We start from the raw sequence: 43,532 nt of genomic DNA, 5'->3' as shown, positions 1-43,532 counted from the left end.
GGTCGTCGGGTAACTATGGACGTTTTGCAATTCCTTTTTCCAGAAATTTTTGCCTAATAAATAAAATTCCTCTACTCGTGAGGGATTTTATTTATTGTACGGTATTTATGAACATTTGATATGAAAAAATTGATAATAAATTTATACTTTTTTATTTTTGTGCAGAATATGATAGAATAGACTTAACAAATAGAATAGGATAAAAAGGCGGTTTCAAATTTTTGAATCTGTCTTTTTATCGGGTATCGGGGTATAGTTATGAAAAACAAACAATGGATGATTAACCTAGCAATTTCAAACTTATTGCTTGTGTTCTTAGGTGTAGGTCTCGTTATTCCTGTTTTGCCACAACTGAAAGAGCAAATGCATTTTTCAGGAACAACAATGGGAATGATGATTTCGATTTTTGCTATTGCCCAATTGATTGCCTCTCCAATCGCTGGGCATTTATCGGATAAGGTTGGACGAAAAAAGCTCATTGCTTTGGGTATGATTATTTTCGCCTTTTCTGAACTTTTATTTGGTTTAGCACAAGTAAAAGCTCTTTTTTACGTGTCTCGCGCTTTGGGAGGCATTGCAGCAGCTTTATTGATGCCTTCTGTTACAGCATATGTGGCAGATTTGACAACATTAGGCGAACGTGCCAAAGCCATGGGTAAAGTTTCAGCAGCAATCAGTGGAGGATTTATCATTGGTCCTGGTGTCGGAGGATTTTTAGCGACTTTTGGTATAAGGGTTCCTTTTTTTGTGGCTGCACTATTAGCTTTCATCGGATTTATTTTGAGTATGACTGTGTTAAAAGAGCCAGAAAAAACAATGGATATTAATCCTGACACACCAAAAGCATCTTTCTTGGATATTCTCAAAAATCCAATGTTCACATCGCTTTTTGTCGTTATTTTAATTTCTTCGTTTGGTCTGCAAGCCTTCGAATCAATTTATAGCATCATGGCGACAATCAATTTTGGCTTTACTACAAGTGAAATTGCTTTAGTAATTACAGTAAGTGGTATTATCGCCCTTTTCTTCCAACTCTTCCTGTTCGACTGGATTGTTGGAAAGATTGGTGAAATGCATTTGATTCATTTGACCTTCTTTGCAAGTGCGCTCTTTATTGCTATTATTGCTTTCACAGGTAATCGCATCACTGTTGCTATTTCTACATTTGTTGTCTTCCTCGCCTTTGATTTATTTAGACCGGCAGTAACAACTTACTTGTCAAAACACGCAGGAGACCAACAAGGAGCAATCAATGGATTGAATTCAACCTTTACAAGTTTTGGTAATATTTTAGGTCCATTGGCTGCAGGAGTAATGTTTGATATCAATCATTTCTTCCCTTACTATATCTCTGCGATTATCTTGTTTGGTACCGGTGTATTGTCAATGCTTATGAACCGTAAATCGAAAAAAATGAAAAATTAAAAAAGAGTTCTTTACGAAGAACCCTTTTTTATTTGGCACTCGCAAAGATTACCAAGTAAAGTAACGAATCAATTTGAAAATTCCTAAGATAAGAACAACAACACCGAGAAGTGTCCAAAGTGCCATTGCACCCCATAAGGGTGTGAGCAAGAGCATGAAGCCCGCAACGACACTGAGAAGTCCTGAAAGAATTGTCCAAGGTTTAGATGGAGAATATGGAACAAACCCAAAGGAAACAAAGCCTTCAGTAATCCATGTGAATCCAACTAAAATACCAATGATGATAAACAAGGTAGCTGTTGCAGCTGCCAAGTTAATTAAAGAGAAAATCCCCGCAACCAAGTAAACCGTACCTAAAAGAAGATGTCCAAAGCGTGACCACGGATTTTCATTCATCAAGGCAAAGATAGAAACAAGATAAGAAACCCCAATTAAAATGAAGGAAATCCCAATCAAAACTGTTCCAACTTGTGCTGTACGTCCAGGCCAAAACAAAATGAGTAATCCAATAAGTGTGGAAATAAGACCATTAATTCCGACGTTGTTACGTAATTTTTTCGAAAAGTTTTCAGAAAACATATTTATACCCCTTTCTTTTCTGATAATTTAATTATAACTTATTTTGAAGAGAAGTGCCCATAATATATTTGCCTAGTTATTATAATTGACATTCTGAAAAAGGACATTTATACTTAAGGTAAAATGAGAGTCGAAGGAGAAAAAAATGCAAATATCAAGTCGCTTTACGATTGCACTTCATATTTTTGCCTGTATCCATACCTTTGAGGGAGAACATAAGATTACCAGTGATTTTTTGGCTACAAGTATTAATGTAAATCCCGTGATTATTCGAAGAGTATTACAGCAACTGAAAGCTAACGAATTAGTGCATGTTGTACGCGGGAGTGGTGGAGCTGCAATCGCTAAACCAATTGAAGACATTAGTTTATTCGATATTTATAGTGCGGTTGAAGTCATTAATAAAAATGGCTTATTCCATTTTCACGAACATCCCAGCCCTGACTGTTCTGTCGGGAAAAATATCCATCAGGTACTGGATGATAAACTTGATTTAATTCAAAAAGCGATGGAAGACCAAATGAAGGCGATGAGTTTACAAGAAGTAATTACTGATATTGATCATTATGTGGCGATAAATCCTTAAGAAACCAAATCGTTGACATTTAATAAAAGCTTATGTAGAATTAGTTGTAACAAAAAATATTACAACGAAAAAGACATGGAGGTCTAATATGAAATTAGCAGTAGTAGCAGCAAATGGTAAAGCCGGTCGTCTTATTGTACAAGAAGCAGTAGACAGAGGCTTGGATGTAACAGCAATTGTTCGAGGCGAAAACAAAACAGTAGCTCCATCTTCTATCCAGAAAGATTTGTTTGATTTAACTAAAGAAGACATCAAGGATTTTGATGTTATTATCGATGCTTTTGGAACATGGGCAGAAGATAGCTTGGAGCAACATACTACTTCAATCCAACATCTTGCTGATCTTGTTGAAGGTACGGACAAGCGCTTGTTGATTGTTGGTGGTGCCGGAAGTCTTTATCTTAATCCAGAACATGATTTGGCACTTTATCAATCAGAAGGTTTCCCAGATGCTTTCAAACCATTGGCAACAGCTATGTCTGATTCATTAACTGCGTTGAGAAAACGTCAGGATGTGAAATGGACTTATGTAAGCCCTGCTGCAGACTTCCAAGCAGATGGTGAAAAAACTGGAGACTATGTTGTTGCGGGAGAAGAGTTTACGGTTAATGACAAAGGCGAAAGTGTGATTAGTTATGCAGACTATGCGAAAGCGATGATTAATATTGCACTGGAAGGAAATTATGTCGGACAACGTATCAGCGTTTTTCAAAAATAGTAAAATAAGAGGGGTTTTCTCAAGAAAACCCCTCTTATTTTTATATGTAAATTTATGAGCAAATAGTTTGACCTTTACTGACCAAAAGAGTATAATTAAGAGGTAGTAAGAAAAATGAGAAAAATACTACATTACTATGAAATGAATCGAGGTGCATTATGGACATCGAAAAAATGACAACAAGTATGCAAAAATCGCTTTATGAAGCGCAACAAATTGCGCAGACTCGCCATCATCAAGCGATTGAAATTCCACATTTATGGCGAATATTTGTACAACCGAACAGTTTTGCCTTTAATTTTTACAAAGATTCAGAAATTGACATTGAAGAATTTACAAAAGTTATTGAAAAAGAAATAGATAAAATTTCTTCTGTTGAGGGAAGCAATATTACCTATGGTCAAAATATTAGCGCAGATCTCTTTAATCTGTTCAATGCAGCAGATAAGATTGCCAAAGATATGGGTGATGAATATCTCTCAACTGAAATTGTACTCTTGGCCCTTTTTGAGTTAAAGAAAAATCCTTTAACAGAATATCTGGTTAGCCATGGAATGAATAAAGAAAAAACGAAATTAGCAATTGAAAACCTACGAGGAGGTGATAAAGTGACAAACCAAAATGCTGAAGATACATATAAAGCACTTGAAAAATACGGCGTCGACCTTGTTGCTCAAGTGAAATCAGGAAAACAAGATCCTGTAATTGGACGTGATGAAGAAATTCGTGATATTATTCGTGTCTTATCACGTAAAACAAAAAATAATCCGGTTCTAATTGGTGAACCTGGTGTAGGTAAAACAGCCATTGTTGAAGGACTTGCGCAACGTATTGTCCGTAAAGATGTACCTGAAAATCTAAAAGATAAAACAGTATTCTCTTTGGATATGGGGGCACTTATTGCAGGTGCTAAATACCGTGGTGAGTTTGAAGAACGTCTGAAAGCAGTACTGAATGAAGTTAAAAAGTCTGACGGACAAATTATTCTCTTTATTGATGAGTTACACACAATCGTCGGTGCTGGTAAGACTGAAGGTTCAATGGATGCTGGTAATCTTTTGAAACCGATGCTTGCACGTGGTGAATTGCATTTAATTGGTGCAACAACTTTGGACGAGTACCGTAAATATATGGAAACAGACAAAGCTTTGGAACGTCGTTTCCAAAAAGTTCTAGTTACTGAACCAACAGTTGAAGATACTATTTCCATTCTGCGTGGTTTGAAAGAACGTTTTGAAATTCACCACGGTGTAACAATCCACGATAACGCATTGGTTGCAGCAGCAACACTTTCTGATCGTTATATTACAGACCGTTTCTTGCCAGATAAAGCGATTGACTTAGTCGATGAAGCCAGCGCAACAATTCGTGTTGAAATGAATTCTCTGCCAACAGAACTCGACCAAGCAAACCGCCGCTTGATGCAGTTGGAAATTGAAGAAGCAGCGCTCAAAAAAGAACGTGATGATGCTTCGAAGAAACGTTTAAATATCATTCGTGAAGAAATTGCAGAACTCCGTGAAGAAAACAATCAACTTAAAGCCCAATGGGAAGCTGAAAAGAAAGAAGTGGGCAATATTTCTGATAAACGGAATGAACTGGAACGTGCACGCCATGAATTAGAAGAAGCACAAAATGAAGGTGACTTTGAAAAAGCAGCGGCCTTACGTTACGGTAAAATTCCAGAAATTGAACAATCACTGAAAGATCTTGAAAGCAAAGCAAAATCAGATGATCTCAGTCTTGTTCAAGAATCTGTCACTGAAGAACAAATTGCGGAAGTTGTGGGCCGTATGACAGGTATTCCTGTGACAAAACTGGTGGAAGGTGAACGTGAAAAACTCCTTCATTTACCAGAAACTCTTCATCAACGTGTAGTAGGGCAAGATGAGGCAGTTGAAGCTGTGTCTGATGCTATTATTCGTGCTCGAGCAGGAATTCAAGACCCTAATCGTCCTTTAGGTTCCTTCCTTTTCTTAGGACCTACAGGTGTTGGTAAGACAGAGTTAGCTAAAGCCTTGGCCGAAAATTTATTTGACTCCGAAGAACACATGGTTCGTATTGACATGAGTGAATATATGGAAAAACACAGTGTATCCCGTCTTGTCGGAGCTCCTCCAGGATATGTTGGTTATGATGAAGGTGGTCAACTGACAGAAGCTGTGCGCCGTAACCCATATACAATTATTTTGTTGGACGAAATTGAAAAAGCCCACCCAGACGTCTTCAATATCTTGTTGCAAGTCTTGGATGACGGCCGTTTGACGGATTCAAAAGGCGTTTTGGTCGACTTCAAGAATACTGTTTTGATTATGACATCAAATGTCGGATCACAATATTTGCTAGACAATGTTGATGATCAAGGTGAAATATCTGAAGAAACAACTGAAGAAGTGATGAAACAATTGCGGATGCACTTCAAACCAGAATTCCTCAACCGTATTGATGATACTATTCTCTTCAAACCATTGTCATTGAATAATATTAAAAATATTATTGTGAAGATGACCGGTCAATTGACACAACGTCTTGAAGAAATGTCTGTTGAACTCGAACTTAGTGAAGAAGTCAAAGCATGGATTGCAGAAAATGCTTATGAACCAGCTTATGGTGCACGTCCATTAAAACGTTACTTGACAAAAGTTATTGAAAATCCACTTGCTAAATTAATTATTGCAGGTAAAATTCCACCAAAAACTAAAGTTCTTGTCAAACTTGTCGACAATAAAATTGACTTTGATATCTTACCCATCGAAGAATAATTGAAGAAAAAGAGAAAAGCCCGCGTTATCTCGGGCTTTTTGTATATAAAAATAGTATTTTGTCGAAATTTACAGATAATTCTTGACAACTTATAGCTTTTAGATGTAAAATATAAACACGATATACAGGAGGAGTCAATCATGGAAAAAACTTTCTTTATTATTAAACCTGACGGCGTTCAACGTGGTCTTGTAGGTGAAATATTGAAACGAATCGAGCAGCGTGGTTTTCAGCTAGAAAAACTAGAGCGACGTTCTGCTCCAAATGGAGACTTGATTGACAAGCACTACGAAGCATTAGTTGATAAAGATTTTTATCCAAGTATTCGTAGTTATATGACTTCTGGCCCAGTAGTTGTTGGTGTGATATCTGGTGTAGAAGCTATTTCTTGCTGGCGCACAATGATGGGGACAACTAATCCTAGTCAAGCTCAACCAGGGACTATTCGTGGAGATTTTGCTCAATCACCTGAAAAAGGTAAAGCCATTAAAAATATTGTCCATGGATCAGACTCACCGGAATCTGCAGAGCGAGAAATAGCACTCTGGTTTTCATAAACAGAAATAACGTCAAGGACAAAGGCTTTCCATGGAAGTTTGAGCGACAAAGCTCTAAACATTAAAGGAAAGTCTTTTTTTTGTTTGCTATTTTATTCAAGGAGAAGAATATGAAAGAATTTTGGGGACTTCATCCGACCATTAAAATTAGGTTAGTGATGAATTTTTTAGGAGCACTATGCTTTAGTACAGTTGGTGGCTCCATGACAATTTACTATAATAAATATATGGGTGCTGGTATCACAGGACTCTTGCTTATTGTGAGCTCTATTATGGTTTTTTTGGTTGGCCTTTATGCGGGACATTTGACAGATTTAAAAGGTCGTCGGCCTGTCATGCTTTTTTCAACTGCAGTAACTGCAGTTGGAGCAGCACTGGCAACTTTTTCTAACTCGGGATTTTACTTTAATCCTTGGACAACCTTTTTCGGATTTTTAATCGTGAATTTTGGTTTTGGCTTTTTTAATACAGCCAGTCAAGCGATGATTGTTGATTTAACAACAAGTGAAAACCGGAGAACAGTCTACAGTATTCAATACTGGATTATCAATTTTGCTATTATGATTGGTTCGGGACTTTCTGGTTGGTTTTTCCGTGATTATTTGGTCTGGCTTTTGCTGGTGATCACTATTGAAGAAATTTTGAGTTTTGTCGTTGTCTTGTTTTGGATTGATGAGTCTTTTGACCCGCATCAAGAACATCAAAAGAAAGCGCCAAATATTATAAAAGCTTATTTCTTTGTGGCTAAAGACAGCATCTTTATGTCTTATTTATTTGCTTCGGTTTTTATTGCGATGATTTTTAATCAAATTGACTATTACTTGCCAGTACATCTAAGTGACAGTTTCTCAACAACACGAATTTTAGGGTTGGAACTTTATGGTCAACGGATGTTGACACTTTTCCTATTGATCAATACCTTGATTATCGTACTCTTTATGAGTAAAATGAATCAACTAACTAAAAATTGGTCGCGGAGCACAGGGATTACATTAGGAATTTTTCTCCAAGGTTTAGGTTTTATTATTGCCTTTTTAGGTCATAATTTAAGCTGGGAAGTTACAGCAGCAGTAGTTGCTACTTTGGGCGAAATGATTCTTGTACCTTTCTCTCAAGCTTTGAGAGCCGACTTGATGGAAGGTGATCATGTTGGGACTTATACGGGCGCCTTTTCAGTGACTCAGCCAGTCGCTTCCGTACTCTCAGGTGTTTTGGTTTCGCTGTCAGCACTCTATGGGAATATTGGCATGGCTATATTTATGGGAATAATTATCCTTTTAAGTATCCTTCCCTCACTGCGGGCTATTCGAATGCATGAAGCCTCATAGAATTTTAAAACGGTCCATGTTATAATAAAAAACAAAGGAGTAAAAATAATGTCAGAAGGAATTATTGCTCAAAAAATTGTTTCTACCCATGTAAACGTATAAATAAAATTTACATGGGAGAATAACAAGTGAAAGAAAACAAATATAATAATCAAGAATTTTTTTCAAAATATGCTCAAATGGAGCGTTCAAAATCAGGGTTAGAAGCTGCTGGGGAATGGTCAGAGCTACGAAATATTTTACCTGATTTTCAGAACAAAAAAGTTTTGGACCTTGGCTGTGGATATGGTTGGCACTGCAAATATGCTGTTGACAATGGAGCATCTTATGTCTTAGGCACAGATATTTCGAGTAAAATGCTGGAAAGAGCGACAAGTAAAAACTCAGATGAGAAAATAACTTATCAATGTATCGCTATGGAGGACTTATGTCTTGAACCGGATTCTTTTGATGTGGTTCTGAGCTCATTAGCCTTACATTACATTGAAGATTTGTCCATGCTTTTTTCCAACATATACATGTGCTTAACTACGGGCGGTCAGTTTGTGTTTTCGGTAGAACATCCTCTTTTTACTGCATCTGGCCTGCAAGATTGGATTTATGATGCAAAAGGAAAAAAAGAGTACTTTCCTGTAGACAATTATTTCTACGAGGGAAAACGTAAGGTGTCCTTCTTAGGAGAAGAAGTAACTAAATATCATCGAACCTTAACCACATATCTCAACACATTGCTACAACTTGGTTTTGAACTTCAACATGTGATTGAACCTCAGCCACCTGAACAAATGCTTGTATTTGAAGAAATGCGAGATGAGCTGAGACGCCCGATGATGTTGATTGTTTCTGCAAGGAAAAAATAAAGAAAAGCTAGGAATAATTATTCCTAGCTTTTGATTTTCACACAGGAGGATTGTTTGTATGACGTAGTATGTGGTATACTAAAGAAATAGAAAAAATTAGAAAAGGTATTTTATGTCAGCCGTTAGTTTCATAGCTGTAATGTTGATTGGGGTCATTGCGGCAAATGTAATCAAAGAATTTTTCCCAAAAATATCTGAAACCTTTATTTTGATCGGAGTAGGAATTCTTCTGAGTTTCTTACCAGAGTTTAGGCATTTTGAGTTGGAGCCAGAGTTTTTCATGATGTTAATTATTGCACCTTTAATGTTTAATGAAGGCAGTAAAACATCTTTGAAAGAAGTTAGAAAAAATTTCAGAGGAATATTCTTTCTCTCCATTACTTTAGCTGTTGTAACTGTACTCTTTGTTGCAGCATTGACCACAAATATTATGGGCAGCTGGATTTTCCCCTTGGCAATTTGTTTTGCTGCTATTGTTACGCCAACAGACTCTGTTGCTGTTAAATCTATTATTGCGGGTAAAAAAATGCCACAAGGCGTAAATGAAGCTGTCGAGTTTGAATCTCTTTTCAATGATGCATCAGGTTTGGTTCTCTTAAGTTTGGGGCTTTCAGTGCTGGAAAGTGGTCATTTTAGTATTTGGAGCGGACTTGGCCAGTTTGCTTTTGTTTCCATTGGGGGAATACTTATTGGATTAATTGTCGGGACTTTCTTAGTTCGTATTCGCATTGCGATTAATCTTCGGGCAACAAATCCAGAAGCGACGATTATTCCGATTTCTATTTTAACGCCTTTTGCTCTTTATTTGCTTGCTGAGCATTTTGGCACCTCTGGAGTACTTGCAGTTGTTGCTGCAGGATTAATCCATAATTTTGAAGGCGATATGCTTAAACTTACGTCGACCAATGTTCAACTCACCAATAATACCATCTGGGAAATACTGAGTGGGATTCTCAACAATTTTGTCTTTATTTTATTAGGAGTAAGTCTCTTTGGTATTTGGGATACCTTTAAATCCTTAGGCTTAGAAGAAGCTGTTATACTTTTCTTTATTAGTGCTTTGGTTTACGTGCTGATGTTATTTATACGAAAATTTTGGACTAATCAAAGAGGTAATCGTTCTATCGAACATTTCTTCTCAAACGATAAGAAAGAGCGCAGTAAAGACTCCACTATTTTTGCTCTATCAGGAGCACACGGAACAATGACATTGGCAATGGCCTTCTCTTTACCTCTGAATACTGCTATTTTGAGCACTGAGAATAGAGAGATTATTATTAGTATGGCAACGATTGTCATTTTGCTCAGCCTTATTGTGCCTACCTTTATCTTGCCTAAACTCTTGTCACCAATGAAAGCTGCAAGTTCAGACGACATTGATAGTGTTCGAAATGATATGGTTGACTATGCTATTTTACATATGATGCAAGTGATAGAGGACAGTAAGGTGCGCAGTAGCTTAACAAAGCAATTGCAATCACAAAAAGGTTTGCAAATTCCTGATCATAATAAGAGTAGTCGACTCTTAGAAAACATTGTGACCTGGCAAGAAGCATTTTTGGATAGTTCAGATATTCAAGAAAATTTTTCAGCGAAAGCTATTGACTACTTCAGAATTTACTTGGAGAATAGCAGCAAGCGCGCCATGAGTAAAAAAATTAGAAGAATGTTTTCGCGAAGAAGTCGATTACGTGGAGCTGATCAAAGTGAGATGCAAGAATTCATAGCCGTAAGAAATGAACTTGGGCATTTAGAGGATGTTCTTTATGAGGCCACAATGGAAAAATTAAATCGTCTTGAAAGAGAACGATTTGAGAAGAAGGTTACTGATTTCAGCGACATTGAAGAAGTGAAGCGAGTCTTCGAAAATAGACATTACCGTATGCGAAATGAAATTCAAGAAGAAACAATCGTGCCTAACGAACTACTTATTGAAGCTTTCCAACTTGAATATCAGTATGTACTGGATCAGGTGAAATCGGAAACTATATCAAAAGAAACAAGCAACAAACTCTTTAAAGAAATCAATAACGCGCAAGTTTTACAACTACAAAATCAATAAAAAGCCTTAAGGCTTTTTTATAATAACTTTCGCTTAAGAAAAGTACTGTAAAATAAAAAATAATAATTAAATTTAAAATGTCTTTGTGACAGACGGCCGTTTATAAGTTGCTCACAGATAAGGGGAGATTATGGTTTCAAGAAAATCAAAAAGAAATAAAAAAGGAATTTTGAGAAGATTAATTGGTTTTCTTGTGGGGCTTATTATCGTGCTTGCGCTTTTTGTGGGAGGTCTTGTTTTGCTTGGGCGTTATGCAATTGCCAATAATACGGATAATCTTCTGTCGAAAGTTATTCCCTATTCAGAAAGTTTGACTGATGCTTCAGGAAATATTGCTCCAGCCAGTCCAGAAGCGATTGTCTCAACACTGAATCAAAATGCCAGCAATATTGTGAGTCGTTCGCAAGGTTTTATTGATTCGGCCCAAGCCACAACAGATGGACAGACAGTAAAATATACAGTAAGTTCCTCTAAAATGAATGGCTTCTTATCTCACAGCATCTTAGCAACAAATGGTGATCAGATAGAAAAAGTTGCCGATAAAGTTTTAGAATCAATGAAAGCTTCTGGAGTAAATCATCCTCAACTTGTTGTGAATCTTACCGATGATCAAGGCAAAACAATTCAAACTATTGATTATAGATAAAGAGAGTAAAAAGTTTCTTGACCTGAGCAAGAGGCTTTTTACTCTCTTTAATTTTATGTTATAATGAGAAAAAATGAGAAAGTAGGCCCAAATTTATGGAATATCAATTGAGCTCAACATCAGCTTTTCCACTTGTACATGTTACCCTGCAAGATAAGGAAGAAATTCAGATTGAGTCAGGAGCAATGGTTTACCACAACCCTTCAGTTGCGCTTGAAGGCAAGATGAATAGCAATGGGAGAGGTGGTATTGGTGGCGCCTTGAAAGCTCTTGGGCGCTCAATAACAAGTGGTGAAAGTTTCTTTATCACTAAGGTCAAATCAAGCAGTGCTAATGGTCAAATCACTTTGGCGCCAGCTACTCCGGGTGCTGTGAAAGAACTTAATATTGGTCAAGAACAATGGCGTTTGAATACAGGGGCCTTCCTTGCAAGTGATGGCGATGTTCACTATACGATGGAACGACAAAAACTAAGTGGAGCTCTTCTTGGTGGCACTGGTGGTCTCTATGTTATGGAAACACAAGGAAGTGGCCGTATGTTAGTTAATGGCTATGGTGATATTGTTGAAATTGAATTAGATGGTACAGAAGAATATATCGTGGATAATCATCACGTCCTTGCATGGAGCAAAACGCTTGATTATTCAATCGAAGTCGCTTCTGGAACTTTTGGTTTCAAAACTGGTGAAGGGCTTGTCAACAAATTTAAAGGTTGTGGTAAAATCATGATTCAAAGCCGTAATATGGAGGCTTTTGCTGAGTCAATCATCCCTTTCTTACCAAGTAATGGTTAAATAAGAAAAGCTATCGGTGATAGCTTTTTTTATTTTTATGAATCTGATAGTTTTTGATTAAGCAGTGAGAGTTTTCTATTGCCTCGGTAGAGTTCAAATATAGTCCAAATGAGTAAAGCAATTACTAAAGCAATAAGTAGAATTGCGGTTCCATCTGCAAGATAGGCAAGATTCTTAGGAAATAGACTTTCAATTTGATCTGGTAGACCAATAAGATTAAGGTAAGTCAACGCAATGACAGAGAACCAACCAAAGAGTTGAACAATCCAATTGTTTTTAAATTTACCCATTTCATTTTTACTATTTGTAAGCATTAGAAGAGGAATAATGGAGAAGGGCAGTGCAAATGCAAGAAAGACTTGCGAATTATTCATGAGATTGTTAATGGCTTCATGCTGTGCTTTTAGACTGTAGCCACGTGTCATCGTAACACAAATCAAGACAGGAACGACAGATAGTAAGCGTGTGATTAGACGACGCGCCCACATTGGCATCCGCATATGGATAAATCCTTCCATTATGATTTGTCCTGTTAAAGTCCCCGTGATTGTCGAATTTTGCCCAGAAGCCAGTAAAGCTACGGCAAATAAGGTAGATAAAGCACCTGTCTTAGCAACATCTGCAAGTACACCATTACTTAATAAATCTGGTGTCGAAAGGGCATCGTAAAGGCCAAAAAATGAAGGGTCGTCAATGACACCTGTTTTAAATACAGCAACACCCATAATGAGCAATAGCGAATTAACAACAAAAGCTAAACTCAATTGGATATTAGAATCCCAAGTTGAAAAACGAACAGCTCGAGCGATGTCTTTATCGTCATCATGGTCAATTTTACGACTCTGTGAAATTGAAGAATGGAGATAGAGATTATGTGGCATTACAGTTGCCCCAATGATACCAAGAGCTCCTGTTAAAGGTGTCATTCCTGCAATAGAAGGGGAAGTAGCAAAGGTCCGTGTATTTGGAATAAAGCCTTCCACAATTCCTTTCCAATCGGGATTAGACAAAGCAACTTGATAGGTGAAAATAAATAAAATCACTAATATTAGACACACAACAAGAGCTTCAATCTTTCTAAAACCTACTTTTGTGAGGAGCAAGAGTAAAAAGACATCAAAAACCGTAATGAAGACCGCTAGAATAAGCGGAATATTGAAAAGTAAATACAGTGCGATTGCTGCACCAATAACTTCTGCAATGTCTGTTGCCATAATCGCAAGCTCTGTAAGTACCCATAGGATGATTCCTAAAGTTTTGCTGGTACGTGCACGGATAGCTTGGGCGAGGTCCATCTGGCTAACAATCCCAAGTTTTGCTGACATGTACTGAAGGAGCATAGCAATTAGGCTTGACATCAAAATGACAGAGATCAATAAATATTGAAAATTTTGTCCACCTGTGATTGAGGTTGACCAGTTTCCCGGATCCATGTAACCCACAGCCACTAAAGCTCCAGGTCCTGAATATGCAAGAAGTGTCCTAAAAAATTTACCATCTTTTGGAACTTTTACTGTGCCGTTAATCTCTTGAAGAGACTTTCCGTTTGTATGATAAATCAACTTATGTGGTTGATTTTTAAAATCATTCATTTTTACCTTCTCTAAGTTGAACTATACTCAACATTGTTTTTTAATATTACTGTTAATATAAGAGAAAATGTCTAGGTGTTTTCGTTTTCTAAAGCAGAAGCAACGGTTCCAGTTCTTTGCATTAGTAAGATTTTTTCTTGTAAAAATTGAGGAATAACCGAAACTTGGCCATTGTCCTCTTTCAGAATAATTGATCCATCCTGAAGCCGCTCAATAATCTGAATAAAGTGCGGGATGTTAATGTTTAACTTTTCAAAGAAGGCTTGTGCTTCCTCGTTTAAAGTCGTGATATAGTAACTTTTGTTTTCCTCAGCTTGCTTGAGCGGAATTTCTACTTTATTTTTTTTCCAAAACACTTCTGAAGGAATGGTTGAACCATGTGGATCAACAGCAGGATAATCTAATAAAGCGTAGAGGTATTCCACAAGCTTTGGCGAAGAGGCGTGTTCTAAATTTTCAGCTTCATCATGAACTTCCTCTGTAGAATAGCCAAGTTTGTCCACTAAGAAACTTTCCCAAACACGATGACTTTTAATAATAAAGCGAGCCTGAACATTGCCTTGCTCTGATAAATTTACACCACGATATGGTGCATAGTCTACAAGTTGTTTTTTTGCTAATCTTTTAATCATTTCAGTTGCACTAGGCGCAGCAACAGATAATTTTTTTGCAATAAGTTGTATACTGACAGCTGAATCATCTCCCGCACGTTCCAAGGTATAAATAGCCTTAAGATAATCCTGCTCATTTTTTGTTAGTTTTAACACCGAGTTTCTCCTTATATTATAACAAGAACATTATAGCACGTCCTTATTTATTTTTCAATAATATAAGGGTAACCTAATGAGGAGGATATTTGCAAATGCAAATTAAAAAGCCACAAACATTTTTAAATTTGTGGCTTTTTAATCGCTTTAGTTCTTTTTGAGATGAATATCAAGTGCAAATTTGGTTTGGTTACTGATAAAGTAGGATTTAGAAAATTCAAAAGCATGTCCTTTTTGGTCGTAAGCAGTTTGCTCAATAACGAGGACGGGCGAATGACGTTCAATCTCCAAATTTTTGCTCACTTCCTCATCGGCTTGATCGGCGTAAATGACACGTTTAGCATCTACTAACTGTAGTTTTGCTTCCTGTCCCAGATAGTCATAGACAGAGCCTTCTAAGATTTCTTCGGTGATGGGAGCGATATAACTTGGCATGACAACATGTTCAAAACTATAAGCTTTGCCATTCAAAATACGAAGACGCTTAAATTCGTAAACCGGATCTGTTTTATTCAATAGAAGATGCTTTTGCTCTTCTGTTGAAGGTAAACGCGCATCAAAAAAGAGTATTTTACTTTTAATCTCTTGATCACGATGCGAATAAGTTACACCAATTGGTAAATCTAAAGGTAGAAGCTCTGTGGTTTCTTCCACTCTGGGACGAATATAAGTTCCGGAGCCTTGTTTACTAAAGATTAAGCCTTCGTTTTCTAATAAAGTGAGAGATTTTTTTAAAGTAATCCGTGACACATTATACTTTTCGGCAAAGAATTCTTGTGTAGGGAGAAGCGTTCCCGCTCGATAATGGTTGGTCAGGATGTCTCGTTTGATGTCAGCGTAAATTTCACGGTATTTGTACAATTTGTATACCTCGATTTTTATAATTTGTATATATATTATATAATATTTTATATGATTTGTCTACATTAATTTTGTATTCATCTTTACAAATTTTAAAAAATTGGATATAATAAAAAACGGAAGCGGTTTCTTTTGATGGAAGTGGCTTCTAAAAAAAGAAAAAGGAAGTGCGTATTATGAAAATTGATGTGCAGAAGTTTCAAGAACCATTACTAAAAGTATCTGCTTGGGTGGAGCGGAATACGATTTTACAGGCCATTAAAAATGCCTTTGTAAGGACAATACCGTTCACGGTTGTAGGTTCCTTCTCTAATCTGATCAAAATGCAGCTTGATGCCCTTATTAAAAACCAAGATATTCATAATGCTTTATTGACGAATATCAGTAATCTGTTTGGTTATATCGGAAATGCGACCTTAGGTATTGTTGCGCTTATTGTGGTCTTTTCTTCAGCATATTCTTATGCTTTCGAACTCAAAAGAAATGAAAAAAACAGCCAACTTAATCCAATCATTGCAACTTTGCTAGCCTTTGCAGCATATTTCGTGATGGTACCCAATAACGTTAATTATTTGGATCCGAAAGCGGATATTGTTGAAGGTTTTTCAACCTCATTTTTCAGCTATGAAGGGATGTTTACTGCCCTCATCGTTGGTTTAATTGCCGTAGCTTTATTTGCACGATTTACACGAAGTAAATTTACAATCAAAATGCCCGGCAATGTGCCACAAAATGTATTTGATTCTTTCTTCTCATTAATTCCGATTAGTGGTGTATTGTTAATCTTTGGCGCAATTCGGATTGCCCTACAATCCTTGGGTTATGTGTCATTACTGCAAATGATTTCTGAAGTACTTATTAAGCCTTTGCTAACAGTAGGTACAGGATTACCTGCCATTCTCATCGTTATTCTACTCCAACAAATCTTATGGTTCCTCGGCCTTCATGGTTTCAATATCGTTTGGGGTGTCGTATCAGCTTTCTGGCTCCCTATTTTCTTAGAAAATGTAGCAAAATTTGCTGAAACACAAAGTTTTGCTGGCATTTCTATTGCGCCAAATACAATGACCAACGTATATGCCATGATTGGTGGTTCAGGTGCGACCTTTGGTTTAATTATCGCAATGCTTATCTTTACGAAGAAAGGCGAAAAAGAACGTGAAGTGGCAAAACTTGCTTTAATACCTGGATGTTTTGGGATAAATGAACCGGTTATCTTCGGCCTTCCTATCGTTCTTAATCCGTTAATGTTTATCCCCTGGGTGCTTGTCCCAATGATTAACGCTGTTATCGCTTATATTGTAACATCGATTGGCTGGGTTGTTCCTCTAGTCGTCCTGAATTCTGGAAATGAACCTATCTTTATCAGTACCTGGGTTTTAGGAGCCTTCCATATTAGTCCGGTTATATTGACCCTTGTTTTGGTTGTCTTAGACATTGTTTTATATGCACCGTTTGTAATTCTTAACCAAAAACAAGAACGTGCTGAACAAGCAGCAATGCTCAGTGCAAAATAGAATTTAAATAAGAAATAGAGGAAAGTACCCATGAAAAAAGTATATACTGTTGCACATACTCACTGGGATTTTGAATGGTATTTTACAAGACAAGAAGCTCGTGTGCAATTTATTTTTCACATGGATGAAGTTTTAGAAGCTTTGGAAAGTAATCAGTTGGATTTTTATACTTTAGATGGTCAAATGTCAATTGTCGAAGATTATCTCAGTCTCTTTCCTGAAAGAGAAAAACAGCTGAAAAAATTTGTCCAGGCGGGCAGACTCTTCGTCGGACCTTGGTTCACACAAATTGATGAAATGACAACTTCTGGGGAATCAATAGTGAGAAATCTACGTATTGGTATTCGTGAAGCAGAAGAACTAGGCAGCGCTATGAGAATTGGCTACTTGCCAGATTCTTTTGGTCAAAGTCAAGACATGCCGAAAATCTATCATGGCTTTGATATCCAACATGCCCTTTTTTGGCGCGGGATGCCGAATGAAGCGAACACACGCTACTTTTATTGGTCAAGTAATGATGGTTCAAAAGTACTGACAGCCAATATTAAAAATGGTTACTATGCGGGAGTTGATTTAGTAGAAAAGAATGATTTTTCAGACCTTGTTGAAAGAATATCAACACATACAAGTAGCAACGCACATCTTTTACCGGTGGGAGGGGATCAGCGTGCAGTTGATTTTAATTTAAAAACAAGGATCGATAAGGCAAATCAAGAAATTGAAGAATCAACAGTGTTTATTGAAAGCAACTACCCGCAATTTTTCAAGGCACTCGAAAAAGATGCCCAAGAATTTCTAGATATCAAAGGCGAGTTTATTGAGCCAATAGATTCCAAAATTCACCGTGGTATTTATTCATCACGTTATGACTTAAAACAAGTCTATGATCAACTGGAGCGTCTCTTAACTTATCAGTTAGAACCAATGTCTGTTTTAGCTGCACGTTATGGCATTCCTGTTAAACAAGGTCTAATAGATAGCCTGTGGAAGATAGTAAGCCGAGGTCAAGCACACGACAGTGCTGGTGGTTGTAATAGTGATAAAACCAACCGCGATATCTATATGCGTGGGATAAATGGCCTACAGGAAGCTCAGTCTTGTATGGACTACTTGCTCAGAAAATTAACTATTTCACTAAATAGGAATCAAGAAGACAGTCTTTTCATGTGGAATCCTCTTCCTTTTGAGCTTAAAGTGATAAAGAAAGTCAAACTTTCTACACAAAATAAACATTTTTCACTCACTGACGACAGAGGAGAGAAGGTAGCTTTTGAGATTATTGAGCAAGTAACAGAAAATGCAGCATTACTTCGCAGAAATCCTGAGGAAATGCTTGATGAATCTTACTATGTTAGTACAATAGCAGTAGAATGCACTTTACCAGCCATGGGCTATGTACATTATCATGTTAGTGCCGAGGAAGAAAAGCCTCAAACACTGCTAAAGGCAACAAGGATTGAAAATGATTTTTATCAGATTGAGTTTACTGAGGGAAAGTTCAATCTTTGCCTTAAGAAGAACGGTAAAAAATATTTAGATTTTCTATCTTTTGAAGATGGAGGAGATGAAGGAGATACCTACGATTATTCACCAGCCTTTGCGGATTGGATCTTAAATCTGAATTTTAATAACAGTCAAACTTCTCATGTGGAACAAGGAAAATTACTAAGCCGAATAATTGTAGAAGGCGAATGGAAACTTCCTTATAACCTGGCATCACGGAAAGAACGACAACTTGATGGACAGGTCACATATACATTAACTTTAGAGCTTAATAAGCAGGATAATCGGATTCAGCTTAGACTAAATGTGAATAATCAAGTGCTTGATCATCGTTTACGCCTAGTACTTAAAACAGATGTTCAGTCTGAGTTTTCGACCAGCGATACACCTTTTGGGATTATCAATCGACCGATTGAAGAAAAGCACTTGCAAGATTGGCGAGCAAGAGGATATAAAGAAGAACCCACAAGCATGCGTCCGATGATTCACTTCGCCAATCTTCATGATACGAAGACAAGTTGGAGTTTCTTAAGTAAAGGAACAAAAGATTTCCAAGTTCTTGATAAGGAGCAGCAAGAGCTTGCTATTACGATATTTAGAGGTGTTGGCTACCTAGGAAGACCAGATACACAAAGACGACCAGGAGATGCTTCTGGTTTGCAAACCAGAGAGGTTGAAACACCTGATAGCCAACTTTTAGGAGATGTTTTCTTTGAAGGAAATATCGTGATAGACACTGATTTTGATGCTGCAGTTCTCCAAAATCAATACCTACTCACTACACAGGAAAATATATATTACCAAACACAGACAATCAATCGTTTTAGCACACCAATAGAATATTTCCCTATAAACAAGAAGAAGCTAGAATTAAAAGAGCAACAGGTAATAGCTTTAGCAAACAGTGAAGTAGCCTTCAGCAGCATGGAAACTAGTATCGATCAAAGAGGAATACAACTACGGCTCTATAATCCCTGTGATACTGCCCAAGATATGCCGGGAATCATCAAACTTCAAGAGCCAGCAACAATTAAGCTGTTAAACTTGGAAGGTAAAATTATTGGCAATCTTGAAGATTCTGCCGAAGAGCTCATAATGGAAGAATTTAGACCAGGTGAAATTAGAACTTATGGTATCTTTTTCAAAAAATAGTAGGAGGACAAAGGAGTTGATAAAACAAGAAGAGTTAATCTCCAAGATTAAAAAACATGCAGAGACAATTCGTCTATGGGATGACCGAGCTACATCACTTTTTCAAGATGCCATAGTGGATACTATTTCAAACACCGTTTCAGTACGTGAAAATGGGGAAATATTTGTGGCCACAGGTGATATTCCGGCAATGTGGTTAAGAGATTCTACCTTTCAAATACTCCCATATTTGGAAATGGCGGATTCTATTCCGGAGATAACATCTTTGGTTCACGGTGTGTTGAGGCAACAATTACGCTATATTAATCATGACCCTTATGCCAATGCTTTTAATAAAGAACCAACAGACAATCACTATAGTCAAGATGTCTCTAATGTTCAAATATCGCCTTTAGTCTGGGAAAGAAAATTTGAGATTGACTCCTTGTGTGCACCGTTATTCCTGGCTTATCAACTCTACAAGCATACAGGCTATAGCGAACACCTTAAGGAAGATTATTGGGCAACAGTTGAACTTGTTCTCGACACTTTTATTACGGAGCAACATCATGAAAGCTCAGACTATATTTTTAAAAGAACACATTGCCCGCCATCCGATACACTATCTCATGAAGGACGTGGAGAACCAATTGGTTATACAGGTATGGTCTGGAGCGCCTTTAGACCGAGTGATGATGCGTGTAAGTACGGTTATTTTATTCCAGGGAATTGCTTTATCTTAGTGGTTTTGGGTCAACTTCTAGAGCTGCTTCCGGAGCATCACTCTCCAAGATTAAAAAGAAAAATAAAGAAACTTCAAGAAGAAATAACAGAAGGAATTCTAACTTATGGTCTAGTTTCGTCTGAAAAAAATCCTTATTATGCCTATGAGGTTGATGGTTTAGGTAAACAACTCTTTATGGATGATGCAAATGTGCCAAGTCTACTTTCCTTGCCTTTCCTCGGCTATTGTGAAACAGAAGATCCGCTTTATACAAAAACGAGAGAAAAATGCTTAAGTGAAGAAAATCCTTATTATTATGTGGGACAATATTTGCATGGCATCGGTAGCCCACATACGCCGCCACGTTATGTATGGCCAATAGCTTTAGCTATGGAAGGATTGACAACAAACGATATAGACAAAATGAAAAAACAGATAGAGACAATCGTTGCCACAGATGGAGGAACTGGCCAGTGCCATGAGGGGATTGATGTGGACAATCCAAATAATTACACTCGCGAATGGTTCTCTTGGTCAAACATGACCTATTGTCAATTGGTTTTTCGGTACTTAAAGTTTAGTCAAAACAAATAAAATTTTTAAAAATGTTTTCTTAAGGAGGAGGCAAGATGAAAAAAATGAAACGCTATATGGGTTTGCTTACAGTTGGACTTGGTATGCTTATTTTTGGTCCAATCTCTGCGCAGGCACAAGAAGACAGCCAGCAAGCGAAAACTATGGTCTACTACCGTGCATGGCGTGATAAGGAAATGAAAGGTGTCAATACCAGCCTTACAGACGAAAATTGGTTAAGCATGGATGATATTCCTTATGGAATTGATATTGTCAATGTTTTTAGCTATGTCCCTCAAGGTCAAGAAGATGCCGCTGCCCCCTTTTTTGAAAAGCTTAAAAAGTCTTATGTCCCCAACTTACATGCTCGAGGTGTAAAGTTGACTAAGGCAATAGATTATTCAGAGCTTTTAAAAATTCCATATGCAGGCAACTTTCCAACCCCAGAAGAATTTGATGCTTATGCGAATCAATTGTTAGACGAGCATGTACGCCAATACGGACTTGATGGCTTAGATATTGACATGGAAACGTATCCAAGTACTACAGATATTGCTCTGTCAAATGGTGTTATTCGAGCATTATCAAAATATATTGGGCCTCTCGCAAAGAACGGAACCGTATTTGTTTATGATACCAATGGTTCCAATCTCAATCCTTTGAAAGACGTTGCTGACAGTTTTACATATCTTGGTTACCAACAATATGGGTCAGATGACACACGCACAGCCAGAGCAATAAAAGATTATACCGGGGTAATTCCAAAAGAACAATTTATGCCTGGTTTAGCCTTTCCGGAAGAGCAAGACCGTAATAGATGGTACGATGCTAAAGAACCTTACGCAGAAAGTAATATTTACAAAGTAGCAAAATATACAGCAGAAAATAAACTGTATGGCATGTTTCTTTATGCCTTAGACCGTGATGGAAGAACATATAACAATTTTGATCTAAATCATATTGTGCCTTCTAACTTCCTTTGGACGAAAACAGCCATTTTGCAGGCCAAAGGCTTTACTCTCCAAGAAACAAAAAATATAGCACTACATCATTGGAAGCGTGTTGGACAAGGAACAGAGAATTATCAAACTGTTTTAAATAGGATTAATCAAGCTCAGTCAATTTATGAAGTTAATAAAGTCTTGCTTGGATCAAGCGATAACTTTGCCAATGACGGTGTAAGTCCTCAATATGACCCAATGTATGAATTACAACTCATGAAGTAGACTTTCGTTTTTGAATAAAAAATAGATGAGATTCTAGGAAATTTTACTTTTTCTAGGGTCTATTTTTGAAAAAGTATAAATCCTTCTATTTGAGAAGAAGGAAAGAAGAAGGAAAGTAGAAGGAGCAGAACAATGAAAATAGAATTTCCAAAAGATTTTTGGTGGGGGGCAGCGACAAGTGGTCCACAAACTGAAGGACGTTTCAAGAAAAAACACGACAATGTTTTTGATTATGACTTTGATCATTTTAGTGAACGATTTTGGGGCTCAATTGGTCCAGATACTGCCAGTAATTTTTACAATGATTTCGAAGAAGATATCCGTTTGATGCAGAAAGCTGGACTCAACAGTATTAGAACAAGTATTCAGTGGTCCAGACTTATTGAGGATTTTGAGACTGGGAAGACTAATCCTCAAGCAGTGGCATTTTATAACCGCGTAATCGATACTTTCTTAGCTGCCGGAATTCGGCCCATGATGAACTTACATCATTTTGATCTACCTGTAGAGCTCCTCCATAAATATGGCGGATGGGAAAGTAAAAAAGTGGCGCTACTCTTTGCTCAGTTTGCGGAGCAATGTTTCCGCTTATTTGGCGACCGAGTAACGGAGTGGTTTACACATAATGAGCCAATAGTAGTTGTTGAATGTGGCTATCTTTTAGGTTTCCATTATCCCGACCTTAAAGATGGTAAAAAAGCAGTTCAAGTTGCCTATAATCTGCAGTTAGCTTCCAGTTTAGCGATTGAAAGATTTAGAAAAATTAATAAGAATGCCCAAGCTCAGATTGGAATCATTCTCAACTTAACGCCTAATTATGCTAAGGACGAGGAAATAGAGAATCTCAGAGCGGCTCACTTTGCTGATTTATGGCAAAACCAACTGTTTTTAGATGCTTCAGTAAAAGGACATTTCCCACAAGAACTCGTCAATATTTTAGAGCGTGATGGTGTATTGTGGGAAAGCACTATTGAAGAGCTTGAGGTGATAAAGCACAATACGGTGGATTTTTTAGGCGTCAATTATTACCACCCAAGTCGTGTTCAAGAGCCAGAGTTTTCAAGTGACAGTTTGGCTCAGGATTGGTTACCTGAAAAATATTATGCATCCTTTAACAAAAGAGGCGTGCGTATGAATGCAGACAGAGGCTGGGAGATTCACCCGCAGACGATTTATAAAATAGCAAAAACGATACAAAATGACTATAATAACATTCCTTGGTTCATCTCCGAAAATGGAATGGGTGTTGAAAATGAAGCACGTTTTGAGGATACAAGTGGTGTTATCCAAGATGATTATCGTATTCAATTTATGACGGAACATCTTTACTATTTACACCAAGCAATGGTCGAAGGTTCAGCTTGTTTAGGTTATCATACATGGACACCAATAGATTGCTGGAGTTGGCGTAATTCCTATAAAAACCGCTATGGATTAATTTCTCTAGATATTCACAGACAGATTAAGAAACTAAAAAAATCAGCACATTGGTATCGTAAAGTTTCAGAAAGCTCAAGTGTTGACATTGAAGAAGCACTGTTACAAAAACTGAAAGAGGATAAATAATGGCACTGATAACAATTGATGTTGGTGGAAGCAGCATTAAATATAGTCTTTTCTCTGAAGGGAAATTAGGAGAAGTCAAGTCGAAGCAAACCCCCGATAATCTCGAAGATTATTACAGCTGTCTGAAGGATATTGTGAGTGAAATGAGACAAGAGAGGACAAATATTACTGGTGTTGCGATGAGCTCTCCTGGAGCGGTGAATCAATCAACAGGCTATATTGAAGGATTCAGCGCATTGCCTTATATTCACGGCTTTAATATCCAACACGCATTAGAAGAAAAGTTAGGCTTAACTTTGACTATTGAAAATGATGCCAATTGTGCTGCTCTTGCCGAAGTTGCTTTTGGAGCAGCAAGGCATCTAAAAAATGTACTTTTTCTAGTACTTGGCACAGGAGTAGGTGGAGCTGTTGTTCTCAATGGGAAAATTCATCACGGGAAACATCTTTTTGGTGGTGAATTTGGTTTTATGTTGATGGATGAAAAACATACTTTTTCGGAACTGGGAACAGCAGTAAACATGGCAAAGCGTTACAATCAACGGTGTAGTACAAATGTGACAGGACAAGAAGTCTTTAGACGAGCAATACAGGAAAAGGATATTCTTGCACAAGAGGAGATGGAACGCTTTACATTTAATGTTGCTAAAGGTATTTATAATCTCCAGTATGCTTTTGATCCTGAACTCATTGTCATTGGTGGGGCAGTTTCACAAGCGGAGTGGCTGGTTGCAGAACTTAACAAACAGCTGAACAAAATAATTAAGACTTTAGAAATACCGCCTTTTTTGCCTGAGATTAAGGTTTGCCACTATCGTAACTCAGCCAATCTCATAGGTGCAGCCGTAAATTTTCAACAAAATAAGAGATAAAATAAAAGATATAGAAAACTATGTCTTTTTTAATAGAAGCATTAAATTTGATTATATACCCTATAGGGTATATAATGGTGTTATAAACAAAATAAAGGAAATAGTAAATGCGAACAATTACAATGCAAGATTTAATAGAAGTAATGAAGGACAAAGCTGATATTATTGATGTGCGAGAAGCTTATGAATATGAAGCTGGACATGTACCAACAGCACGTAATCTCCCCATGAGTGAAATCGAAAACCGTATTGCCGAAGTTAATGTTGGAAGCTATATTATCTGTCAATCGGGTGCTCGCTCAGCACAGGTGACACAATGGCTTGCTGCAAATAATATCGACGCTATTAATGTCTTGGGCGGTACAAATGCTTGGGACGGTTGTTTGGCCAGTAAGGAGAACTGATGTTTGGATTATTTACTAAAATTAAAAGTATAACAACAACAGAGCTTGCTACACATCTGAGAAATAATCAGACAAAAGAAGAAGTTATTGATGTGCGAGAACCTTATGAATATAAAAAAGGGCATATTAGAGGAGCTATAAACATCCCTTTAGGGCAAGTTTCTGGTGCATCACTAGTACCCGGCAAAAAGTATTTTGTGATTTGTCAATCAGGGATGAGATCGAAAAAAAGCCTCTAAAATACTTTCAAAAATGAACTACAACGTAACAAACGTGACCGGGGGAATGCTGTCATGGCATGGTAAAGTGACACGAAAAGATTAAAAAGCTAAAAGCAGAAAAGTTCAGAGGGATTAACAAGTCTCTCTCTTTTTTTTGATATAATACATTTATGACTTATCAAGTAAAAATAATATACCCTAAAGAAGAGGCTCTTGAGAGCAATAAATTAACAGAACGTACATTTAATGAATACATGGATGACTTGGAAGCAGAAGAAGTCATTAAACAGTATGAGCAACTTCTAACTGAAGGTTATTCTATTTCAGTTAACTTTTTCCCGCCACAAGTAGACAAAGAAGGTAGTGAACAAGATCCATTTAAAATTGCGGAGAGTTTTGAACTTGCTGGTATAACTTACAAAGCAACGTTGAAACTCAAAGCTTCAGGAACTTATGAAGATATGGTAAAAATTGCTAAAATGATTGAGCAACAAGGCTATGATTACAGCATCACTGTCAAACTTCAGATTAATGAAAATTCGCCCGTCGATTTTGAGAAAGAAAGTTCATGGTTTGATTCCGAATATGCAAAATATACGGTATTGCCTAAGGCAAGTAGCCAAGACATTTCAGATCTCCGCTCACTTTATGATATCTTATCCGAAGAACACTATAAGGTAAGCATCAATCTTAAAGCTAAAGTCAAAAAAGATGATGACGATAGCTTCGCCAGTCAGTTGGCAGCCTATCCTGCAGAAACTTTAGTGACCTTTAAATTGTCGGATGCTACAGTATAATAATTATTTTACATAAATAAAAATATGTAAACCGAAATTAAAAAGTGTCTGGGCTTAAGTTTTAATAATGAGTTAGATGGTCTTTAGATTGTTTTACATAAATAAAAAAAAGAGCACAGGAATGCTCTTTTTTTATTTTTTCTTATTTTTCAATGCAGAATAACTTGCAAAGAGTCCCAGAATTACTAATACGAAGAACATGAGTAGAATGACTGATGTCCCAAATTGAGTGCCTTCTTTAAATCCTTGAGCGTGTTGAAAGACAGAGAGAATGTTGGCTACCAAAGCAGTTGCAATGGCTCCGATAAATTGTTGTGATGTATTAACCAATGCATTTCCGTCTGAGAGCTCTTCTGATGAAAGTGTGCTTAAACTGCTGGTCATTAAGTTGCTGTAGGAAACACCCAGTCCAAGCATCATAACGATATGCGCAATCAATAATAAAATAAGTGATTGCGTTGGTAGGAAAACAAAAAGTAAAATGATACCAAAGCTTGCAGTTAATAAACCAAAGGTGATTGGCTTCTTCGCACCAACCTGATCCAAGATTTTCCCAGAAATTGGAGCGAGGATTGCTCCGACAAGAGCTCCTGGAAACATAAAGAGTCCAGCCACAGCAGAGCTATATCCCGCAGAAACTTGGATAAAGTTAGGTAAAATAAAGGATAGACCTAAAAGAAGACCTTGATAAACCAGAAGCGTAAAGAGAAGTGCAACAAATTTATGATGACGTAATATAGCTAATTCGATCAGTGTTTCTTTACGATTATAATAAACAAAGAGTAGGGCACTTAAAATACCAACAATAAAGAGAATTACAAAGGTCAGAATTTGCTCGGCGCTCAAGGCAGAAATGAAGACGAAAAACATGACAGAAAGTGCCAAAACTGGTCGAAGTGCCAGTTTTTTTGTCGTTTGTTTTTTCTCTTCTGGAAGTGAAGAAAGACCAATAATTAGGGATACAACGATTAATGGAAGTAAAAAGATGTAAATATAGCGCCAATCCAATGCGTTTGAGATGATACCACCATAAGTTGGCCCAATGGCCGGTGCAATTGATGTTGTCACTGTTCCTAATCCCATCATCATACCACGTTTTTCAAGCGGCGCCTTGGTTAAGATAAGGTGGAACATTAAAGGTAAAGCAATACCGGTTCCGACACCTTGTAAAAGGCGTCCGGCCAGCAAGAGGGTAAAGTTAGGTGAAAAGCAATTAATCAGGACACCAAGGAAGAAAAGAAGATTCCCAGATATAAAGAGCTTACGAGACGAGAAGCGGTGATTAAAGTACGAAGACAAAGGAATAATAATCGCAATTGCTAATAGGTAAATAGTAGTCACCCACTGTATCTTGGAAGTACTTAGCCCAAACTCAGTAATTAATTGAGGGAAGGTCACGTTCATCGCTGTTTCGATTAATACACCTGAAAAAGACAAGAGCCCGGTAGCAATGACAGCACCTAAGAGATGAAATTGTTTGTTTTTATTCATGCAGTTAAATGTCCTCCTAATTTAAACAAAAAGAGGCGAAATTATTATCCTAAAATAATAATTTCGCCTCTGTATAATATCAACATAAATCTATGTTATCTGTACGAAAGTTATAACTTTTCTATTATAACTTCTATGATAAAAAAATGCAACTGTAAATATGAAAGACAAGTCCAAGAAATTTAATTGAAATATTTTTGTTATTTAACTATCAAAATTTTAACCTGTATTTATTACTTAATTATTGATATTTTGAGGAAAAGGAGTTATTATATAGTTGTGTTTACAAACGTAAACAATTTCGGGCAAGTGAGTTTCACTTCCTACAATAGAAATAAAATGGAGAAGACAAAATGATTAAATTTTACTACACTCCCTCATGTACCAGCTGTCGGAAAGCAAAAGTTTGGTTAGAAAACCACAATCTAGAATACACAGAGCATAACTTATTTGCTGATCCTTTGACAGAAGAGGAGATTGGTGAATTGTTAGCTAAAACAGAAAACGGCACTGAAGATCTCATTTCAACACGTTCACAAGCATTTAAAAATTTAAACGTCAATGTAGAAGATATGACTGTTAAAGAGTGGACAAAATTCATCTCACAACATCCGGAGCTTCTTCGCCGACCACTTTTAGTGAAAGGTCCACAGCTCCAAGCTGGATTTAATGAAGATCAATTGCGCAGTTTCTTTTCGAGAGAATATCGTCAAATTGAATTACAAGAAACAAAGAGCGCAGTAGCTTAAAGTACAAACTTGAAAAAATAATAGAAAAGAAAGAGGAAATAACCATGGCATATATTACTAGTAATGATGAACAAAAAGTAGAAATCGTAAATATTGCCTCGCTTGAGAGACGTGTAAAAGATCGTATGGAAGCTCAAGGGAATAAAGGTGCCTTTGGTTATATTCGTGGTGGCGCAGAGGATGAGTGGACAATGCGAGAAAACACGGCTTCCTTTAATACTAAAACAATCTCTCCTCGTGTGTTACGGGGAATTGATTCTGCAGACTTGAGAACCAGCATTTTTGGAATTGATCTTAAAACACCGATTATACAAGCTCCGGTTGCTGCACAAGGATTAGCTCATATGGAAGGAGAGGTTGATACAGCTAAAGCCATGGAAGAAGTGGGATCACTTTTCTCTATTTCAACTTATGGTTCAACATCTGTGGAAGATGCAGCAGCAGCTGTTAATGGAGCACCGCAATTTTTTCAACTTTATATGAGTAAAGACGACCAATTTAATCAGTTCTTGCTTGAAAAAGCGGTGAAATCTGGAGTTAAAGCCATTATCTTAACTGCTGACTCTACACTAGGTGGATATCGCGAAGAAGATGTGATTAATCATTTCCAATTTCCACTTCCAATGCCAAATTTGGCAGCATTTTCTGAGTCGGATGGCGTAGGAAAAGGTATTTTTGAAATTTATGCGGAAGCAAAACAAGGTCTCGTTCTCTCTGACATTCAAAAAATTAAAAACTGGACAAATCTTCCTGTTATCGTGAAAGGTATTCAAGATCCAGTTGATGCGATGGAAGCTATTGCAGCTGGTGCTGATGGTATTTGGGTATCTAATCACGGAGGTCGCCAACTTGATGGAGGACCAGCTTCCTTTACCGTCCTTCCAAGAATTGCACAAGTGGTCAATAAACGTGTCCCAATTATTTTTGATAGTGGTGTACGTCGTGGGGAGCATGTCTTCAAAGCTTTAGCTAGTGGTGCAGACCTTGTTGCTATTGGTCGTCCCGTACTTTACGGCTTAAACTTAGGCGGGAAAGAAGGTGTTAAATCAGTGTTTGAACATCTTAATAAAGAATTATCGATTACCATGCAGTTAGCTGGTGCTAAAGATATTGAAGCTATCAAAAACACTGACTTACTTTAAATTTGAGTAAGTTAAATCAAAAAGTGTATCGAAAATCCTCTCTTAAAAAGTTATTTTTCGGGTATCTTTACCTTTTCAGACTATTTCGTAGTATAATTAAGATATATTGAAATGAAAAGGCTTTCGCTAGAGAGCAGCAATTCGTCATCTAATTTTCGGTCACTCATATTTTAAGTTTTTAGAAATGAGAGGAAATAGTAATGGTAGAAACAATAAAAGCTGGTGTTGCAGCAGTTAAAGTTCTTGAAAATTGGGGAGTAAAAGATATTTATGGTCTGCCAGGTGGCTCCATTAATTCTTTGATGGATGCCCTCTTAGAAGAAAAAGAGCGTATTCATTTTGTTCAGGTCCGTCATGAAGAAGTGGGTGCGATGGCTGCAAGTATGCACGCTAAATTTACAGGACATATCGGTGTAGCCTTCGGTTCTGCAGGACCTGGCGGAACGCACTTAATGAACGGTTTATATGATGCAAAAGAAGATCATGTTCCTCTGTTGGCAATTATTGGTCAATTTGGCACTACTGGAATGAATATGGATACTTTCCAAGAAATGAATGAAGATCCTATTTATGCTGATGTTTCAGTCTACCATCGTGTGGTCATGACCGCACAATCGCTTCCTCATATTATTGACGAAGCGATTCGTCAAGCCTACAGCAAAAAAGGTGTGGCTGTAGTTCAACTTCCTGTTGATTTAGGTTGGCAAGAAATTGAAAAAGATTCATGGTTTGATGCAAGTCAAGCTTATATCCAACCGGAACTTGCTGAACCCAAGCAAGAGGCTATTGAGCAAGCGATGCAAATTTTACAAAATGCTGAACGTCCTGTCATTTTCTCTGGTATCGGGATGCGTGGCGCAGGGACTGAACTTATGGAGCTTTCAAGAAAAATTAAAGCCCCAGCAATGGTTTCCGCACTGGCTATTGATATTGTGGATGATGACTTTGAGGCTTTTCTTGGATCGCCTACTCGAGTTTCAAGAAAACCAGCTAATGATGCTATTGCAAACGCAGATACGGTTTTAATGCTGGGAACGAATCAACCTTTTATCGATGTTACGAATATGTTTGAACATGTGAAACACGTGATTCAAGTAGATATCGATCCTGCAAAACTAGGCAAACGACAACGGACAGAACTCAGCATTTTAGCAGATGCTAAAAAAGTTGTGAAAGCTCTCTCTCAGCAAATGAAGGAAAAAGAAGAGACACCTTGGTGGCGTGCTAATGTAAAAAATATCGCCAACTGGAAAAATTATACGCAGACCCTTGAAGAAGATAAAGAAAATCCGTTGAATCTTTATCAGGTCTATCATGCTATTAATAAAGTCGCGAAAAAGGATGCACTTTTTTCAACTGATGTTGGAGATGTTACGATGACATCTGTTCGTCATTTGCATATGGGTAAAGGTCAACTTTGGCGCACTTCTGGTTTGTTTGCGACAATGGGTGTTGGGATTCCAGGTGCGATTGCGGCCAAGTTAGATTTCCCTAATCAACAGTTTGGTTTTATCAAAGATGAGCAAGAAACGACTAATAAAGGTTATCTTGGGGTGGAATTTACTGGGATTAATTTTGCAAAAGTTGCTGAGGCAATGGGCGTTCATGGCTTTACAGTTAACAAAGTCGAAGAGTTGGACGATGTTTTTGCCCAAGCAATGAAGTTGATTGAATCAGGCTTACCTGTACTTATTGATGCTAAAATTACGGGTGAAAGTCCTATTCCAGTGGAACGTCTGCAGCTTGATCCTAAACAATATCCACAAGAAACTATTGATGCTTTCAAAGAACGTTTCCATGCTGAAAAATTACAACCTTTTGCTGTTTATATGGAGGAAGAAGGTTTGGTAGAGGCAGGAAAGGCGACAGACTTGGGAGGCTTCTAATCATATTAAGGGGTGAAAATGGACAATTCAAAAATTAACAATCAAACAACAACTGATGAAAACTTGGAGCAAGCAGGTTACCGACGTTATCGTGGTAAGGAAATGGATATCTATTATAATGCTCAAATTTGCGAGCATGCAGGAGAATGCGTACGTGGTAATGCAGCTGTCTGGGAAGTGGGGCGCAGACCATGGATTATCCCAGATAATGGAGAAAAATTTGATAATCAAGAGATTATCAATCGTTGTCCATATGGTGCACTAAAATTTATCAAGTAAAAAGAAAAGAGGAAGACTATGAAAACTGTTGAAGAAGACAACAACATTATCTTGTACAATGACAATAATGAACGCATCGGCGAGATGACATTTATGAGAATGGGCAATAATATTGTTATCACTCATACAGGTGTTGCTATTGAATATCGAGGCCAGGGTCTTGCTCAACTACTTTTAAAGGCAGGGATTGAGAAAGCACGTAAAGAAAATCTCAAACTTCAAGCGACTTGCCCGTATGCGGCAAAGTATTTTAGAACCCACAAAGAAGAATTACAAGACGTTTTAAAATAGGAAAAACAAGTCAAAACATTCGCGTTTTGGCTTTTTTCCTATTATGATGGATTTAAGAGAAAGTTGGAGGAGCAGATATGGAAAAATATGACTATATTATTATCGGTGCAGGACCTGGAGGGAATGCACTAGCTTATGCACTTAAAGAGCAAGGAGCATCTGTCCTAATTGCGGAAAAGGATAAATGGGGCGGAACGTGCCCGAACTATGGTTGTGATCCCACAAAGATTATGATGGCACTTGTCGAAGCAAAGTACAGAGCAGAAAATCTTGTATCCGCTGGTTTGCACGGTAACCTTAGAATTGATTGGCAAGAGATGCTAGCTCGAAAAAGAGCATACAGTGATGCCATTCCTTCAAGCACTGAACAAGGATTGAAAAGCGCAGGCATTAAGACTGTTTATGGCTCGGCAAGTTTTCAGACCGATGGACATCTAGATGTCGGCGGTAAGGCATACTTTGCGGATAACTATATCCTAGCAACTGGTGCACGACCAAGGGTTTTGGATATTCCGGGTAATGAGTATTTACTGACTTCCAATGACTTCTTAGAGCTAGAGGAACTTCCCAAACGTCTTGTTTTCTTAGGTTCGGGTTATGTCTCACTTGAATTAGCGCAAATCGCTAATGCAGCGGGAGCTGAGGTTTCTGTTCTCACACACGGAGCACTAAAAATTCGAGGTTTCGCGGATGAATTTGCAGCCTCGTATATTAAGCAATTACAAAAGCAAGGCATTTCCTTTATTGATAATTTTTCGCCTGAAAGGCTTGAACAAACTGACTCAGGAATCAAAATCACTAGTGAAGACAATCGCAAAGTCACTGCTGATGGTGTTATCTCAGCAGTCGGGCGTATTCCAAATATTGAAGACCTAAATCTCGACGCTGTCGGTGTAAAAACAAAGGCTAAAGGTATTGAAGTCAATGAATTTTTACAAACTAATAATCCAAATATATATGCTATCGGAGATGCTTTAGATAAAAAGCAGCCCAAACTAACCCCTGTTTCAGGTTTTGAAGCTAGATACCTTGCACGTTATTTTGCACAGGACGGTCAAAATGAAGGTATCAAATATCCGGCCATTCCTACTGTTATTTTTGGATCTAGCAAACTCGCCCAAATTGGTCAAACCAAAATTCTTGATAAAGAAAATGAGCGAAACATAGATATGACGGATTGGTATACCTATAAACGCATAGCTGATCCTCTTTCAAAAATTAATGTTATTGTAAATGATAAAAATGAAATTCTTGGAGCGACACTTCTCTCGACAGTGGCAGAAGAACTTGTAAATATCTTGAATTTCTGCATTAATCAAGCTATTAATTTGGACAAATTTCAAAATATGATCATGGCCTATCCCACAATTGCTAGTGATTTATTCTATCTTTATGACTAAAAAGCAGAAAGAGCCAAGGTTGAGGCTCTTTTTTTGCGTTTTTTAATTAATCTAATAATTTTTAGTTTATGCTTGACATATTTACAGCAAGCGATTACAATAGTTAAGTAATATGTGAGAACGTTTCCACATTATGTCACAAGGAGGTCTATTGGCTACAATCAAACAGGTTGCCTCGAAAGCTGGCGTTTCCGTGTCTACAGTTTCAAGATATATCACACATAACGGATATGTTAGCGCAGAAGCAGAGGTAAAGATTAAAAATGCGATTCAAGACTTGAATTACTCACCAAATATCTCGGCTCAGTCTCTAAAAAGTAAAAAAGTAACTTGGTCGGTCTTTTATTGCCTGATATCTCTAATCCCTTCTTTCCAATGTTGGCGAAAGGAGTGGAAGAATTTCTTAGAGAAAAAGGTTACCAACTAATTTTAGGGAATGTTAGTGAAGATCGTGAAATCATCAAGTCCTATCTTCAGTTTTTAGTTCAAAGCAATGCTGCTGGTGTCATCACAACGGTAGACTTTAAGGAAGAATTTCCTGAGTTTGACTTACCTGCAGTAACTGTGGATCGTGTAGGTAAGAAAAGTGAATTTGGTGTATTCTCTGACAATAGCCACGGCGGATTTCTGGCTGCCAAGGCTGTAGTAGAAGCAGGAGCACAGCAGATTGCAGTTGTTCGAGGACCATTGACAACGGATAATACGAATGAACGCTTTAGTTCTAGTATTACCTACTTAAATCAAGCAGTGGTGGACTATCAAGTTTTTCAAAGTATGAGCTATGATTTTTCGGACATCCAAGCGGAAGCAGAAAAACTTCTCAAAGAACAAAACACTCTTGATACGATTATTCTGCCTTCTGATGTTTATGCGGTTGCATATATGCAGGAGATTCATCGCATAAATAAACGTATTCCTGAAGATATCCAACTGATTGGTTATGATGATATTTTGATGAGTAAATACGTTTATCCCGCTCTTTCAACAATTCATCAACCCGCTTATGAAATGGGGCATGAAGCGGCCCAATTAATTTATAAAATGGCAAACCATCAGCCAATTGACCAAAAACAGATTAAACTTAAAGTTTCTTATGTTGAACGTGATAGTACAAGAAAAATAAAGGAGAACTAAAATGAATAAGATCACAATTATTGGCAGTATCAACCTAGATACAACTTTGAGAGTAAGCAATATGCCGAAACCAGGTGAGACTTTACATGCTAAAGAACATTTTACTGCCGGTGGCGGTAAAGGTGCCAACCAAGCGGTAGCAGCAAAGCGTTCTGGCGCTGATACTTTCTTTATTGGTGCCATTGGTAAAGACGGTGCTGGACAAATGATGCGTGAGCTTTTAGAGTATGAAGATATAGATACTTCAGCTGTACAACTCTTAGAAAGCCAATCTACAGGTCAAGCCTTTATTACCGTGGATGATTCTGGTGAAAACAGCATTATGATTTTCTCAGGGGCGAATAATGCATTTACACCGGATCACGTTGAAAACTCAAAGCATATTATTGCCAACAGCGATTTTTTGATTGCCCAATTTGAAAGTGCCCTTGAAAGTACAGTTACTGCCTTTAAGCTTGCTAAAGAAAATAATGTTAGAACTATTCTTAATCCCGCACCTGCGAGAACGGATATTCCACAAGAGCTCTTAGCTACAACCGATATCATTGTTCCCAATGAAACTGAAGCTGAACTTATAACTGGAATAAAAGTAGAAGATGAGCATAGTCTAAAAGCTGCTGCCGATTACTTCCACAATCTTGGTATTGAAGCAGTGATTATCACCTTAGGAAGTAAGGGAGCTTATTATGATATCAAAGATGGCAAGTCTGGTATTATTCCTGCTTTCAAGGTAGCGGCTGTCGATACAACAGCTGCTGGTGATACTTTCATCGGTGCTTTAAGCACTGTTTTAAAAGCTGATTTCAGTAATATTGAGGATGCTATTCTTTATGGCAGTAAAGCTTCTTCCCTTACTGTACAAAGATACGGTGCACAACCTTCAATTCCCTACAAAAATGAACTGGATTAGGAGTATTTCAAATGAAAAAAACAAAAGTTATAAATTCTGATATTTCACGTGTCATTGCTCAAATGGGTCACTTTGACAAGCTTAGCATTGGTGATGCTGGGATGCCAGTTCCAAGAGGAACAGAAAAAATTGACTTGGCTGTAGATAGTGGTATTCCAAGCTTCATGGACGTCTTAAATAACGTTTTAGAAGAACTTGAAGTTCAAAAAATCTATCTTGCTGAAGAGATAAAAGAAAATAACCCAAAAATTTTAACTCAAATTACTGATCGCTTATCTAATACACCTGTCGAATTTATTCCACATAGCGATATGAAGGCAGAGTTAAATAACTGTCATGCCTTTATCCGTACAGGAGAAATGACACCTTACGCAAACATCTTACTAGAAAGTAATGTCGTATTTTAAAGACAAATAGGAGAAAAACAAAAACATGAATACAACTGCACTATTAATTGGCCTTGGCCCGCTTCTTGGTTGGGGGCTTTACCCAACAATCGTTTCAAAAATTGGGGGGAAACCCGTCAACCAAATCCTTGGTTCAACTTTAGGTACTCTAATTTTTGCCCTAGTTTTTTCCATGTCACAAGGCATTCATTTAGCTTCAGGGATGGATTTATTTCTCGGTATTTTATCTGGAATCGGTTGGGCTGCAGGGCAAATCGTAACTTTTTACTGTTTTAGTTTGATTGGTTCTTCTAAAGTAATGCCAATTACGACAGCTTTCCAACTCTTGGCTGCATCACTTTGGGGTGTTGTTGCTTTGGGAAACTGGCCTGGTGTTAGTGCTAAAATTTTGGGAGCTTTCTCTCTTATACTTATTATTTTTGGCGCGAGCTTGACTGTTTGGTCTGAAGAAAAAACGCCTGCAAGTACGGGTCTTTTGAGAAAAGTAGTTATTTTCTTAGCGCTTGGTGCGATTGGGTATTGGGCCTACTCTGCTGCTCCTCAAGCTAGTAACTTGTCAGGTCAAGAAGCCTTTCTCCCACAAGCCATTGGTATGCTCTTGACTGCCCTTATTTACAGTATTGTTATCTCTTTCAAAGAAAAGTCTAAAATGGCAATCTTTGAAAGTGTATCATACAAACATATCATCTCCGGTTTCTTCTTTGCATTTGCGGCCTTAACTTACCTCATCTCTGCTCAACCTGATATGAATGGTTTGGCGACTGGATTTATTCTTTCTCAAACATCTGTTGTTTTAGCAACATTGACAGGTATCTGGTTCTTAAATCAAAGAAAAACAAAAAAAGAAATGCTCCTAACAATTATTGGTCTGGTCTTAATTATTATTGCAGCCTCAATAACTGTTACAATCTAAAGAGAAATACAGCTTTAAAGGCTGTATTTTTTTATATTAAGATATGCTATACTTGAAGTAAAAGAAAGGAGCAATTATGCACGTAAATAAGGAAATTGTAAGACATGGGGAGGCACTTGCTCACGTCTGAACCATATTGTCTCCCAATAAGTCACTAAAACTTTTTGGAGGAACAAAACATGAACACAAACTATAGATTAAATACATTAGGCTTCACAGAAAAATTAAAAAAAGAAGCTCTGAATTATCCAGATTTTTATCCCGGACGAGTGATTGAACAGAATCGCAATCAATACATCGTCGCAACTCAATCAGGTGAAGCCAAAGCAGAAGTATCGGGGAAATATCGTTTTGAAGCATTAGAATCACTTGACTTTCCAGTAGTCGGAGATTTCGTTCTCTTAGATCGCGAAACAGATTCTACTGGACGAGCACAAATTCAGCGCTGTTTGCTACGCCACTCATCCCTTATTCGTAAAGCAGCTGGAGAGACGCATGAACGCCAACTTATGGCGGCTAATATAGATAAAGTCTTGATTTGTATGTCGCTTAATGAAGACTTTAATCTACGACGAGCAGAGCGTTATCTTACCCTAGCATGGGAATCAGGTGCTCTTCCTGTATTTGTATTAACTAAAACAGATGTAGCACAGAATATGGAACAAAAACAAGCAGCTCTCCAAGAGATTAGTTTAGGTGTTGATATTATTCTGACATCCTCACAAACTGAAAATGGATATTTTCCTTTACAATCCTACATCACGGCCGGAGAAACCTATGTTTTGATTGGTTCATCTGGTGTGGGTAAATCAACATTGGTTAACGCATTATTGGGACAAAAAGCGTTAAAAACAAATAATCTACGCAGTGACGGCAAAGGAAAGCACACCACAACACAACGTAGGCTATTTAAATTACCTTCAGGAGCTATGATTATTGATACGCCGGGGATACGTGAAGTTGGCTTAGATCGGGCAAATTTTAGTGAAAGCTTCTCAGATATTGAAGCTTTAGAATCGCAATGCAAATTTTCTGATTGTACACACGGCAATGAGCCGTCTTGTGCTGTACAAGCTGCTCTTGTACAAGGAGAGCTTTCCTACGAACGTTTGGCAAACTATCAAAAACTACAAAAAGAAATGACTTACTTAGGTTTACATGCCAGAGAAGTGGAAAGAAAAAAACTCGATACAATGTTTAAAGAAGTTGGTGGGATGAAAAAAGCTCGTAAAACTCTAAAACAAAAAAATAAACGTTACTACTAGAAGGAAAAGCACTGATCTTTATTGTCAGTGCTTTGTCTTTCAGGAGCACTTTCCTATCCATTGTGGAATAAAGGGATAAAAATATAGTAATCAAAATCAAAGAACGGTTACTGTTTTGAATTGCAAGAAGAAGTGGCAGTTATTTTACTTTTAAGAAGAACAACAAAACCATAAAATATCGAAAGAAAAAAACACGCACTATTTTAGACAAAAATAGTATTTATCATAAAAAAAGTCTCCTTTTATTACTTATAATAAACACAAAAACATGAATGTTCAAATTGCTCTTAAAAATGTATTTATGTTTTAGTATACTATAAGTAAATAAGACTATTGGAGAAAATATGAAAAGATTTATTGGGTTAACTGTTGTATCAATTATTTTTTGTGGAGGATATTTTGCTTTAAAACATATTTTAAACACGACTGACTATTACGCGAAAGTTACTTTGGAAAACAAGACGAGTTCTGTGACCAGAAGCACTTCTGATTCAGAAAGTGAATACGTCTATTTCTTCAAATCCTCTAATAGTAAAGGGGAAATCAAAGATCTACGTTTACGTGCAGATTCATTACGTGAAGGTGTATACATCATGGCTCACGTAAATTACGATAAGATTGTACGTTGGAATATTGTAGAAGAAAGAAGTGTTCCACCAAAAGCGCTAGAGAAGATAAAGTTATAAAACAAAAATAATGCCTACTGCATTATTTTTTTATTTTGTTTAATATTAATAAATGTTTAAGCAATTAATTCGCTTTTGTTCTGACAATTCTGTACAATTAAAATATAAAGCGCTATCACACCAAAAGATTGGAGAAAGATATGAAAATTAATACAAGGAAAAGAAAGTTCACCTTAGCTTCTGTGGTGTTACTTGCTGCAGTTTCAAACATGATTGTTTCTCAATTAGCTGTGGAGGCCGTAACGACCACCATTAAAAATCAGGTCTCTAATGGTGAGGTTGTTATTTATGCACAACAGGCTGGACCTTCAAGTGCTGCCGCTACGGGAAATGCTATCGGGAATAATGACGGTACACAACAAGCTGCAGGTGAATCTTCAACATCTACGGCGACAAATAACTTAACAATGTCGAACGTTCAGTTTTCTGCAACTAAAATTACACCGACTGGTGCTGCTTCTGCAATGGTTAACAGTACAGGTGATGTTGTATCCTCAGCCTTTACAGCCGATGCTTCAACAAGAAAAATTCAGAAAACCGATACAAATGGTATGACGGACTTTACGGGACTTACTGATGGTTATTGGCTTTTTCATCAAATGACTTTGGTTGGCGGTGTACAGACTGTTAAGGATTTTATTGTGACGGTTAATACTTCCGATACAACCAATAAAGGTCCACTGAATGTCTATCCGAAGCAGGATATGACGAAATATAAAAACTTATTTGATATTGCTGCTACAAACGCTGATGATAACTACAACGGAAAAACGCCTAATGAACTTGTATCACCTAATGCAGATACGACGACTTTAATTGATACAAATGAGAGTGACGCTGCGAATACAACGACAGCAGCAGCTGGAAACAAGGTCGGTTGGAATGTCAATACAAGTTTTGATAAATCCCAATGGACCAATACTTCTGATACAGTGACTTCGCCTGACATCGCAGATAATGTTAAAGCAAAATTTACGATTGAAGATACGATTCCAGCAGGATTCACAATCGGTATTCCAACGCTTAAGGCGGATACAACAGCTTTAACACCTGAAGTAGATTATACAATGACCATTACGAATCAAGTGGTTCAAATGATGGCATGAAAAAAGTAGCTGGTCTACTAGATGCAGCAACAGGTAGAATAAATATGAACCTCTACATTCCTACGACAGTATCAGGTAGTGTTACAGCGGGGTCATATAAAGATAATGCCAAAACAACAATCATCAATGCTTACGGTGTCGATCTCAGTTCAACACCTAAAAACTCTACTGTAAATATTGGTGGTGTCCAACTGACGAAAACGGATGGGACTTTAGCAATTACTTCATCTCCAGCTACTTTTGTGCTGGTAAGAGCAAAAGATGCAGCCGCGGCTGAGGCCTTGGTTAAAAAACATGCCTCAAGCTTTAATGGCTCTTCTTCAGATCTTTCCAGTTTACCGACAGCCTACTCATCAACAGACAAAGCATCTTTCGTGACACAAGCTGACGGAACAATTGCTGTCAAAACAACAGGAGCTTCAGGAGTCGCTACTTTTTCTGGTCTTAACCTTGTTGACACCAACACAGACACAGAAAACACAAGCAACTATTTTGCGGTCGAAGTGATTGCCCCTGATGGTTTCCAATTACCAACAGCAACCACAGCTGCCAATGTAACAAAGGTCAATGCTTCAACAACACCAGCTGCGCATAATAATGATATTGTGAATAATAAACCATTCCCACTTCCATTTACAGGTGGAGCAGGAATTGTCGCCGTGGTATTAGTAGCAGGAGTAGCAGGCTTTGCAGCAATGGTTATTCGTAAAAAGAAACAAGAAGTAGAGGTAGATTCAAAATAGTAAAATATGGCTACCATGCAGGAGGAGCACATGCGTGATAAAAGTCCAGATAGAAAAAGCGAACGTCGATTTTCACTGCGCAATATTATTTCCACTGTTCTGTTGATTCTTGCTTTGGGTCTTTTATTTTATCCTATCTTTGTGAACTATATGGTCGCGCAACAAAATAAAACGACAATCCAAAAATATACCAATAGCGTTGAAACAATAAATCCAGCCCAAGCAAAACATCTCAAAGATGAAGCAACTATTTATAATCAGTATATTTATGCCAAAAGTCAATACCAAAGCTGGAATAAAGCAGTACCAGATTATAAGCAACAGTTGGTGACTAACAATGATAAAGTTATTGCTTATCTCTCCATTCCACAAATTAAGGTTACGAACATCCCTGTTTATAGTGGCGATAGTGAAGAAACATTAGCAGCAGGTGTTGGCCATATCCCGCAGACAAGTTTACCCATTGGTGGAGAAAATACACATGCTGTATTATCAGCACATTCTGGGCATATTAATAATACCTTATTTTCTGATTTGGAAGACTTGAAAATGAAGGATGTTTTCTACATTCATGTCTTAAATCAAACATTAAAATACGAGATTTTTGAGCGAAAAATTGTAAATCCTGAAGATACGGATGCTATTAATGTCATTCCGGGAAAGGATTTGGTCACACTGGTTACATGCTGGCCAACAGGTATTAACAATAAACGCCTACTTGTTACAGGAAGAAGAGTTGCTACAAATACGGTGAATCCACAAGAGCATATCCAACGTAATAAATATGGCTACAATTTCTGGGTGATGCTTCTTGCAAGTCTGTTAGCGCTGTGTGCATTGGGGCTTGTTTTACGCAATGTCTTGGGTGCTAAAAACTATAATATGCGAATCGATAGAGCACAGTTCGATGCGATTCAAAAATGCAAACAAGAAATTATTATTGCGCCACTTCCTTCGGGAAGTAAAAAGTACCGTTTAAAAGATAAGATTACACTCATTGCGGCAGAGACTCTTGAGTCTGATAAACGTCAATATTTTGTAAAAGCAGATGACCAACAGTGGGAGAGTGTTAATAAGAGTAAGAAAGCTGAAAAACAAAAGGTAAAAATTACTCAAATCATAGATGCAGATGAATTTAATAAAACAGATGAACACTTAGAACACACAACATATCTTGAGTTTAAAAAGACAGCAGAACACCTGTTACAAGAGCGGTTAAATACAAAACAGCTTCCTGAAAACTGTATTTTAATTAAGGTGATGGTAAAAGAATAAATTCTAGAGAGGATCCACATGAAAAAAAAGACGACTATTGGCTCTTATATTCTTTTTTTTTCAATTGTCTTATTGAGATGGAATAATGCGCCAATTCAAGCAGCGGAAAGACGTTCTCAAAATATAATCATTGTAAAATATGGGCTCACATCGACGTCTCATGGATTTTCTACTGATCAAAGCTTTAATACCGGCTTAAAAATTAACAATATTATTATTGATAATGAAGGTAAGGAACTTCAACCCATAGCTGATATAAGCTATATAGTACAGCAAATTACGGAGAAGGATGATCTAGCAGTAATGGACCCCTCAAGCTATACAAAAGTGGGCAACCCGATAAAACTCGTGACAAATAAAGAAGGTATCGCAAATACACGTTTAGGTGACGGCAAATACATCCTAACTGAGCAAGCCAATAATGCTGCAGGGCTTATTAATCCGCAAGCTCCTGTTTTGCTTGATCTCCCAACAGCAGATAGCCTAGAAGAGATTTATATATATCCCAAATCTAGCCTTATTAAGACTGAAAAGCAACCTACACAAAATTTTACCAAGCCAACACAAATTCAGTACAGACATGATTTACCACATACGGGTGAAAAAATCTCATGGTTTATTGCACTTAGTGGGGCATTTCTTCTGATTATTATTGCTTTTGTTCTTAATCGTAAAGAAAAAAGTACACAAACGAAGTGAATTTAGGGGAAGGAGGTGAATTTATTTGAAGAAAATGAGCAAAAGTGATTGTGGTGACTTAAGTTTGGGCTACAAATATTATAAGAAAATAAGAAGAAAGAATAAAAGAGGGAAAAACAAAGCATTACACCAATACTTTAAACTAGTTTTATATACTTTCACCTTATTTATACTTAGTCCATTGTCACCTGTTGTGAATTGGATGCCTTCTTTGGGGACTCTTTCTGCTGAGGCTTCCATTACTCAACAAACGGATGGTTCTGGTATAACTTGGAATCTTATCACAGCTGGTAATGATATTAATACGTTAGCTACAACAGCACTTCCCGGTTCTACACTTTATATAAAAGCAGCAAACGACTTGACCTTAGGCGTTACTGCAGTATTGCCTTTAAACTTAACTTTAGTTTTTGATATGGGCGGCCATGCTTTATACAATACAGGAGCTGCCGTTATTACACCTTCTGTAGGGAACACCATAACTTTTCAAAATGAACGTATTGTATCAACAGGGACGACTAATAGCACTACTGTACCAAGTCCCTTAGGAGTAGGTACGGTAGCAGGAGTATACAACTACTATTATGGTCTCTTTAGTGCAACAAATATCTCGGGAGTTAGTATAACTTATAAAAATGTTGTCCAAGATTTAGGGACTATAACAACTTGGGGAGCTGGTGGACAACCTTTTTATAATATTGGAAGTTCTGTTAATTTCTCTGGAACCAATTACTTTAACTATAATTCGGGGCAGGAATTCATGGAAGGCACAGGGATTAATGTCCTTGATGGAACCACAACAATTAAACACAGCTCTGGTGGAAATGCCCCATTGTGGGCTCAATCCGCTGCTTCAATAAATGTTGCGGCAGGAGCGACTTTAGATTTTACGGGAAGTTCAACTGGACGTGGTTTTATTTATTTTGATAATACACCCACTTTTACGATAAATAATAATGGCACTCTAAAGCTCAACATGGCTGGCGCAAGTAGTAATAATTTTTATAGCAATACCGGTATGTCATCGATTACGATGAATTATGGTGTTAATTCTAGTACAACGATAACTGCACCCGGATTCTTT

Annotated in this window: 38 protein-coding genes and 3 pseudogenes; 36 read left to right on the top strand and 5 right to left on the bottom strand. The window is 37.4% G+C overall.

Annotated features, from left to right (window positions below):
* The first annotated feature begins 258 nt into the window (after window positions 1–258).
* The gene (locus LACDD01_RS02715; RefSeq protein ID WP_017369318.1) at window positions 259–1,425 is read left to right on the top strand and encodes an MFS transporter; all 1,167 of its coding nucleotides are present in this window, start codon (window positions 259–261) and stop codon (window positions 1,423–1,425) included.
* A gap of 48 nt (window positions 1,426–1,473) precedes the next feature.
* Here LACDD01_RS02715 and LACDD01_RS02710 read toward each other — a convergent pair whose 3' ends face one another.
* Window positions 1,474–2,004 carry an HdeD family acid-resistance protein gene (locus LACDD01_RS02710; RefSeq protein ID WP_014024733.1) on the bottom strand — a complete coding sequence of 177 codons (531 nt, stop codon included), beginning with the start codon at window positions 2,002–2,004 and terminating at the stop codon, window positions 1,474–1,476.
* A 145-nt stretch (window positions 2,005–2,149) separates the two neighbouring features.
* On the opposite strand from LACDD01_RS02710, the gene LACDD01_RS02705 reads away from it, so the two are divergent.
* From LACDD01_RS02705 to LACDD01_RS02665, 9 genes are all read left to right on the top strand, one after another.
* Window positions 2,150–2,590, top strand: coding sequence for an Rrf2 family transcriptional regulator (locus tag LACDD01_RS02705; RefSeq protein ID WP_019335830.1), 441 nt, complete (start codon window positions 2,150–2,152; stop codon window positions 2,588–2,590).
* 88 nt (window positions 2,591–2,678) lie between these two features.
* Window positions 2,679–3,308, top strand: a complete 630-nt coding sequence (locus LACDD01_RS02700; protein ID WP_061413129.1) for an SDR family oxidoreductase — start codon at window positions 2,679–2,681, stop codon at window positions 3,306–3,308.
* A 158-nt stretch (window positions 3,309–3,466) separates the two neighbouring features.
* Entirely contained in the window at window positions 3,467–6,070 is a 2,604-nt protein-coding gene (clpB, locus tag LACDD01_RS02695) for an ATP-dependent chaperone ClpB (RefSeq protein WP_061413128.1), read from the top strand.
* A gap of 141 nt (window positions 6,071–6,211) precedes the next feature.
* Entirely contained in the window at window positions 6,212–6,628 is a 417-nt protein-coding gene (gene ndk, locus LACDD01_RS02690; protein WP_019335827.1) for a nucleoside-diphosphate kinase, read from the top strand.
* A gap of 110 nt (window positions 6,629–6,738) precedes the next feature.
* Window positions 6,739–7,956: an MDR family MFS transporter gene (locus LACDD01_RS02685; protein WP_019293348.1), complete on the top strand. Its 1,218-nt coding sequence runs from the start codon at window positions 6,739–6,741 to the stop codon at window positions 7,954–7,956.
* 128 nt (window positions 7,957–8,084) lie between these two features.
* Window positions 8,085–8,816 (top strand): class I SAM-dependent methyltransferase, encoded by a 732-nt coding sequence (locus tag LACDD01_RS02680; RefSeq protein ID WP_061413127.1) that lies wholly within the window; start codon window positions 8,085–8,087, stop codon window positions 8,814–8,816.
* 112 nt (window positions 8,817–8,928) lie between these two features.
* Window positions 8,929–10,878: a cation:proton antiporter gene (locus LACDD01_RS02675; RefSeq protein WP_061413126.1), complete on the top strand. Its 1,950-nt coding sequence runs from the start codon at window positions 8,929–8,931 to the stop codon at window positions 10,876–10,878.
* Between the two features lie 130 nt (window positions 10,879–11,008).
* Window positions 11,009–11,524, top strand: a complete 516-nt coding sequence (locus LACDD01_RS02670) for a hypothetical protein (protein ID WP_061413125.1) — start codon at window positions 11,009–11,011, stop codon at window positions 11,522–11,524.
* 95 nt (window positions 11,525–11,619) lie between these two features.
* Window positions 11,620–12,318, top strand: a complete 699-nt coding sequence (locus LACDD01_RS02665) for a TIGR00266 family protein (RefSeq protein WP_061413124.1) — start codon at window positions 11,620–11,622, stop codon at window positions 12,316–12,318.
* Between the two features lie 35 nt (window positions 12,319–12,353).
* Here the strand turns inward: LACDD01_RS02665 and LACDD01_RS02660 are convergent, their stop codons facing one another.
* The 3 genes from LACDD01_RS02660 to LACDD01_RS02650 form a co-directional block, all read right to left on the bottom strand.
* Window positions 12,354–13,910, bottom strand: a complete 1,557-nt coding sequence (locus LACDD01_RS02660) for an Nramp family divalent metal transporter (RefSeq protein WP_061413123.1) — start codon at window positions 13,908–13,910, stop codon at window positions 12,354–12,356.
* 71 nt (window positions 13,911–13,981) lie between these two features.
* On the bottom strand, window positions 13,982–14,677 hold the full coding sequence (locus LACDD01_RS02655) for a metal-dependent transcriptional regulator (RefSeq protein ID WP_019292310.1): 696 nt from the start codon (window positions 14,675–14,677) through the stop codon (window positions 13,982–13,984).
* Between the two features lie 147 nt (window positions 14,678–14,824).
* On the bottom strand, window positions 14,825–15,538 hold the full coding sequence (locus tag LACDD01_RS02650) for a GntR family transcriptional regulator (protein ID WP_061413122.1): 714 nt from the start codon (window positions 15,536–15,538) through the stop codon (window positions 14,825–14,827).
* Between the two features lie 176 nt (window positions 15,539–15,714).
* Between LACDD01_RS02650 and LACDD01_RS02645 the strand changes: the two genes are divergently transcribed.
* The 9 genes and pseudogenes from LACDD01_RS02645 to LACDD01_RS02605 all read left to right on the top strand — a co-directional run bounded on the left by LACDD01_RS02645 (window position 15,715) and on the right by LACDD01_RS02605 (window position 26,072).
* Window positions 15,715–17,055: a PTS sugar transporter subunit IIC gene (locus tag LACDD01_RS02645; RefSeq protein ID WP_061413121.1), complete on the top strand. Its 1,341-nt coding sequence runs from the start codon at window positions 15,715–15,717 to the stop codon at window positions 17,053–17,055.
* Between the two features lie 30 nt (window positions 17,056–17,085).
* Complete coding sequence (locus tag LACDD01_RS02640; RefSeq protein WP_061413120.1) at window positions 17,086–19,710, top strand: glycoside hydrolase family 38 N-terminal domain-containing protein; 2,625 nt, start codon at window positions 17,086–17,088, stop codon at window positions 19,708–19,710.
* Window positions 19,688–21,007: a glycoside hydrolase family 125 protein gene (locus tag LACDD01_RS02635; protein ID WP_061413119.1), complete on the top strand. Its 1,320-nt coding sequence runs from the start codon at window positions 19,688–19,690 to the stop codon at window positions 21,005–21,007. Before LACDD01_RS02640 ends, LACDD01_RS02635 begins: the two co-directional genes overlap by 23 nt.
* A 35-nt stretch (window positions 21,008–21,042) precedes the next feature.
* Entirely contained in the window at window positions 21,043–22,212 is a 1,170-nt protein-coding gene (locus LACDD01_RS02630; RefSeq protein WP_061413118.1) for an EndoS/ChiA family endoglycosidase, read from the top strand.
* A 132-nt stretch (window positions 22,213–22,344) separates the two neighbouring features.
* Window positions 22,345–23,778 (top strand): glycoside hydrolase family 1 protein, encoded by a 1,434-nt coding sequence (locus LACDD01_RS02625; protein ID WP_061413117.1) that lies wholly within the window; start codon window positions 22,345–22,347, stop codon window positions 23,776–23,778.
* Window positions 23,778–24,650: an ROK family protein gene (locus tag LACDD01_RS02620; RefSeq protein ID WP_061413116.1), complete on the top strand. Its 873-nt coding sequence runs from the start codon at window positions 23,778–23,780 to the stop codon at window positions 24,648–24,650. The genes LACDD01_RS02625 and LACDD01_RS02620 overlap by 1 nt, the downstream gene beginning before the upstream one ends.
* Window positions 24,651–24,757: 107 nt before the next feature.
* Entirely contained in the window at window positions 24,758–25,054 is a 297-nt protein-coding gene (locus LACDD01_RS02615) for a rhodanese-like domain-containing protein (protein WP_061413115.1), read from the top strand.
* A pseudogene (locus tag LACDD01_RS02610) lies at window positions 25,054–25,378 on the top strand (rhodanese-like domain-containing protein). Before LACDD01_RS02615 ends, LACDD01_RS02610 begins: the two are co-directional and overlap by 1 nt.
* Before the next feature lie 67 nt (window positions 25,379–25,445).
* On the top strand, window positions 25,446–26,072 hold the full coding sequence (locus tag LACDD01_RS02605; protein WP_019292300.1) for a hypothetical protein: 627 nt from the start codon (window positions 25,446–25,448) through the stop codon (window positions 26,070–26,072).
* Between the two features lie 132 nt (window positions 26,073–26,204).
* On the opposite strand, the gene LACDD01_RS02600 is transcribed toward LACDD01_RS02605, so the two are convergent.
* Entirely contained in the window at window positions 26,205–27,563 is a 1,359-nt protein-coding gene (locus LACDD01_RS02600) for an MFS transporter (RefSeq protein ID WP_061413114.1), read from the bottom strand.
* A 353-nt stretch (window positions 27,564–27,916) separates the two neighbouring features.
* Between LACDD01_RS02600 and spx the strand changes: the two genes are divergently transcribed.
* From spx to LACDD01_RS02520, 17 genes and pseudogenes are all read left to right on the top strand, one after another.
* Window positions 27,917–28,312, top strand: coding sequence for a transcriptional regulator Spx (gene spx, locus LACDD01_RS02595; RefSeq protein ID WP_019292298.1), 396 nt, complete (start codon window positions 27,917–27,919; stop codon window positions 28,310–28,312).
* Between the two features lie 44 nt (window positions 28,313–28,356).
* Window positions 28,357–29,454 (top strand): lactate oxidase, encoded by a 1,098-nt coding sequence (locus LACDD01_RS02590; RefSeq protein ID WP_061413113.1) that lies wholly within the window; start codon window positions 28,357–28,359, stop codon window positions 29,452–29,454.
* Between the two features lie 200 nt (window positions 29,455–29,654).
* Window positions 29,655–31,340, top strand: coding sequence for a pyruvate oxidase (spxB, locus tag LACDD01_RS02585; RefSeq protein ID WP_061413112.1), 1,686 nt, complete (start codon window positions 29,655–29,657; stop codon window positions 31,338–31,340).
* An 18-nt stretch (window positions 31,341–31,358) separates the two neighbouring features.
* Window positions 31,359–31,619 (top strand): (4Fe-4S)-binding protein, encoded by a 261-nt coding sequence (locus LACDD01_RS02580; RefSeq protein WP_061413111.1) that lies wholly within the window; start codon window positions 31,359–31,361, stop codon window positions 31,617–31,619.
* Between the two features lie 18 nt (window positions 31,620–31,637).
* Window positions 31,638–31,910, top strand: a complete 273-nt coding sequence (locus LACDD01_RS02575) for a GNAT family N-acetyltransferase (protein WP_019292295.1) — start codon at window positions 31,638–31,640, stop codon at window positions 31,908–31,910.
* A 77-nt stretch (window positions 31,911–31,987) separates the two neighbouring features.
* Complete coding sequence (locus LACDD01_RS02570; protein ID WP_061413110.1) at window positions 31,988–33,310, top strand: dihydrolipoyl dehydrogenase family protein; 1,323 nt, start codon at window positions 31,988–31,990, stop codon at window positions 33,308–33,310.
* Between the two features lie 151 nt (window positions 33,311–33,461).
* Window positions 33,462–34,444, top strand: a pseudogene (locus tag LACDD01_RS02565) (LacI family DNA-binding transcriptional regulator).
* 1 nt (window position 34,445) lies between these two features.
* Complete coding sequence (rbsK, locus tag LACDD01_RS02560; protein WP_061413109.1) at window positions 34,446–35,354, top strand: ribokinase; 909 nt, start codon at window positions 34,446–34,448, stop codon at window positions 35,352–35,354.
* An 11-nt stretch (window positions 35,355–35,365) separates the two neighbouring features.
* Entirely contained in the window at window positions 35,366–35,761 is a 396-nt protein-coding gene (rbsD, locus tag LACDD01_RS02555; RefSeq protein WP_061413108.1) for a D-ribose pyranase, read from the top strand.
* A gap of 25 nt (window positions 35,762–35,786) precedes the next feature.
* Window positions 35,787–36,674 carry a ribose/proton symporter RbsU gene (gene rbsU / locus LACDD01_RS02550; protein WP_019292290.1) on the top strand — a complete coding sequence of 296 codons (888 nt, stop codon included), beginning with the start codon at window positions 35,787–35,789 and terminating at the stop codon, window positions 36,672–36,674.
* A 179-nt stretch (window positions 36,675–36,853) separates the two neighbouring features.
* A complete protein-coding gene (gene rsgA, locus LACDD01_RS02545; RefSeq protein WP_061413107.1) occupies window positions 36,854–37,939 on the top strand; it encodes a ribosome small subunit-dependent GTPase A in 1,086 nt (361 codons plus the stop codon).
* A 344-nt stretch (window positions 37,940–38,283) separates the two neighbouring features.
* On the top strand, window positions 38,284–38,625 hold the full coding sequence (locus LACDD01_RS02540) for a YxeA family protein (RefSeq protein WP_019292288.1): 342 nt from the start codon (window positions 38,284–38,286) through the stop codon (window positions 38,623–38,625).
* Between the two features lie 140 nt (window positions 38,626–38,765).
* On the top strand, window positions 38,766–39,731 hold the full coding sequence (locus LACDD01_RS12235; protein ID WP_231863352.1) for a hypothetical protein: 966 nt from the start codon (window positions 38,766–38,768) through the stop codon (window positions 39,729–39,731).
* On the top strand, window positions 39,728–40,474 hold the full coding sequence (locus LACDD01_RS12230; RefSeq protein WP_231863351.1) for a hypothetical protein: 747 nt from the start codon (window positions 39,728–39,730) through the stop codon (window positions 40,472–40,474). Before LACDD01_RS12235 ends, LACDD01_RS12230 begins: the two co-directional genes overlap by 4 nt.
* 30 nt (window positions 40,475–40,504) lie before the next feature.
* A complete protein-coding gene (locus LACDD01_RS02530; protein ID WP_061413106.1) occupies window positions 40,505–41,749 on the top strand; it encodes a class C sortase in 1,245 nt (414 codons plus the stop codon).
* An 18-nt stretch (window positions 41,750–41,767) separates the two neighbouring features.
* The gene (locus LACDD01_RS02525; RefSeq protein ID WP_231863350.1) at window positions 41,768–42,448 is read left to right on the top strand and encodes an LPXTG cell wall anchor domain-containing protein; all 681 of its coding nucleotides are present in this window, start codon (window positions 41,768–41,770) and stop codon (window positions 42,446–42,448) included.
* Window positions 42,449–42,482: 34 nt separating this feature from the next.
* Window positions 42,483–43,532, top strand: a pseudogene (locus LACDD01_RS02520) (hypothetical protein); the annotation flags it as partial.

It is taken from the genome of Lactococcus sp. DD01, from assembly GCF_001578715.1.
GTDB classification, from domain to species: domain Bacteria; phylum Bacillota; class Bacilli; order Lactobacillales; family Streptococcaceae; genus Lactococcus; species Lactococcus petauri.
The sequence above is the reverse complement of the archived record's forward strand: the minus strand, read 5'-3'. Positions and strand labels throughout refer to the sequence as shown.

Bases quoted from the DNA above. Each gene is read 5' to 3' on its own strand.
- LACDD01_RS02705 (WP_019335830.1), top strand. From the start codon at position 2,150: ATGCAAATATCAAGTCGCTTTACGATTGCACTTCATATTTTTGCCTGT.
- LACDD01_RS02605 (WP_019292300.1), top strand. From the start codon at position 25,446: ATGACTTATCAAGTAAAAATAATATACCCTAAAGAAGAGGCTCTTGAG.
- LACDD01_RS12235 (WP_231863352.1), top strand. From the start codon at position 38,766: ATGAAAATTAATACAAGGAAAAGAAAGTTCACCTTAGCTTCTGTGGTG.
- LACDD01_RS12230 (WP_231863351.1), top strand. From the start codon at position 39,728: ATGAAAAAAGTAGCTGGTCTACTAGATGCAGCAACAGGTAGAATAAAT.
- LACDD01_RS02700 (WP_061413129.1), top strand. From the start codon at position 2,679: ATGAAATTAGCAGTAGTAGCAGCAAATGGTAAAGCCGGTCGTCTTATT.
- LACDD01_RS02620 (WP_061413116.1), top strand. From the start codon at position 23,778: ATGGCACTGATAACAATTGATGTTGGTGGAAGCAGCATTAAATATAGT.
- LACDD01_RS02635 (WP_061413119.1), top strand. From the start codon at position 19,688: ATGGTATCTTTTTCAAAAAATAGTAGGAGGACAAAGGAGTTGATAAAA.
- LACDD01_RS02570 (WP_061413110.1), top strand. From the start codon at position 31,988: ATGGAAAAATATGACTATATTATTATCGGTGCAGGACCTGGAGGGAAT.
- rsgA (WP_061413107.1), top strand. From the start codon at position 36,854: ATGAACACAAACTATAGATTAAATACATTAGGCTTCACAGAAAAATTA.
- ndk (WP_019335827.1), top strand. From the start codon at position 6,212: ATGGAAAAAACTTTCTTTATTATTAAACCTGACGGCGTTCAACGTGGT.
- rbsD (WP_061413108.1), top strand. From the start codon at position 35,366: ATGAAAAAAACAAAAGTTATAAATTCTGATATTTCACGTGTCATTGCT.
- LACDD01_RS02615 (WP_061413115.1), top strand. From the start codon at position 24,758: ATGCGAACAATTACAATGCAAGATTTAATAGAAGTAATGAAGGACAAA.
- clpB (WP_061413128.1), top strand. From the start codon at position 3,467: ATGGACATCGAAAAAATGACAACAAGTATGCAAAAATCGCTTTATGAA.
- LACDD01_RS02675 (WP_061413126.1), top strand. From the start codon at position 8,929: ATGTCAGCCGTTAGTTTCATAGCTGTAATGTTGATTGGGGTCATTGCG.
- rbsK (WP_061413109.1), top strand. From the start codon at position 34,446: ATGAATAAGATCACAATTATTGGCAGTATCAACCTAGATACAACTTTG.
- LACDD01_RS02525 (WP_231863350.1), top strand. From the start codon at position 41,768: ATGAAAAAAAAGACGACTATTGGCTCTTATATTCTTTTTTTTTCAATT.
- LACDD01_RS02710 (WP_014024733.1), bottom strand. From the start codon at position 2,004: ATGTTTTCTGAAAACTTTTCGAAAAAATTACGTAACAACGTCGGAATT.
- LACDD01_RS02665 (WP_061413124.1), top strand. From the start codon at position 11,620: ATGGAATATCAATTGAGCTCAACATCAGCTTTTCCACTTGTACATGTT.
- LACDD01_RS02685 (WP_019293348.1), top strand. From the start codon at position 6,739: ATGAAAGAATTTTGGGGACTTCATCCGACCATTAAAATTAGGTTAGTG.
- LACDD01_RS02590 (WP_061413113.1), top strand. From the start codon at position 28,357: ATGGCATATATTACTAGTAATGATGAACAAAAAGTAGAAATCGTAAAT.
- LACDD01_RS02715 (WP_017369318.1), top strand. From the start codon at position 259: ATGAAAAACAAACAATGGATGATTAACCTAGCAATTTCAAACTTATTG.
- spxB (WP_061413112.1), top strand. From the start codon at position 29,655: ATGGTAGAAACAATAAAAGCTGGTGTTGCAGCAGTTAAAGTTCTTGAA.
- LACDD01_RS02660 (WP_061413123.1), bottom strand. From the start codon at position 13,910: ATGAATGATTTTAAAAATCAACCACATAAGTTGATTTATCATACAAAC.
- LACDD01_RS02640 (WP_061413120.1), top strand. From the start codon at position 17,086: ATGAAAAAAGTATATACTGTTGCACATACTCACTGGGATTTTGAATGG.
- LACDD01_RS02670 (WP_061413125.1), top strand. From the start codon at position 11,009: ATGGTTTCAAGAAAATCAAAAAGAAATAAAAAAGGAATTTTGAGAAGA.
- spx (WP_019292298.1), top strand. From the start codon at position 27,917: ATGATTAAATTTTACTACACTCCCTCATGTACCAGCTGTCGGAAAGCA.
- LACDD01_RS02580 (WP_061413111.1), top strand. From the start codon at position 31,359: ATGGACAATTCAAAAATTAACAATCAAACAACAACTGATGAAAACTTG.
- LACDD01_RS02630 (WP_061413118.1), top strand. From the start codon at position 21,043: ATGAAAAAAATGAAACGCTATATGGGTTTGCTTACAGTTGGACTTGGT.
- LACDD01_RS02625 (WP_061413117.1), top strand. From the start codon at position 22,345: ATGAAAATAGAATTTCCAAAAGATTTTTGGTGGGGGGCAGCGACAAGT.
- LACDD01_RS02530 (WP_061413106.1), top strand. From the start codon at position 40,505: ATGCGTGATAAAAGTCCAGATAGAAAAAGCGAACGTCGATTTTCACTG.
- LACDD01_RS02540 (WP_019292288.1), top strand. From the start codon at position 38,284: ATGAAAAGATTTATTGGGTTAACTGTTGTATCAATTATTTTTTGTGGA.
- LACDD01_RS02600 (WP_061413114.1), bottom strand. From the start codon at position 27,563: ATGAATAAAAACAAACAATTTCATCTCTTAGGTGCTGTCATTGCTACC.
- rbsU (WP_019292290.1), top strand. From the start codon at position 35,787: ATGAATACAACTGCACTATTAATTGGCCTTGGCCCGCTTCTTGGTTGG.
- LACDD01_RS02645 (WP_061413121.1), top strand. From the start codon at position 15,715: ATGAAAATTGATGTGCAGAAGTTTCAAGAACCATTACTAAAAGTATCT.
- LACDD01_RS02575 (WP_019292295.1), top strand. From the start codon at position 31,638: ATGAAAACTGTTGAAGAAGACAACAACATTATCTTGTACAATGACAAT.